We start from the raw sequence: 43,800 nt of genomic DNA on the forward strand, positions 1-43,800 counted from the left end.
CATCTTCTTCAGCTGGGCACCAGCCGCCGCAGCTACTGCCGGAGCATAATGCTCTTTGATGCCATTCAGCACCGCATTTGCTGTCTCCTGATCCTTGACGATCCCAACAGATTTACCATCGACAGTCAATTGTACACCGACCGCGTACGCCTTGAGCATGCCATTCAGCTTGTCTAGGGTACCTTCACTGTCAATTTCCGGTTTATACGCCTGCTCTTGCTCCGTGGTAATACCGCTTGTCTGCAGTACCATCACTGAATCCGGATACTTCGTCTGATATTCCTGACGCTTCTCTTCGAACAGCCGGTCAAGTTCAGACTCCTCACTGATCTTGCCGATTTCCTCGCCCTTCACCAGTACCTTGTAATAGGTTACCGTGTTTGCGGCCACATATTTCTTCTCTGCCCCGACTAAAAAGGCAGACAGCAGCACCAGACCGGCATAAGCCGCAATCCAGGAGCGCCGCAATCTCCGCGGTTTAGGTTCCTGATGAAAGACATTGGCTTCGCTCTCTGCGCTGAATTCCGCGGGTGTCTGTTCACTGCTCCGCAGCTTCCCCATCCGGCGCATGAATTTAAATCCCTTCATCAAACTCTCCCTTTCAATTGCCCGTTCAGTCCGCTATAGAGCGGACAAGCTTGTTTTACGACCCCTTATATATATTCTGCTGCATCTATTTTTCTATTTGCGTTAGTGTGAATGATCTTGTTGTCCTGAACTGAGAAGATACGGTTCTAAAGCCCTTAAGAAACCGGACAATATCCCCCTCGTCTAGCGAAAAATATAAGTATAAATCATGCCGTGAAACCTATGTTTTTCAGCCGTTTAAAAGGTTACAAAAATTTAACCCCTTCTAGTCCTTTTTTACTGTACCATAGCCGGGAGAAAAATTTCAACTTAGTTGTCATGGCAAAACCCGCGAAAATCGCGGGTTTTTATCCAAAATATGACGATTAAACATTATAATTGTGTCAATAAAGTGACGCTTTTTTAATCCTGTACATTCTCATCCGCCCCAGGTGTAAGCATTTTCATTAGCATCTCATATTCATCCTGATCCACGTATTTGGCAATGACTCCCTGTATTTCCTTCACTTCACTTTCCGTCAATCCATCCTCCATCGCTGTGGAGATCTTCTGCATCTCCTCCTGTGGAAGCTTGGTCATCAGAATATTGAAGATATTGGCCTTCTCCTCAGCTGGCAGGCTGTCCTTAAGCTCGCTCATCGCATCCGGTGTCATAACCAGCTGCTGATCCATGCCCCCGTTACCCTGTTCGTCCGCATCTGCAGCTTCTCCCATAACGGCCAAGGCATCTTCAGGAACCTTTTCCTCTACAGCCTTGTCGCTGTCATTAGCGGGTGTATTCCCGGTATTCTTCTTGTCCGTCTGGGTTGCAGCTGGAACAGTGTCCTTCAGATCGTCCTTAATATCCGTAGAATCCGCCTTCGACCCCATTCCCGTCAGACTTTTCACAAAGCCGCCGATGCCCGGTTCCGGTCCATCCAGTTTAATATCAAAGCTTGCCAGAACAGACTGAATATACGTATTGACTACATAGGCGGTAGTCAGTACGGACAGCGCGCTGGCCAGCACGACAATCAGGCATACGCCAATTGCACTTTTGACTATTTTCACCATCATCTCTCCTTGCCCTCTGTCTTATCCCATTTCCCGTAAGATCAGTCCTTTAGCACTGTATTCTTCCAGTATTGACCAGATTGAGCAGTGGGAAACCTGCAGCGGGCAAAGAGAGTACCACCATGGAATACACTGTGTACAAAAAAAAGGGCCCCCTCCGGGACCCTTGTGATTTACAGCTTAGATGTAGATAGGCAATACCTGATTAGTCTGCTCACGGTTACGTCCTACGGAGAAGATCGCAATCGGAATGCCTGTAAGCTCTGCTACACGTTCTACGTATCGGCGTGTATTGGCCGGCAGATCGTCCAAAGTCTTGGCTGCGGTAATATCCTCGTTCCAGCCTGGAAGCTCTTCATAGACCGCTTCACATTCAGCCAGCATTTTGAGACTGGCCGGGTAGTGGGTAATTACCTCACCGCGGTATTTGTAGCCTGTGCAGATTTTGACTGTATCCAGGCCGCTGAGTACATCCAGTGAGTTGAGTGACAGACCGGTAATTCCGCTGACACGGCGGGCATGACGTACAACTACACTGTCAAACCAGCCGACACGGCGTGCGCGTCCGGTTACAGTACCGTATTCATGGCCGGTCTCACGGATGTAATCGCCGGTTGCATCATTCAGTTCTGTAGGGAACGGGCCATCGCCGACACGGGTTGTGTAAGCTTTGGCAACGCCGATAACCTGCTTGATCTTCGAAGGACCCACACCGGAACCGATGCATACACCGCCGGCTGATGGATTCGAGGAAGTTACAAACGGATATGTTCCTTGGTCGATATCCAGCATTACACCTTGTGCGCCCTCGAACAACACTCTGGAATCCGCATCAATCGCATCATTGAGTACAACCGACGTGTCGGTTACATAACCGCGAAGCACTTCTGCATATTCCAGATATTTTACCAGAATCTCTTCCACATCAAGCGGCTCTGCACCGTATACCTGTGTGATAACCTGGTTCTTCTCTTCCATTAAGTGACGAAGTCTAAGCTCGAATTCCTCAGCGTCCATCAGATCGGCGATCCGGATACCGTTGCGGGCAGCTTTGTCCATATAAGCGGGGCCGATTCCCTTACGGGTCGTGCCAATTTTGTTCGGGCCTTTACGGTCTTCTTCAAGCGCATCCAGCAGCATATGATAGGGCATAATGACATGGGCACGATCACTAATCACCAGATTTTTGGTGTCGAAGCCGTTCTCATGAATATAATTAATTTCTTGGATCAGGGCTTCGGGATTGATCACCATTCCGTTACCGATTACGCAAGTTTTCTCTTTATAAAATACACCAGATGGAATCAAGCTCAGCTTGAATTTCTTCCCGTCAATCAGAATCGTGTGACCGGCATTGTTACCCCCCTGATACCGGGCGACCACATCTGCGCTCTCCGCCAGAAAATCCGTGATCTTCCCTTTGCCTTCGTCTCCCCATTGTGTTCCCACGACGACTACCGTTGACATGTTCATTCCTCCGTAGGTGCTAGCTTAGCACCATTATTTTTCATAATATGGGCTCTGTACAGCGTTCTTATGTACGCAGCCCTCCGGACGCTATGCGGTTTAACCCGCTAAAGCACAATAACCAGTGTAACAGCGGTACTTTTTAAAGTCAAATAAAAACGAACGATCACACAAGGAAATGTGCAATCGTTCGGATATTGTGCATAAATCGCCTAACCTGCAAATGGTTCAGCATGCGCCCGCTCGTAGTTGACGAACTTGTTGAAATTCTTCAAGAAAACGAGCTCTACGGTGCCTACAGGACCATTACGCTGTTTGGCAATAATTATTTCAATAATGTTCTTCTTTTCCGTGTCCTGGTTATAGTAATCATCACGGTACAGGAAGGCTACGATATCCGCATCCTGCTCGATTGAACCCGACTCACGAAGGTCACTCATCATCGGACGTTTATCCTGACGCTGCTCTACACCACGGCTAAGCTGGGACAGGGCAATGACCGGTACATCCAATTCGCGGGCAATCTGCTTCAGTGTACGCGAGATCTCCGATACTTCCTGCTGGCGGTTCTCCCCGCCCTTGCCGCGTCCCTGAATCAGCTGCAAGTAGTCGATGACGATCATGCCAAGGCCCTTTTCCTTCTTAAGCCTGCGGCATTTGGCGCGGATATCCGTAACGGTAACCCCGGGCGTATCATCAATATAGATTTCGGCTTCAGACAGAGACTGAATTCCCATCGTCAGCTTGGACCAGTCGTCATCGCTCTTGAATTCACCGGTACGCATAATATTGGCATCCAGATTGGCTTCAGCGCAAATCATACGCTGTACCAGCTGCGGTGCCGACATTTCCAGACTGAAGATGGCAACCGTCTCTTTGGCGCGGACCGCCACATTCTGGGCAATATTCAGTGCAAATGCCGTCTTCCCTACAGAAGGACGGGCAGCCACAATGATCAAGTCATTACGCTGGAAGCCGTTAGTCATATGGTCGAGATCGACGAACCCCGTAGGAATCCCTGAGGTACCGCCTTTGTTCTGATGGAGCAGCTCTACACGGTCAAATACCTGCATGAGGACATCGCGGATGGCAATAAACCCGCTGCCGCTGCGGCGGTTAGAGATTTCTAAGATCCGCCGCTCCGCATCGCTTAGCATGATGCCTACATCTTCACCGCCGGTATAACCTTCGCTGACAATTTGCGTCGCTGTGCGGATCAGCCGCCGCAGCATCGCCTTTTCCTCGATAATTTGAGCGTAATAGTCCACGTTGGCCGCAGTCGGCACTGCATGCGCCAGCTTAGCCAAATAGCTGACACCGCCGATATCCTCAAGCTCTCCCCTGTCCTGAAGCCGGGAAGTCAGGGTAATCAGGTCAATCGGCTGGCTCTCTTCTCCGAGCTGCACCATCGCCTCAAAAATCATCTGATGCGGTTTATCGTAGAAGTCTTCGGTATTCACCCGCTCCATCGCGGTAATCAGCGCTTCATCATGCAGCAGAACAGCACCTAGTACGGCCTGCTCCGCCTCCAGATTCTGCGGGGGAACCCGATCGAAAAAGAGATCTCCACCCATGTTACTCCTCCGTTACCTGAACCGTGAGGTTAGCCTTTACTTCAGTATGCAGCTTCACTTGAACCTGGAATGTACCCACATGGCGGATCGGGTCGCTCAGTTCAATTTTGCGCTTGTCAATAACGATGCCTTGGGATGCAGCCAGCGTTTCCGCAATCTGCTTGCTGGTGATTGCGCCGAACAGGCGACCGCCCTCTCCCGATTTAGCTTTTAGCGTCAGTGTCAGCTCGTCCAGCTTCTTGCCGAGCTGCTGTGCTTCTGCCTTCTCTTGATCCTTGCGGCGCTGTTCAGCAGCGGCCTGGTTCTCCAGTGTTTTTACATTGCCTTCTGTAGCTGGACGAACCAGCCCGCGCGGCAGCAGGAAGTTGGCTGCATATCCTTCCGATACCTCTTTAACCTGCCCCTTTTTACCTTGTCCCTTAACATCTTTTATGAAAATGACCTTCATTCGAACAGCCCCTCTTTCGCTTCAATTTCAGCCAGCACTTCCAGCAGTCTGGCTTCTGCTTCCTTACTTGTTCCTTCAAGCTGTACCGCAGCGTTGGACAAATGTCCGCCGCCGCCCAGCTTCTCCATCACTACCTGAACATTCATCCGCCCGAGTGAACGGGCGCTGATGCCGATCAGGCCGTCAGGCCGCTCACTGATGACAAAGGACGCCACCACGTTAGTCATCCCAAGCAGCGTATCGGCAGTCTGGGCGATAAGCAGCTGCGGGATTTTCATTCCCGGTGCGGTTACAACCAGCGCTATATGATCATACACCATTCGCGCATGCTTGATAATTTCGGCTTTGGAGATATACTCCTGTAAATCCTCCTTCAGCATCCGCTGGATGAGGATTGTATCCGCCCCGATCCGCCGCAGGAAACCTGCCGCTTCAAAGGTGCGGGATCCGGTATGGAGGGCAAAATGCTTCGTGTCTACCGTAATCCCGGCGAGCAGCATGGTTGCCTCCAGCGGACTAAGCTTGATCTTATCGTGGATATACTGCAGCAGCTCTGTCACAAGCTCACAGGTGGAGGATGCATACGGCTCAAGATACACCAGCACCGCTTCGTTGATGAATTCCTCGCCCCGCCGGTGATGGTCTACGACCACAATCCGGCTGGCATATTGCACGAGTCGCGGCTCCATCGTCATTGAAGCCTTATGGGTATCTACAACGATCAGCAGTGTATGCTCAGTCATGACCTGCAGCGCCTGCTCTGTGGTGATAAAGGTCTTATACAGATCCTCGTCCCGCTTGATCTGCTCCATCATCCGGGTAATGGAGGGATTAGGCGTCTCCATTACAATACTGGCTTCCACATTGTACATCTGGGCCGCCTTGAGCAGGCCAATCGCTGCCCCTACGGCATCGATATCAGGGTTACGGTGCCCCATAATCAGCACCTTATCGCTCTCCTGCATCAGATCGCGCAGGGCATGGGCAATAACCCGCGCCCGGACTCTCGTCCGCTTCTCTGCGGCGTTGCTCTTGCCGCCGTAGAAGGACAGGCGCTGGCCCGCCTTCACGGCTGCCTGGTCTCCGCCTCGTCCCAGCGCCATGTCCAGACTGGACTGCGCCAGCGCTCCCAGCTCGCTGGCAGACTCTGCGCCATACGCGAGGCCGATGCTCAGCGTCATCGGCACCTTGAGGTCGGCAGTCATTTCGCGCACCTCATCGAGGATGACAAACCGGCTCTCCTCCAGTGCCTGCAGGCTGCGATGATTAAGCAGCATCAGATATCGTTCGGAAGACAGCCGCCGGAGATACACCTCGAACTGCTTGCTCCACTCGGTAATCTCACTGGCCACCTTGGCGATCAGCGAGGTACGCTGCTGATCATCCATGCCCTGAGCCGCTTCATCGAGATTGTCCATCATTACAATGCCGATAGCCAGTTTCTCTTCTTCATAGCGCTCGCGCAGCACTACAAGCTCAGTAATGTCATATAGATACAGCATACGTTCACTAGGAATAATCACAGCCTGGTAATACCGGTCGTCTACAGTGATCTCCTGTCTGACATCCTTAAGTGTGCCGAGGTCCTTAGCGGTTTCCCGCTTGACCGGACCAGTGCCCGTCAGTCCAGGCACTACATCAGGTAGTAATTCCTGCAGCTCTTCGCCTACCAGCGATTTGCGGCTAAAAATATCACTGGCATTACGGTTGTTCCACTCCACCGTGCGGTCCTCGCTGTAGAGGATGATTCCAAGGGGGAGCATACTGACCGCTTCCCCTTCGACCCGCTTGATACGAAAGGACAGGCCGTTAATATATTCCACCAGATTGCGCCGGAACGCCAGCTCCGCCTGCAGCATCGAGAAGCACAAGGTGCCGGCCAGAAACAGACTGGTCACACCCAGAACCCAGTTGTAGATACTGACGATGATAATAAGGACCAGCAGCAGCATAAACGCCCAGACGGTATGATAGCCGTGCCAGCGTCTTTGCAGAAATTTAGGCATGACCTCTCACCCTATCGTTTCGATTTCTTCACAAGCTCCCGCAGCGGGAACGCAATATCGATAATACCGATAATCCAAAGCCCCGGCAGCCAGGCAACGAGCAGTGACAGCAATATAGCCACAATCTTACTCCACTTGCGCTCATGGACCAGGAAGAACACGAACCCGATGGTCTGAATCTTAAATACAATTTGGAGTAATGGCAGCATATTGGCGGAGATCATCAGCATAAAGCTGCTATCCGAATTGCCAGAGAACAGGCTAATTACAACGCCCAGCAGATAGTACCAGATAAAAGATCTTGAAAGTCTCCATTCGCGCGCAGGCTTCAGCTTCGGAACCGCATATCCCATACTGTTAAGGATAGGGCGAACAATGGAGTGGGTGATTACAGCCATCATAAAGGAGCTTAGAATCAGAGTCATCGGAATGACCTGTATCGTCATATGACTGATTGTGTTTACATCCTCAGATGTAAGGTTGAACTCACTGATCATCGGATTGCCTGTACCCAGATCGGAGAGCGGAGACATTACCATTTGCATCATATCATTCACGTAAGTGGAAAGATCAAAATTGAACAGCGCTGTACCAATCACCAGCAGCAGCAGAAACTCACCCAGAATGGTAACGGTTCCTGCCATGATGGTGGATAATGCCGAGGAGCGTCTTTTATACCATCGTCCCATCACTAAAGCCGGGATCAGGAAATACAGTGCTAACAATACGTAGACAGGTGTAATCAGGCCTACAATCAGCAGGATCGGCAATAGATGCACAATAAACTGTTTTGTACTCAGGGTAGTGAACAACACTACGGCCGGAATAGTTAAGAAAAGTGTAGTAATGATGAGCAGCGGGGTTGATAGGGATAGCAGCAGCAGCAAGTAGGCGATGCTCCATGCCACAGATGTCCAGCGAAATTTCAACAGTTTTCACCTCTTACGCATATGTTCTTCTAACGCAGATATATCCTGGTACCATTCTTCAAGCTGATGCCCTTCCTGCCTGTGCTTTCTTAGCTTCTCCAGTAATAAATCATCCAGTTCGCGGTAAGGAATGCCAAGTCTGCGGCCCAAGATATAAGAGCTCATAATCAGACTCGCCAGACTGTCGCCTACACGGGCGGTACTGCCTTCCCAAAGCGCTTTAAATAACCGTGAGACTTGATCGATTACTTCGGTCTTTAACCACTCAATAACCTTGGCGCGTTTGGCCACATCCAGATCCTTCGGCACATTGGGCATGTCTCTCTACCTCCGGCAAAAAGCATTATTCTCCATTATAGCATAAATATTTCCCAGTCACACGGGAGGGTCCGGCCCCCTGGTAACTGCAAATACTTGCCTTTCAAAAAAGGCCCGCATTCCGTTATCGCCGGAAATACAGGCCCTAAAGTTCATCTGCTTCTGCCGTGATATATAGGTTATAAAGATTCCTGCGATTGCCGGGAGACGACCTTCTCACAATATTCAATGATTTGACTCCGGCGGACAATACCGATGAACCGGTTCATGTCATCAACCACCGGCACAAAGTTCTGCACTTTAGCCAGGTTGATCAGATCTTCCATATCAGCATCGATCGAGACCGGCAGATTATTCATCCGCAGCGGTACATCCTTCAGCAAATATTTTGAAGCATTCTCAAAGGTAACCGTCCCGCCCGAATCCTTCATGTACCAGAGCAGATCCCCTTCTGTCACCGTGCCGGCATATTCTCCGTTGCGGTTCAGAATCGGTACAGCGGTATAGCGGTGAAACTCCATCCGTTCCAAGGTCTGGCGCAGTGTTGAATCCAAGGTAACACAGGCCACTTCTTGTTTAGGAAGTAAAAAAAACGCAATATTCATCTCTTGATCCTCCTCAAAGAGTTCCGAAGGAATTAACCCTGCTATTTAGGGCACCCGTAGTAATACGCCTTACCCAGCAATTCGTTCCACTCCATTATACCATGAAGACAGGAAGCAGCAGCCACTAACATTACACATGGCTGCTGCATTCTTACTCTTATGGTATTTGCTACGGGCTGATTACTGTGCTGCTGCTGTAGCCGAAGGCTCCAGTGCATTTTCAGCCTTGCCCGGCTCGATCAGCTGGCTTACCGGAGTGCCGGCATTCATCCAGTTGTCGATCATCGTTCTGGCTTCGCTCAAATCCTCTTCATCGACGATATCGTAATATACACCGTTAATCTTTTTGCCTTCACCCATGACGGTAAAGCTGGAAATATCCATATCCTTGCCGCCCATAAACTTTTTGGCGAGACTAATAATGGTGGAAGGCTGCAGGTCAGTCTTGAAATTCTCGCCCATAATATCGAGCAGTTCAGGGATTTTGCCAATTTGGCTGATTGATAACATTTTATTCGCAACTACATCAATAAAGACCTGCTGGCGTTTCGTCCGGTTAAAATCGCTGTCTTCGCGGTAGCGGGTATAATTAAGGGCTTCTTCGCCGCTATAGTTTGATTTGCCGCCTTCGATGGTGAACTTCTCATGATCAGCGCCTTTGTTCACAATATCCTTTTTGATGGGCAGCGGAACACCGCCGATGGCATCGACCGCATCCTTAAGTCCCTGGAAATTGATCGTTGCATAATATTGAATGTCATGGCCGAGCAGCGCTTCCAGTGTATCTTTTGCCATCTGCTGACCGCCGAAAGCATACGCATGGGTGATTTTATCCTTTTTGTTGCCCTTGTGCCCGATGATTTCCGTATACGTATCGCGAGGGATGGAGATCAGCAGAATTTTGTAATCCTCCGGACGGATAACGGCATAGATCATCGTATCCGAACGTGCTGTCTCATTCGCCCGCTGATCTGTCCCCAGCAGCATTAAGGAGAACGGATCGCTTTTGTAGACAACGGGTTCCGCTTGTACAGTGGACGTGCTGTCCTTAACCAGCGGCTCATACGACTCTTCTGCCAGTTTGGACTCCACCCGGTCGGCCAGGAAAAGATCAAAGGCCAGGACAGAAAGCGGTTTTTGAAACAAAAAGCCTCCGGCGAGAATGACTACAACGGCTATAAGAGCTATATACCTTTTTTTAAACTTATTTTTTTTCATAAATGGCTTCCTTCTTTGTGTTGGAATATACAGAATAAACAAATGATTGCTTGCGATCTATTTACAATGCCTACCCGTCGCTTACCAGGCACTCATGTCTGAATTTCTCTAGGCCGTTTCACTTGCCCTATTCGGTCTTATTGTCCCCCCTTTCAGGAATCAGGGTCGTTCTAATTGTAGAATAAACCTGGAAAACTGCTTTGACACAAACAATATTTCTATTGTAATCACTTGTGCCTTAAAAAGAAATAACAAAAAACGACATTAATAGTACGTTAGCTGCCGGTAATTACTTAAGTATATGACGCTCAAAATTGCGATTTGTTTTATTCCGGCAAAAAAAAACAGAACCGGCAGGCCCTATGCGTATACATCACGGGGGCCCTGCGGTTCTGTTGCTGTTTAATCTATTTCCTTAATCCACCACTTGTCCGGCTCAATAATATTGCTCATGGAATCGACATGCACACCCTGCAGGCGCTTGTTCACAGCAGTAATATTTACCCGCTCTGCAAAAAAGATCATCGGTACTTCCTCATTAATCAGCTTCTGCCATTCATAATAAATCTGCTTCCGGTATTCCTTATCATAGGCTTTGTTCCCCACTCCTTCACGGATCAGCTCTTCACTTTGCTCTGAGGACCAGCGGGAGTAGTTCCACAAATCGGTTGCCCGCCAGAGTCCTGAAGGATCGGGGTCGCTTGCCAGTCCCCATACTCCGTTGAATAATTCAACAGTAGAGTCATCCTTTTCCACTGCCTCATAAAACAGATTCAGCTCCTTGAGTGCCCCGCCATTCAGCCGCACATCTAACCCTACATCCCGCCAGTTCTGTAAAATAGCCTGTGTACGCTCTTCGGTTGTACTGCTGCCGCTCATAGCATCATAATGAATAACCAGCTTCTGGCCCTTCGGATCCTCACGCATTCCATCGCCATCTACATCGAGATAACCCGCTTCATCAAGCAGAACCTCCGCCTTCTCCGGGCTGTATGGATACGTATCAATTTCAGTATCGGGAATCTTGGCCCAGCTGGAGCTTGGAATCGGTGTCTCAATCAGCTTGCCCAGTCCATAGGAGTATTGGTTAATGATCCCTTCCCGGTCCAAGGCGTAATACATTGCTTTGCGCAGACGTTTGTCGGTGAATTTGGGGTTGTCCATCACATTCCGCTGTGCAGTTTCATCCCAATGGCCGAATTTAAAGCCTATGTATTCGTAAGACAGCTCCGGCGATTGCATAAGGGATATGTTATCGAGCTCTTTAAGTGCGGCAAAGGTATCCCGCGGTGCCGTACCAATATCAATGCCGCCCGTTTTCAAAAGTCCGGTAATCTCACTCTCCTTTACTACCTTATAATTAATACCATCTAATAAAGCCTTGCCCTTATAATAATTATCAAACCGCTGCATCCGGACAAGCTGGCCGGGCTGAATCTCCTTCACCTCAAAGGGGCCAATGCCGATCGGCCTCTTGCGTACCTGATCACTGTCGGCCATATCTTTAACAGCTACTCCGCTAAAATATTTCTTATTCATCGGATACGGCCACAAGTTGTCGATGGTGTTCACCCGTGCCGAATTCACGGTAATCCTTAGTGTGTACGGGTCTATAACCTTTACACCGCTTAGCTCATCTGTTTCTCCGCGATGGTAGGCTTCCACGCCCTTTATCATTTCCACACTATAATACCTGGAGCCTGTATAATCAGGGCTTGCAATCGTCTCCAGCGCAAATTTCCAGTCTTCAACCGTTAATTCATCTCCATTATGCCAGCGGACCCCCGGTCTGATGTTGAAGGTAAATACGGTATGGTCATCGGATTCCTTCCAGGAAGCGATGTTAGGAACGGTTGTCAAATCATCCTTCACAGTAAACATGGCCTCAGTAATGAAATCAAGCACATTGGAATCATCGTCGCCCTCAAAAAACGCCGGGTCAAACAGGCCCTGGAACGGAGCAGTATATGCATAAGTAACGGTACCGCCTGAGATGGCTTTATCCTCCGCCTTGCTGTAGCGTACCGGGTAGGAATCGCCGCCTGAACCAGCGCCATTACATGCCGACAGAATAATAGTCATTACCAGCAGAAGTCCGCTGATCTTCAATTTAAGCATGAAGTCCTTCCTTTCTTCTATACCTGCATTCAAGTGAAAGCGTTTTCTAATATTTATTTTATTAAAAATGGTTTTTATTACTCTCATCTAATTCCATAATAAGCTATATATATCATATAATGCGTAAATTTTTAAATCATGAATTTAACAAACTACAATATTGAGGATAACCAATAATCGAGCAGATGTGAAGCCCAATAAATGGATGCTGTATCTGAGAGGTTATTCTCCCGGCAAAAAAGGCCTGCCCAACGGGCAGACCTGCAGCTATAAATCTCCGTTCAATCCTCTTCGTCTGTGCGGATGATGCTTAACCCCTCTACATGCCGTTTTCGCATCAGCTTGCGCTTTTTTCGGTCTTCCTTGGTCTCGAAAATAATATCAAAATCGTAGTCCTCCGGGTACAGCTCATCCTTAGACAAGTAGGGTTTCAGCCGTTTATGGTTGAAGCGCATTTTTTCCTTCTGGATCATTACACCGACTATGCCCATACTGTCTTGTTTTGCATAAACGATTCCTGTCCGGTTAAGGGAGCTGACATAAACGGCATCGCCAATTTCAAAGCCGGATGACGGGTTTTTGTTGTCTTTTGCCGAATCCGCCTCTTCCTCTACCCGGGCTGGCTTATCTTCCCCAGGATTTCTGCGCAGCTCATGCTTGGCATATGCTCTTATGCCCTTCCCTCTGCCTGCCGCCGTCTCCGGACCCTGCTGCTCCCGCTGCTGCACCACGAGCTGGTGTGAACGCCGGATAACCTCCGCAGGAATGCCCAGCTTCTCGGCAATTTGCAGCGCGTAACTCTCTCCAGCCTCGCCGATTGTCAGCCGATATAATGGCTGCAGTGTATCCTTATCAAACTCCATCCGCGCATTTTCGAAACCCGGGGTAGACGCTGCGAATACTTTTAGCTCGCTAAAATGTGTGGTAACTATGATATTGGCCCCACGCCGGTTCAGCTCCTCCAGAATAGCAATGGAGAGTGCAAAGCCCTCTCCCGGGTCTGTCCCCGCCGCAAGCTCATCAATCAGCAGCAGCACACCTCTGCCAGCGTAACGCAGCATCCCCTCTATACTCTTCATCTGGGCCGAGAAGGTGCTTAGAGACTGTGTGAGGCTCTGTCCGTCTCCGATCACACTGATCATATCTGAGAATACCGTAAAATCGCTGTCCTCCTCTACGGGAACCAGCAGCCCGGACTGTACCATCGCGGTCAGGAGGCCCAGCGTCTTGAGAACAACTGTTTTCCCGCCGGTATTAGGGCCGGTAACAATCAGTGATTTATAGCCCTGGCCAAACTCCAGGCTTACAGGTACCATATCCTTCAGTTCGGGATGTCTGCCGCCGTTCATCCGTAAGAATCCACGCTCATTCAAGGCCACCTTCCTAGCCCCGAGAGTTCTGGCGTATTTAGCCTTGGCAAAGATGAAATCATAGGTGCCTGTTACCTCAATATTGATACGCAGCGCCTCCTGCTCTTGCTCTACAAGGCCGCTCAGCATACTCAGGATGATACTCTCTTCTCTGGCTTCATCCGCTGCCAGCAGCTCAAGCTCGCCCTGCAGGGCGGCTACCTCATAAGGCTCCACGAACACTGTCTGCCCGCTGGTGGACTGGTCCAGCACAGACCCCTTCACCTGCTTGTGATACTCCCGTTTCACAGGGATCACATACCGGCCGCCCCGCATGCTGACCAGGTTCTCCTGAAGGATCGACTGATGCCTGGACATAATGCTCTCCAGCTTCCTTTGCAGCCGTTCCTTAGCTACTGCCAGCTTCTTCCGCACCCGCTCCAGTCCCTTGCTTGCCTGATCATCAATTACCCCGAAGCGGATACAGCGTTCAATCTCTTCCCTTACCTGCCTCAGCTCCAGCAGTGACGCTCCATAAGCAGCAATACGCGGGGCAATCTGCTCTTTAGAGGCCATATACTTGCGCAGCTGAGTGCAGCTGTTCAGGAAAGTAACGATGGCTGTGAAATCCTGCTCATTGTAGAGATACCCGGTACCCATCAGAGACATGATCCATTCGATACCCTCTAATGAAGGCAGTGGAACACTTGCCCCGCGCTCCAGCAGCTCCTTGGCCTCTTCTGTTTCATCCATTGCCCGGTGTATAGCCGGCAGATATGTCATCGGACTCAGTTCACTCACCATTCTCCGGCCTTCATAGGATACGGCATGCCGTGCTACATCCTTTTTAATATCTTCATACCCGAGTGTGCTTAGACTTTCCAAATTCACTGGTATTCCTCCTCTATTCTTCAACTGTCATCGGTATTTGTTCCTAACGCAAAAAAGGGCAAAGACTGCACTATGCAGTCCTTGCCCTCATTCGAATGGTATTGTCCCCTTGATGTGCTGACCTCCGGCTTCACGACAAAAATCATGCCCGGAAAACAGAAAAAACCGTGCTCAAGAGCACGGTTGATCACAAAGAGAACAATAGCCGTAAAGAGGCCATGTTGACGCTTCGCGTGTTCTTAACTAATCATCCACTCTGCGATAAGAACTCGGTATGATTGCACATACTCAAACAGAGCAAGCCTCCGGTAAAAATGAGTCCTGCTGCTACTTATCCTCAAGTGATATGAAATTGCTTAGTTAAGAACGCTCACCAACATCAAAATTTCCCCTTTAGTTATAGGATACCTGTAATTTACTACATTCTGCTAAGAGAGTCAATTCCCAGTGAAGAAATTGAAAACCCAAGTGATTCCATTCCTGCTGTCGGCAACTTGTCCATGAAGCGCCCCAAAAAAGGTCTTTTGCAGCTCTACCTGGACTTTTCCGCCATCCTCAACCAGCTTCCCGTAGATGCTGCGTAGCTCTTCTTCACTATCCAGCGCCATAATGATGCTGACATTCTCTGTTTTGGCACCCCGGCCATAATCATCAGAGAAATGGATCAGGCTGGATCCGAGCACCAGATCGGCATGCAGCACCTTGCCGTTATGCTCATTCAGTACCTTGATTTCACCGCCAAATACGCTTTGGTAATACTCCACTGATTCACGTACATTCTCAATAATTACATAGGGGCTTGCACTAATCATCGTTATTCCTCCGGCCTTTTAATTGGACAGCAACCAGCCGTCACTTCTTCTTATTATATACAATGGCGGCGCTGGTTACCAAGCCTTGAATCAGCTACCCATACTCTTCCGCAGACATAACAAAAAAGCAGCCGGTTTCCCGGCTGCTTCGTAAAACGTCCTATTCCGTTGTGTAAGGCAGCAGCGCGATTTGACGCGAGCGTTTTACAGCAATGGTCAGAGCGCGTTGGTATTTTGCACTTGTACCAGTTACACGACGCGGCAAAATCTTTCCGCGTTCGCTGATGAACTTCTTAAGAAGCTCAGTGTCTTTGTAATCAATGTGAGTAATCTTGTTCACAGTGAAGTAGCACACTTTTTTGCGCTTGTTGCGTCCACCACGACGTGCCGGTCTTTTGTCGTTGTCTCCGCCTTCTCTTTGTTTGAAAGCCATGTTCAGTTCAGTCCTTCCTTATTAAAATGGCAAATCATCGTCCGATATATCGATCGGTTTTCCATCGCCCGAAAAAGGATCTTGATTATTGTTGCTGCGCGAGAAATTGTTGTTATTTCCGCGTCCACTGTTACCGCCGCCACCATAGGATGGTTCTTCGGGTACACTTCCGCCACTTGGCGCATTGCCACCTTCACGATTCTGCGAGGATTCCAGGAAACGGACATTATCGGCAATAACTTCAGTAACGTATACACGTTTACCTTCGTTATTCTCGTAATTCCGTACTTGGATGCGGCCTTCTACGGCTGCCAGACGCCCTTTGCGCAAGTAATTGGCACAGGTCTCAGCCAGCTGTCTCCAGGTTACTACCGGGATGAAGTCCGCTTCGCGTTCACCGTTCTGGCCCGTAAAGTTGCGGTCTACGGCAAGCGTAAACTGCGTTACGGCAACACCAGCGGGAGTATAACGAAGTTCCGGGTCACGGGTCAACCGACCGATCAGAATGATACGGTTCAACAATTCAATCCCCTCCTTTTAAGCGATTCGTTACAAAGCTTGTCAAGATCTTAGGCAACGTCGTTCGTAATGAGATAACGAATAACTTCGTCGGAAATCTTCATGAGACGCTCGAGTTCAGTAACTACTGCAGGTTCTGCAGTAAAGTTAACCAAAACATAAACGCCATCACGGAATTTCTTGATCTCATACGCAAGACGGCGTTTACCTTGCACATCGTGCTTTGTAATTTCTCCGCCGTTGGAGATGACGCCTTGGAATTTTTCGACTGCTGCTTGAACGGCTTCTTGTTCAATGTCAGGACGAATAATGTACATGACTTCATATTTGCGCATAATTTTCACCTCCTTATGGTCTGCGGCCCCTGATCACGTCAGGAGCAAGGAACGAGCACAAACATAGACTCGCACCAAATTAATATACCAAATAGTTCTGCTGATTGCAAGTACTAATAATCCTCGGCAGATCATGGGAGCTTATGGGCTACATGAACAGCACCCAGCCGGCGCACAATATAACCGCATTACCACATCATCTGAGGAGGGATCAACATGGGTGAACAAACAGAATATGAAAAAGGCGACAAAGCACCAAACCCGGGAGTCTATACAGAAGTAGGAGAAGCCCGCAGCTTCCACACCCAAATTACGAATCCAAAACGCATCACGATGGAAAAGGGAGATACCTTCCCTGAAACAACAAACAAGGACCGTAAGTGGAAAAAGGTTGAAAAGGCCCGGGTTCATTAATTTTTTCATATTACTTGTATAAGAAAACGGGTTCCGGCCCATAATAAACTCAGGCAGTACAAAAGAGAGGTGTGGTTCCGTTGGACGTCGTAGACGAACACAATCACTGGGATTCTGATTCAGCAACTATTGTAACCCGGGAACAGTAAGGCTGGCCCTTAAAAAAGGTATCAGCTTTTGCAATACCCAATCACTTTAGCGGCTATAAACAGAGAAATTCCGAACATCATTGATGTACTGCCTCTGGAGAGAGATCCGCAAGGATCTCTCTTTTTGTTGTGCTTGGTGTGACAATATTTCAAGTCTGGAAACAAAAAAACCTCCGCAATAGCGAAGGTTCTATTTATCAATGATATTAGTTGTGCTGTAGTGGCGGAGAGGGTGGGATTCGAACCCACGCACGCTGTGACACGCCTAACTGATTTCGAGTCAGCCCCCTTGGGCCACTTGGGTACCTCTCCGCAGCAAGATTTATTGTATCATGTCATTTACAGTTTTGCAAGCTTAAATATTTTGTAAGCCCTCTTCTTTTGAGCGCAGCACCTTTTTCAGGTTTTTCTCGAATTTGGCTCGGGGGATTAGAACACTGTGCTGACAGCCGACGCATTTTATCCGAATATCCATCCCCATCCGGATGATCTCCATTTCATTGGTTCCGCAGGGATGGGGCTTCTTCATCTGAACAATATCCCCTAATTGAAAAACCTTCCGTTCCATCAGTTCTCCCCCTTTTCTCCCTCTTGAGCAGCTGCGACCTGTCTTCGCGGAACAGCGTCTCCCGCCTCTTCGGCCTGCACTTCATGCTCACGGGCCTTCCGCTCAGCCTCCGCTTCTTCCAGCGCCGTCTGCTTCTCCAGTGCTTGCTTAATATCGCTTTGGATCTGCCGCTGTGCTGCATCTCTGGCATTGGGCTGGCAATTGGCCGCTACACGAATTACGTATTCAGAAGTATTCATGGATTGAATCCCCAGTATATTCGGGTAAGTCAGTATACTTTCATTCCGCTCCTCAATCCCCTGCAAAGCCTCGCCGATTAGGGCAAGTGTGGTTTCAAGCCCCCGCTCAATCTTCACCGGCACATCCACCACCGCCAAGGCATTAGCCAGAGAATAATTCGTTACGTTGACGATCGTGCCATTAGGGATAATATGAACCTCGCCTGTCGTGCTGAGCAGCCTGGTTGTTCTGAGGCCGATCATTTCTACGGTTCCTTTATAGGTTCCCGTCTGAATCACGTCGCCTACTGCGAACTGATCCTCAAAAATGATAAAGAAACCGGTAATTACATCCTTGACCAAACTCTGTGCTCCGAAACCGATAGCCAGACCAACAACACCGGCTCCGGCCAGCAGCGGCCCAAGATTGAAATTGAATTCCGAAAGAATCAGCATAATCATGACAAAATTACAGATGACCGTAACCACATTTTTCAGTAGCCCGCCTACGGTAGAGAAGCGGCGGCTGTTTGCCAGTAATCTGCCCCTGGTTTCGCGTTCCATCGAGCGGTCGATAATTTGGTATACGACCTTAATAATAACCCGGGTCAGAACAATGATTAGTAAAATCCTCAGACCTGAGAAAAGCACGTTCGCCCACATATTTGCATCCGTAACCCATTCCCACACTTTATCCTTGAAGTGGACCACCTGCTCTACAGGATTATCAGGCGTTGTCGCCTCTAATATCCATCTATTCATTTGATCCCTCCTTATTATTCTACCTCTATGTAGCCGCTGCCCTCACCATTCTTACTGAATATTCCGCGGATTTCAACATTCTGTTCGGCAATCAGCTTGCGGACTCCAACGAGATCAGCTTCGAAAAATTGGATCGACATCGCGCACCCTGCGGTAATTTCTTTGGGAGTCGGGAAGATATCGATTTCGATCTCCGCATATTCGAGCAGCATTTCTGCGCGCAGCGCCTGCTGCGTAGAGTCAAATGCAATCAGCATCTCTTCTTCCATGTATACCTCCCTCTGGGCTTAAGGTCCTATCTCTTGCACCTGTAGTATAAAAACCCTCTTTCATCCATATACTAGGATCATTAACATTCTCCCCGCGGACAGATGGCTTAAGCTATCAGCAATCTATGAAATGAAATAGCAGACTGCTGATATTTTCGTAGAAGTTCCGCCGCAGAAAGGAAGATTATATGAATTTCTCTTCTCAAGCTGTACCGCTGCCAGAGCCGTCTTGTTTAAAAATATCACATGCTGATCCTAACATCTACTCGGCGATCATGCACCGTTTGCTTTTCCACTTATCACGTACCCGTCCGGATACTCCAATCGTGATTGTCTGTGTAGGTACGGACCGCTCTACCGGTGACTCCCTTGGCCCTTTGGTCGGTACGGCATTAGCCCGCTTTCACAGTCCCTTGTTCCATCTTTACGGAACACTGGACGAGCCTGTACATGCCGTGAATCTGGAAGAGACTTTGACTCTTATTCACAATGAATATAAGGATCCCTTTATCATTGGCATTGATGCTTGTTTAGGGCATTCCGCCAGTGTCGGCTGCATCCAGGTCGTGGATGGCCCGCTGCGTCCCGGAGCTGGTGTGAATAAACAGCTGCCTCCAGTCGGGGATATTCATCTAACCGGTATTGTAAATGTCGGCGGATTTATGGAGTATTTCGTTCTGCAGAATACCCGGCTGAGTCTTGTCATGCGTCTGTCTGATATTATTGCCGTCAGCCTCTATTCCGCTTTAAAACAATGGAAGCTTCATGCTAAATCTGCTGCAGCGCTAGAGCAATAACTTCCTTCTCTTCCGGTGAGAGCGGGTACTGGGAAGTTCCGCCTTCCAGCGGCTTAGAGTATATATAAGAGTTCTCGCGGTTGTGCAGGCTCGTTAGTACCACACCACTGCTGCTGTCATCAATAATTGCCATTGAAAAGCTCAAGTCATTTCCACGCTCACCGAATGCGTTGTACCGCTTTATCGCAACTTTTGATTTCATGCCGCGCATTTTTGTCTGAGCTGCTTCAATTAACGCCTTGTGTTCACGTTGTCCCTCTTCAAGCATTTCGCTCTGATTTTTGAGATCAATCAGCAGGCTTTCCAGATCCTCGACACCATTCCCGCTCATCATTGCTTCGTATTTGCGCCGCATTTTACGGAGCTTACTGCCCTGAACGATCTGGATAATTACCAGCACCAATAGAATAACAGCAGCAGCAAATACAACTAATGATAACTGTTCACTTATTATTTGATTCAACTCTGACATGTATGGACCATCCTTTTGTATTTATCTGCTGGAGTGAAGGCCATATAACTCAGCCATGGCATCCAGCAATCTGTTAATGTCTTCTTCTGTGGAGCTTACCCCTACACTAGCCCGCACAGCTCCGCTCCCCAGTGTATCAACTGCTTGATGAGCTAATGGCGTGCAGTGCATTCCAGCCCGTACAGCTATGTTGTATCCTCGGTCCAGCCGGTGTGCAATATCTGCTGATTCCCGTCCTTCGATTGTAAAAGAAACAATTCCGCTCCGTGGAGCTCCGATGGCAGGACCAAGCAGCCTAATACCAGGGATTGCCGACAGTCCCTCCATCATTTTCTGCGTTAATATCCATTCCTGATGATGGATATTTTGTGTGCCCAAAGATTTAATGATTTTCACTCCGGCGAGCAGTCCGGCTATGCCCACTGCATTTTGTGTCCCTGCCTCATAACGGTCCGGGCGCACCGCCGGTTGTTCGCTGTTCTCGGATTGGCTGCCGGTCCCCCCGAGCATCAAAGGTTCCAGATCAAGCTCTGGCGAAATATAGAGTCCTCCTGTCCCTTGTGGACCGAGCAGGCCTTTATGTCCCGGAAAAGCAAGCAAATCAATGTTCATTTCTTTCACATTAATATCCAGTGAACCTGCACTTTGGGCTGCATCGACCAGAAAAACAGCACCATTAGATTTGGCGATATCGCCTATATCACCAATCGGGAGAATGCTGCCAAGCAGATTCGAGCTATGATTGCATATCACCATTTTAGTATTAGGCTTAAAGAGCTTATTCAATTCCTGCAGATTGATTTGCCCCTCTTTATCGACCCGCAAATAATCAACCTCTACCCCTATTGTCCGGCGCAAATATTCCAATGGCCTGCGTACAGAATTATGCTCAGTCATCGTCGATATCACATGATTCCCTGGTTGAAGTGTACCCTTAATGGCCATATTTAGCCCCATCGTTGTATTGTGGGTAAAGGCAATATCCTGGGCATTTGATATTGCAAATAGTTCAGCCAGCAAGGCGCGCGCTCTCACAAGCACTCTGCCCGTCCCTATAGCCAGCGAGTGGTTGCCGCGGCCGGCATTAGCCCCCGAGTGCTCCAACGCCTCCATCATCGCCACAGCCACCTCTGGCGGCTTAGGCCAGGATGTTGCCGCATGATCCAGATATACCAGTGGCTCCATTCTCTAACCTCACTTTTCGAGTTTAAAAAACATACCCCTCCATATCCGTGTTAAGGATACCTCAGGATATGTTTTCGGGCAAAGATATTCAAATCAGTTCCCCAATAGTTCGAGCAGTCTTTCCAAGTCTTGGGCACTATAATAGTTGATCTCGATTTTCCCTTTGTCTTTACCTTGCTTAATTTTCACCGTGGTCTTGAATCTTTCACGCAATCCTTCCTCTACATTATCAATGTACGGATCACGTTTAACGATTTTCGCCTTTACTCCAGCAGTTGGTTTACGGTCAAGGTTCTTCACAACCTCTTCCAATTGTCTTACACTCCATTGCTGTTCCACACATTGTTCGGCCAGCTGCTTTACAGTCTCGGAATCCTTCAACGCCACAATTGCCCGGGCATGACCCATCGAAATTGTTCCACGTGAAACATAATCCTTAACTTCCTCCGGCAATGTGAGCAACCGCAAAAAATTAGCGATATGCGATCTCGACTTACCAACCTTCAGAGATAATTCCTCCTGAGTCAGTGAAAACTGATCCATTAAACCTTGGTATGCAACGGCAACCTCCATCGCATTTAGATTTTCACGCTGCAGGTTTTCAATAAGGGCAATTTCCATCACCTGTTGGTCACTCAAACTTCGCACAACAGCAGGAATTGTTGCCTTTCCGCAATATTGTGACGCCCGGAATCTGCGTTCACCAGCGATGATTTCATATCCCTTTAACACGCTGCGGACAATAATCGGCTGGATGACTCCATGTTGTCTTATGGACTCGGCCAATTCTTGAATTGCTTCTTCATTGAAATCCTTGCGCGGCTGATAAGGATTAGCCCGCAACTGACCCAAAGGTATCTCCACAACCTTATCATCTTCGTTGATCGACAAGGATGGAATTAATGCATCTAGACCTTTCCCTAAACGCTTACTCATAAGAGATCACTTCCTTTGCCAACTCTAAGTACACTTCTGCTCCTTTGGAACGGGTATCATACGTAATTATGGATTGTCCATGCGAAGGAGCTTCGCTAAGACGAACATTACGAGGAATAATCGTTCTATATACCTTCTCCTGGAAATATTTTTTGACCTCTTCAATAACTTGAATCCCCAGATTCGTCCGGGCATCAAGCATGGTCAGCAGTACTCCCTCAATTTTTAGATGAGTATTAAGATTTTTTTGTACTAAACGCACTGTGTTGAGCAATTGGCTGAGCCCCTCCAGCGCATAGTACTCACACTGGATTGGAATAATGACCGAGTCTGCCGCAGTGAGTGAATTAATAGTAAGAATGCCGAGTGAAGGCGGGCAATCGATAATGATGTAATCATAATTACTTTTAACCGCATTGAGCGCCTTTTTGAGCTTCAGTTCTCTGGAGATCGTCGACACTAATTCGATTTCAGCACCTGCCAATTGAATCGTAGCCGGGATAATATCGAGCCCTTCGATCTGCGTCTGTAGAATTGTTTCTTGAGGGTTAGCCTCATTAATAAGTATATCGTAAATGCAATTTGCTACATCCGCTTTGTTGACGCCAACGCCGCTTGTAGTGTTGCCTTGCGGATCGATATCGACAAGAAGCACTCTTCTACCCAAAGTAGCCATTCCGGCACCCAGGTTCACGGAGGTTGTCGTTTTACCAACGCCGCCTTTTTGATTTGCTATGGCAATAATCTTGGACACTTATTTCACCTCGAATTGTTAGAAAGAATCATCTTGTAGTTCGTGAAGTTGTAACGGCGCAGACCGTGAATTAGACGGCATCACTTATTGCGAGAAATATAGATAAATATACAGGTATAATTTTCAACGAATTCATCCGCCGGTATAATCTGATTGAAGTCATACAAAAGGCGGCCAATCACCTCAGGGCCGCCTTCAGCTTTTGAAACAATTTATCGTTTTGGGATCTGAATCACAATCTCATAATGGTCGCCGCGGTCATTTTCCGAGGTCTTTATTTCCATTCCTGAGCCTGATACCATATCAATGGATTGACGAATTGTATTAAGCGCTAGACGAACGTCCTTGGTGTAGGAAACCCGTTTTGATTTTTTGGTCTGGTTAACAGCTTTGTAAAAGGCTATGCGAGCTTCAGTCTGCTTCACATTCAAGCCCTTGGCAATAATCTCAGCCAGTACTTTCAGCTGCATTTCCACACTGTCCAGAGATAACAAGGAACGAGCATGTCTCTCTGTGATCTGTCGTTCCATGAGGGCTGTCTTAACTTGCTCGGGCAGCTGCAGGAGGCGAATCTTATTTGCGATCGTGGATTGGCTTTTCCCTAACCGCTGTGCCAAGCTTTCTTGAGTCAATTGATGAAGATCAATCAATTTCTGATAAGCAATAGCTTCCTCAATAGAGGTTAAACCTTCGCGCTGCAAATTTTCTATTAATGCAATTGATGCAGCCTGAGAATCATTGAACTCACGAACAATGGCCGGAATGGTCTCCAAGCCGAGCTTCTTAACCGCACGCCAACGCCGTTCACCAGCGATAATCTCATACAAAGAATCACGCACTCGCACAACGATGGGTTGAATAACTCCGTGAGTTTTGATGGTCTGACATAGCTCGTCTATCTTCTCATCATCAAAAATTGTCCGTGGTTGATAAGGACTGCTAATTACCTCATGAACCGGGATCTGTTTGATCTCTTCTCCGCTGCTCCGCTCGGTAAATCCAAAAAGCTTGGTGAATTGTTCTTTCATTCCGTTCATAACCACCTAGTTTCGTTATAGTACGATCCTCTTGACCTTGCCTGGAGAAAAGCTTATCGTACAGCATTCAATGCAGCCTGGAATCCCCAGGCAAAAAGACGCTCATTTCCGGAAGAAACTCCATTCCAGATAGTCGCTGAAATTCTATCACTATATTATTCTATCACTTTTCCGCTCATAATCCTATTCTCCATAAAGACCTATTTTTCCTGCATTTTAAATTCAGCGTGAAAGCTTCTTAACCCCTATCACAAAATAAAACAACAAGCCTCCATGGATAAAAGGCTTGTTGTTTTGTATGCTATAAAACGCAATTTGCATATTCACATTTGTTTCACGTGAAACAATCAGATCAGTGGTGATTTGGCAGGCATTCCTGCTTTACGGGGATATTTGGCCGGTGTGGCTCCAGTTTTGCGGATCATCACGATTTGCCGCGCCGACTCCTCTACTGGCAGGCTGAATGACTCCACTTGCTTGAGTTCAGCCCGTAATTCCTTGAGGCTTCTTTTGGCTTCTGTTAATTCCTCAGCAGGATCATTTCCCTTCATCGCTGCAAAAATACCGTCTTTTCGCGTGAACGGAAGACAGAATTCATTCAGCAGTGATAAACGTGCCACAGCACGGGCAGTTACTACATCATATGCGTCACGGTGAACGAATTGTCTGGCTACATCCTCTGCCCGGCCATGAATAAGCTCTACTCCGGTTAGTCCTAAGGTATCACACACATGCTGGAGAAATGAAATTCTTTTACTTAAAGAATCCACAATTGTCAGCTTTAAATGCGGGAAACAGATTTTCAAGGGAATGCCGGGAAATCCTGCTCCTGATCCGATGTCTGCCAGACTTTTCACATCATCCATGTTCAAATAGAAGGCAAGAGAAAGCGAGTCGTAAAAATGCTTCATATAAACCTGACTGCGTTCAGTGATCCCGGTAAGGTTCATCTTCTCATTCCAAGACACCAGTTCCTGATAATAAAGCTCGAATTGCTCCAATTGCCGGGGGGTAAGCTGAAGGCCCCGCTCCTGTAAAAGTGCAGTGAACTGCGCTGAAATACTGTCCATAAATTATCCTTTCGCCGCCGTTACTCGGTTGTAATGCTCTAAGTGCACAAGCAGAATCGAAATGTCAGCCGGTGTGACTCCGGCAATCCGTGAAGCTTGTCCGATAGATATCGGGGCAATCTTCGTCAGCTTCTGCCGGGCTTCCATAGCCAGTCCATGAATCTCATTATAGTTAATATCATCCGGGATTTTCTTCTTTTCCATCTTTTGCAGCTTTTCCACATGTGCCAGCTGTTTCTCAATATATCCGGCATACTTAATCTGAATTTCCACCTGCTCCTTCATCTCTTCATCAAGGAATTCAGGGGCTGGAGATATTTGATCAACAAAGCTGTAAGCAAGCTCGGGACGGCGCATCAGTGTAAGCAGATTGCTGCCATCTACAATAGCTGCAGACTCAAAAGCTGCTAATGCTTCATTGACTTCTACGGGTTTCACTTTTGTTTCTTTAAGCCGGACAATTTCACGTTCGACTGTTTCCTTTTTATTAAGGAAAGCTTCATAACGCTGCTGCGGTATCAACCCAATCTCATAGCCTATAGGTGTCAGCCGCAGGTCGGCATTGTCATGACGAAGCAGCAAACGGTATTCTGCCCGTGATGTAAGCAGACGATAAGGCTCATTAGTTCCTTTGGTAACCAGATCGTCAATCAGCACTCCAATATAGCCTTGGGAACGATCGAGAACCACAGGTTCCTTCTCCTGCACTTTGCGGGCAGCATTAATCCCGGCCATTACGCCTTGTCCAGCTGCTTCCTCATATCCGGATGTACCATTGATCTGTCCGGCAGTGAACAGTCCCGGCAGACGTTTGGTTTCAAGTGAAGGCCACAGCTGGGTAGGCACCATCGCATCATATTCAATCGCATAGCCGTTGCGCATCATTTCTACCTTTTCCATTCCCGGGATGGAGCGAAGTACTGCTAATTGAACATCCTCCGGCAGACTGGTGGAAAGACCCTGTACATAGTACTCTGATGTGTTTTTTCCTTCCGGTTCAAGAAAAATCTGGTGCTGCGACTTGTCGCTGAACCGGACCACCTTGTCTTCGATGGAAGGGCAGTAACGCGGACCTGTTCCTTCAATAATACCGGTAAACATTGGAGCACGGTGAAGATTGTCATTAATGATCTGATGCGTCACTGGAGAAGTGTAGGTCAGCCAGCAAGGGAGTTGTTCGTTTTGTGACGATTTGGTTTCAAAAGAAAAGAACTTCGGCTTATCATCACCAGGCTGAATTTCTGTCTTGGAGAAATCAATCGTATCTTTATGCACACGCGGCGGTGTACCGGTCTTAAAGCGAACCAGATCGAAGCCGAGCTCACGCAGGTTCTCCGACAGGCGTACAGAAGGCTGCTGATTGTTTGGTCCGCTCTCATAAGTCAGCTCACCCATAATTACTTTTCCGCGCAAGTAAGTTCCGGTGGTCAAAATAACTGTCTTACTACGGTATATAGTGCCTGTCTTGGTAATCACACCGGCACAACGTCCGTCTTCAACGATCAGTTCCTCAACCATCCCCTGACGAAGCGTCAGGTTAGGCGTCTTCTCCATCGTTTCTTTCATGGCATGCTGATAAAGGAATTTATCCGCCTGTGCGCGTAGAGCATGAACTGCTGGTCCTTTACCGGTATTGAGCATCCGCAGCTGAATAAAAGTCTTATCGATGTTACGGCCCATCTCTCCGCCAAGCGCATCGATTTCACGGACTACATGTCCTTTGGCCGGACCTCCAATTGAAGGATTACACGGCATGAATGCCACCATGTCCAGGTTAATAGTAATCATCAAAGTGTTGCAGCCCATCCGGGCTGCAGCCAGTGCAGCTTCGCAGCCGGCATGACCGGCGCCAATGACTATTACGTCATAGCTGCCTCCTTCATAACTCATCTCTTATTCCTCCTAATAGCTTCATATAACAAGCTTAATTATATAGTTTTATGCAGTGGAAGGATCCCATCCAGATCCCTTGCTACATATTATTTGCCTAGACAGAATTGCGAGAAAATCTGGTCTAGCAGCGAATCAGCAGCGGTATCACCGATAATCTCTCCGAGCTGCTCCCAAGCCAGACGAACGTCAATTTGGATCATATCAATTGGAACTAACATATCAGCTGCTTCGTAAGCATCCTGCAGCGATTTATACGCTTTTTTGAGCAAGGCGATATGCCGTACATTACTGACATAAGTAAGGTCGCCGGATTCCAGTTTTCCGCCGAAAAACAGCTCCGAAATGGCTTCCTCCAGCTTATCCAGCCCTTCCTCCTCCAGCACCGACATCGGCACAATGCTCGATTCGTCAAAGAACGTAAGCAGCTTGGCTTTGTCCAGGCGTGGCGGTAAGTCCATTTTATTCATGATGACTAAGGCTTGTCTACCGTGGATTTGTTCCATTAGTGCCAATTCATCCTCATGCAGTTCTTCATTTGCATTAAGGACAAGCAGGATCAGATCAGCATCACTAAAAGCTGCCTTGGAACGTTCTACACCGATTTTCTCAACTACATCCATAGTTTCCCGAATACCGGCGGTATCCAGTAGCTTCAGCGGAATATTGTTGATTGTTACATATTCTTCTATTACATCACGCGTTGTTCCCGGAATATCCGTTACAATCGCTTTGTTGTCACGGGCAAGCGCATTAAGCAAGGAGGACTTGCCGACATTAGGGCGGCCGACAATGGCCGTCGTAATACCTTCACGCAGAATTTTTCCTTCATTGGCCGTCTTCAGCAGCTTATTAATACCTTCCATTACCTCACTGCTTTTTGCTTTAATGAACTCAGCCGTGAATTCTTCCACATCATGCTCAGGATAATCAATATTCACTTCAATGTGTGCTAGAGTCTCAATAAGGGTATGGCGCAAACTCTTGATCCGCTCGGATAACGATCCGCTGACCTGTTTCAGGGCAACGGAAAAGGCACGGTCCGACTTTGAACGAATCAAATCAATGACCGCTTCTGCCTGGGAGAGATCAATCCGCCCGCCCAGAAAAGCGCGCTTGGTGAATTCACCCGGCTCGGCTAATCGGATATCCTGCTGCAAAAGCAGATCCATCACTCTTCTGACTGATATTACTCCGCCATGGGCACTGATCTCCACTACATCCTCTGTTGTGAAGGACCGTGGTCCCTTCATTACAGTCACCAGGACCTCTTCCATCCGTTCCCCGTCCACCGGGTTAATAATATGGCCATAATGAACGGTATGGGAAGCAACCTCCGTAAGCGGAGTTGTACTGCGGAACAAAGGGGCAACCTCAGATATAGCTTTCGGTCCGCTCACGCGGATAATCGCAATTCCGCCCTCGCCCAGTGCCGTCGATACGGCAGCAATGGTGTCACTAAGCATGCTGTTTCTCACCTCAATATAGTGTTTAATTTAGAATGTGAATGCACTAAAATCTTATGGTTCTAAAAAAAGCAATGACCCCTTACATTGGTCAAGGAGTCATTGCGGCTGTATTCATCTCTACTTCAAAGTTATAACGACGCGCCGGTTAGGTTCTTCACCCTTGCTAAGTGTGTTGACTTGACGATGATCCTGCAGCCTGGAGTGAATGATCTTACGCTCCTGCGGCGACATGGGCTCCAGCACAACCTCTTTACGGGTCCGAACTACACGGCCAGCCAATCGGTCAGCCAGTTCTTCTAAAGTCTTCTTGCGGCGTTCGCGGAAATTCTCCGCATCGAGCACCAGACGGATGAAACTGTCAGAATAACGGTTGGCCACAATATTAGCCAAATACTGCAGAGCATCGAGAGTTTGTCCTCTTCTGCCAATCAGGAGGCCGAGATCCGGACCGGAGATTTGCAGAATAGTCGATTCCTTGGTATGAACGATTTCAACTTCCACCGTGAGCCCCATGCTCTTGGCGACATCCACAATGAAATGAACGGCCTCTTGGTAAGCTTCCTCCACCGGTTGTCCGGAATCTTGGCGCGGCACACCGCCGCCAGCCTCCTGTTTGCTCTCTCGTGTTGACTGCTGAGGCAGTGACGGAGCACTCGCCGCTGACGCCGGTGCGGCTTCGGTAATCAAGGTGAGTTCCACCTTGGCACTTTTCGCACCGATCAATCCAAGGAATCCTTTTGACGGCTGTTCAAGTACGTTGACCGTGACCCGGTCCTTTTGAACTCCAAGCTGGTTAAGTCCCCGTTCTACAGCTTCTTCAATGGTTTTCCCTGTTGCGACGACTTTGCTCATTTTGACTTTTTGGCTCCCTTCTTTGCTTTGCCGCCATTGCCTTTTGCAGCGGGAGTAACATCCTTGCGGGCGCTTGTATCCTTGCCCTTCACAAGGTTCACTTCTTTGCCGGTACCAGCAGTTGCGACAGCCAACTTGGTCTTATCGTTGTTGCGGTATAAGAAGTAGTTCTGGATAATGGTGTAAAGGTTACTGTAGAACCAGTACAACGGCAGTGCTGAAGGGAAGTTATACGACATGATGAAGATCAATACCGGGTATACCATCATCATGAACTGCATTGGACCCTGCTGCTGAACCGGATTCATTTTGGTCATCATGCGGGTTTGCAGGAACGTAGTTGCTGCAGCCAGCAATGGCAGAATGAACAGATGGTCAGGTTTACCTAGCTGAAGCCACAAGAAAGAATGCTCCCGCAGATCAGGGTTATAATAAATCGAGTTGTAAAGCGCGATAAAAATCGGCATTTGCACAATCAGCGGCAGACAGCCTGCCATCGGGTTTACTTTGTTTTCCTGGAAAAGGCGCATTGTTTCCTGCTGTACCTTTTCGGGCTCATCTTTATATTTTTTCTTAATCTTCTCAAGTTCCGGTTGAATCGCCTGCATCGCACGCGAGCTCTTTACCTGTTTCATGGTAAGCGGCAAGATTAGCGTACGGACAATAATAACCATTACAAGAACGGCCAGTCCATATTGTCCATTAAACCACTTTGCGAACGTATCCAGGGCGATGGCGAAATAATATACTACATTACTCTGCCAAAAGCCTCCGTTTTTCAAATCCTCCGTAGTATGCGTCACTGTAGTCGACGACGGAGAGCATCCCGACAGAACAGCGATCATTAGAACCATTAACCCGAGGAGAAGAAACATTTTTCCTCGTTTAGTCTTCAATAGAGACACTTCAAAACCCCTCTCTTAAACATTCCATTGCACCGTAAATCATACCATAATTATGAATACAAATAAACAAGCCTCTTCCGCAGCCATTACTTGCGTGAGGCCTTGAGCAGCTTGGCTTTGCGCAGTACATGGAGGGCACTTTTTTCGAGCTCCGCATAATCCATATTTAGGGCTCCTTTTCTTACGATAAATACCATATCCAACCCGCCGGCAATTTCCGGTTCGTGATGACGGATAATTTCCTTCACCAGTCGTCTCATCCGGTTGCGGACGACGGCGTTTCCGACCTTTTTGCTGACCGACACACCAAGCCGGAACCTCTCCACCTCTTTTCTGCTGAACCAGTACACAACAAACTGATGATTCGCAAATGACTTCCCATGGCGGTATACGCGGCTAAAGTCCGCACGGTTTCGTAATCGTAAACTTTTGTGCACGGGAATCTCCTATTCAAAAACCGGGCTTCAGGGAAGCTCCGGAAATTTATCTTCTAATTAGTATAGTCATCCGGCTGCCGCCATAAACGGCTTGTCCGGGATCAGACATGTTCTTCATTCGATCTGCGTATACATAAGAAGAAACGGCTTTGCCGTCCTTATAAGGAAGGTATCCGTTTCTGCGAGTTAGAGAGGGATCATTTAGAGTGTGACACCTATTAGCTCTTCTTCTCTGCTAAAAAAGGCCCGCAAAGTGTAGCCATGAGCCTTTGCTGAGCCTCGAAAGTGTCCATTCACAAATTAGAAAACGGCTTGGTTCCATCTAACAGGACGATATCCGTTTCTGCCCTATATAAGGAAGCGAAAAATACAGCTCTGCATTTATGCCCCCTTATATTTAAAAAAGGACCACCGCAGTGGTCCCTAAGTGGCCTAACTTACGCACTCAAAACTTTTCTGCCTTTCAGGCGGCGGGCTGCCAGCACTTTACGGCCGTTTTTCGTGCTCATTCTTTTGCGGAAACCATGCACCTTCTTGCGTTTGCTCACATTCGGTTTGAACGTCGGTCTCATGTATTGCACCTCCCTTACAGGATCTTAATTACTGTCATATTAGCAGAAACGGTCTAAGCCGCTCTTTTGAGTAGGGACAGTATCTACAAGTATTATCAATTAAATTTGGAGACATATCCTCACAGAAAACACCTTTATATATTTAAACACAGAATCGGCCCAAAAGTCAACCGTTTCTCTGTACTCCCTCCCCCTCTCCGCAGATTGTTTATCCACAGTCCTTCAGATTCAAAAAACTAATCCACAAGCTATTACAGTTATCCACCTGTGACTAAAAAATAAATCCACATCCACAAAAGTGAGCACAACCTGTGTATAAAAAAATAGGAGCCATGACGGAACCTGTCGAACGGTAAACAAATTATCAACAATATGTAGTGTTGTTCTTAAAAATTATACACAAGTGATTGAATTTGTGGATAAAATGGCTCGGCTCATTGAAAAACAAGGGTGGTTTTGCTATGATGGTATTACTTTTGAATGTGAATAGATTTGTTTGTTCTCTATATTATCAACAAGCTGTGGATAAAGTTGTGAACAATTCAAATTTATCCATATTTTTTTGTCTCTTGATATTGCATATTGGGGATAAGATTCAGCACGAACCCATTTTCTTCGACATTTCCACTTCATGGCTGACGCCACATTTGGAAGATTTAAAGGAGTGACAGTCTGTGGACAGCCATACTTCCGAATTATGGCAGCAAATTTTATCGATTATTCAAACTAAACTAAGCAAACCGAGTTTTGATACGTGGTTTAAAGCGACGAAAGCATTATCGTTCAGCTCTCAGGCCCTTATCATCTCGGCACCTACAACTTTTGCCGTAGAATGGCTGGAAAGTCGTTACACAAAACTGGTAGGAGCTACAGTTTATGAGGTTACCGGACAACAGGTGGACGTCAAATTTGTAATTGAGGAGAACAAACCCTCAGAGCCTGTAATTCAACAGATGGCGCCTTCGCCAGCAGTATCGCGTGAAGAAGCGCAGACCCATCTGCTTAATCCGAAATATACGTTCGATACGTTCGTAATCGGTTCCGGCAACCGTTTTGCGCATGCAGCCTCGCTGGCTGTGGCCGAAGCGCCGGCCAAAGCTTATAACCCCCTCTTCTTGTACGGCGGCGTGGGACTGGGAAAAACCCACTTAATGCATGCCATCGGGCACTATGTGCTGGAACATAACCCTAACAACAAGGTTATCTACATCTCGTCCGAGAAATTTACGAATGAGTTCATCAATTCCATCCGTGACAACCGCGGCGAAAGCTTCCGCAACAAATACCGCAATGTTGACATTCTGCTAATTGACGATATTCAATTCCTGGCTGGCAAAGAGTCTACGCAGGAGGAATTTTTCCATACGTTTAATGCACTGCACGAAGAACGCAAGCAAATCATCATCTCCAGTGACCGTCCGCCAAAGGAAATTCCAACACTGGAAGAACGGCTGCGCTCCCGGTTTGAATGGGGACTTATTACCGATATTCAGCCGCCGGATCTGGAGACACGCATAGCCATTCTGCGCAAGAAGGCCAAAGCGGAGAACCTTGACATCCCCAATGAGGCAATGATGTATATCGCTAACCAGATTGATACGAATATCCGTGAGCTGGAAGGCGCGCTGATCCGGGTTGTGGCCTACTCCTCGCTAACCAACCAGGACGTAACCACTCATCTGGCAGCCGAGGCACTGAAGGATATTATCCCGTCCAGCCGGCCAAAAATGATCACCATCGGTGATATTCAGCAAAAGGTGGGAGAATACTACAATTTACGCATGGAAGATTTCAAAGCGCGCAAACGTACCAAAGCCGTCGCTTTTCCGCGACAAATCGCGATGTATCTCTCGCGTGAACTAACGGATTATTCGCTGCCTAAGATTGGTGAAGCCTTCGGAGGACGCGATCATACAACTGTAATTCATGCCCATGAGAAGATTACACAGTCATTAAAGGTCGATCAGGAGTTGTACAAAGTGGTCAATAATCTTGCGGAGAAAATTAAAAATCCTTCCTAAGAGGAACAAAGAGCCTATACACAATCTATACACATGTGGGTAGGCTTAATTTTATGCTGTTTACGGGAGTTATCCACATAAACGGAGCCCCTACTACTAATACTATTAAAGATCTATAATAATTCATCTTCTAAGAGCAGGTTTCAAAGAGGATAAACGTAAGACCATTTCCCAACTTTTCAGCTAGGAGTGAAATCATGAAAATAAGCATTCTTAAAAATGAACTCAACGAATCCATCGGGCATGTATCCAAAGCTATCTCCAGCAGAACGACTATTCCGATTCTGACCGGCATTAAGTTTGAAGTCAGCCATCAGGGAGTAACACTGACTGCAAGCGACACGGATATTTCGATTCAATCCTTCATTCCGGCTGAAAATGACAGCCATACGATCGTAAAAGTCGAACAGCCCGGAAGCGTAGTGCTTCCTGCCAAATTTTTCGTTGAGATTATCAAGAAGCTTCCCTCCAAAGAAATTCACATGGAAGTCAAGGAAGGCTTCCAAACCTATATCTCCTCCGGATCCACCGAGATTCAAATCGTCGGTCTTGATCCTGAGGAATTTCCTGTTCTGCCCAGCATTGAAGAGAATGAAACGATCTCTCTGCCAGGCGACCTGCTGAAGAATATGATCAAACAGACCGCTTTCTCCATCTCTACCCAAGAAACAACACCAATCCTCACCGGGATCCTGTGGAATTTAAGCGATAATGAATTCAAATTCACGGCGACTGACCGCCACCGCCTGGCTACAAGAGCAGCGCATCTGGAAGGCACAGAAAGTGTACAGTTTGCGAATGTCGTAATTGCCGGTAAAACGCTGAATGAACTGAGCAAAATCATTCCGGACCAGAATATGCTGGTGGATATTGTCGTAGCCGACAACCAGGTCCTGTTCAAAATCGATAAAGTGCTGTTCTATTCGCGCATCCTGGATGGCATTTATCCGGATACTTCTAGAATTATTCCGACCAACTACAAAACAGAACTAACGCTCGACACAAAAAAATTAAGCGAATCCATCGACCGTGCTTATTTGCTGTCCCGTGAGGAAAAAACAAATATCGTGCGCATGCAGACTTTGGATAACGGTGATGTTGAGATTTCCTCCAGCTCATCAGAGCTGGGTAAAGTCCGTGAAGAACTCGAAGTCATTGATTTCAAAGGCGAACCGCTAAAAATCTCCTTCAACTCGAAATATATGCTGGATGTGCTGAAGGTTGTCGAAAGTGAGCAGCTGGTTATTGCTTTTACGGGCATGATGAGTCCGATCATCTTACGGCCGCTAGATGAGAGCCGCAGCCTGTATGTGATTTTGCCGTACCGCACAACTAACTAACGCCACTGTTCACGGACCTGTGGATAAGTGGTGGAAAGGATAAAAAACATGAAAAAAATACTTATCCACAGTGGATATATTAAGCTCGACCAATTTCTGAAGCTCGCCGATTGTGTATCCACAGGAGGAATGGCTAAGGCTTTGCTGCAGGAGGGCCATGTGCTCGTTAACGGAGAAAAAGAAGAACGGCGTGGAAGAAAGCTCTACCCGGGTGATAGAATAGAGGTACAGGATAACGGCGTTTTTGAGGTTGAAGGCGGCGGAATAAAAGAGTAGTACTTCGGGGAGGCTTAAGCTTCGTGTTTGTCAAAAATATCGGTCTGCAGCATTATCGCAACTACGGGTTGTTGCGTCTGGAGAGCCTGGGCGATGTGAACCTGATTCTTGGCCAGAATGCCCAGGGCAAAACAAACCTCATGGAGGCTCTGTTTGTTCTGGCGATGACGAAAAGCCACCGCACATCCAAGGACAAGGAACTCATTTCGTTTGATGCTCCAGGAGGATCTGCTCAGATTGTTGCCGAAGTAGAGCGCAAGTACGGGGATTTGAAGCTGGAGCTGACGTTGTCCGCCCAGGGCAAAAAAGCCAGGATCAACGGACTGGAGCAGCGCCGGCTGAGCGAATTTGTCGGCTCACTCAATGTGGTTATGTTTGCTCCGGAAGATTTGGAAATTGTCAAAGGTACGCCGGGTATCCGCCGCCGTTTTCTCGATATGGAAATCGGGCAGGTGCAGCCCAGCTACCTTTTTCACTTACAGCAGTATCAGAAAGTCCTCCTCCAGAGAGGCAATTTGCTGAAGCAGCTATGGGGCAAGGAAGCAGCCGGCAAAGAGCTTTTAGAAATATGGGATGCCCAACTTGTAGAGCATGGTGTTAAAATCGTCAAAAAAAGGAAACAATTCATAAAGAAGCTGCAAATATGGGCAGAAAGCATTCACCGGGGCATTACGAACGGCGGAGAAGAGCTAAAACTGCTGTATGTTCCTTCCTTCGGAGAGCGTGAAGAGGAAGATGAAGCTGTCTTATTGGACAAATTTATGTTAAAGTTATCACAAACGAGAGAACAGGAAATCAGGCGCGGCATGACGCTGACGGGTCCCCATAGGGATGACCTGTCCTTTTTTATCAACGGAAGAGAAGCTCAGGTCTACGGTTCCCAGGGACAGCAGCGTACGACAGCTTTATCGCTCAAGCTGGCGGAAATTGAACTGATCCATGAGGAAATCGGAGAGTATCCTGTGCTGCTTCTTGATGACGTTTTGTCCGAACTTGATCCCTATCGTCAGACCCAGCTTATCGAAACTTTCCAGAGCAAGGTGCAGACCTTCATCACCGCCACCGGTGTGGAGAGTTTAAATGCAGATAAGCTTAAGGACGCAAGCCTGTTTCATGTTCATGATGGAAAAGTGGAGAATTAAAGAGCGGAGGCAGAGCATGTATATTCATTTGGGCGGGGAGAAGATTATCAGGTCTTCAGAGTTGATTGCTATATTTGATATATCGATTGAGAAATCCTCCAAGGTGTCGAAGCAGTTCATCGTTCATTCGGGCCAGGACAAAAGATTGGAACGAATCGGTGAAGAGGAAGCGAAATCCATCGTCGTCACCAAAAATACGGTATACTACTCCCCCATATCCTCCTCCACTCTCAAAAAAAGAGCCAAAATCTTGTTAGAGATATAGTTTAATCTGGGTTACAAGAGATAATCTGAAAGAAGTAGGTGAAGGCATGTCAATGAATCAACCGACATATGATGAGAGCCAGATTCAGGTGCTTGAGGGGCTGGAAGCTGTTCGGAAACGTCCCGGCATGTACATCGGCTCTACTAGTGCCAAAGGTCTGCATCATTTGGTCTGGGAGGTTGTCGATAATAGTATCGATGAGGCGCTGGCAGGTTTTTGCGACCGGATTCAAGTGGTTATACATGAAGATAACAGTGTTACCGTTATTGATAACGGGCGGGGGATTCCTGTCGGCGAGAATGTGAAGCTGAAGAAATCGACGCTTGAAGTTGTAATGACTGTCCTGCATGCAGGCGGTAAGTTTGGCGGCGGAGGATACAAAGTATCCGGCGGTCTGCATGGTGTAGGTATTTCAGTCGTGAATGCCTTGTCCGAGAAAGTAGTAGTAACCGTTAAGCGTGACGGCCATGTCTATCAGCAGGAATACAGACGCGGTGCACCGCAGTATGACATCAAAATCATCGGCGATTCCGATGAAACCGGCACAACTACAACTTTTCTTCCCGACCCGGAGATTTTTACCGAAACGACTGTTTTTGAATATTCTACATTGCTGACACGTATTCGTGAGCTGGCTTTTCTTAACAAGGGGATTGAGCTTTCACTGCTGGATGAACGGACGGGTGTTTCCAACTCGTTTAAATATGATGGCGGTATCGTTGAGTATGTGAAGTATTTGAACGAGAAAAAAGAAGCACTGCACGAGGAACCAATCTACGTGGAAGGCTCACGGGATATGATTGCAGTTGAAGTAGCTCTGCAGTACAACGATTCTTATACAGAGAACATTTACTCTTTTGCTAATAATATCAATACGCATGAAGGCGGAACGCATGAATCCGGCTTTAAGAGCGCCTTGACAAGAATAATCAATGACTATGCCCGCAAGACCGGGGTTATTAAGGATAGCAGCGGCAACCTGACCGGGGATGATGTCCGCGAAGGGTTAACGGCGATTATTTCGGTTAAAATTCCTGAGCCGCAGTTCGAAGGCCAAACGAAGACTAAGCTTGGCAACAGTGAAGTACGCGGAATTGTAGAGTCGCTGTTCGGGGAGAAGCTCCAGGAGTTTCTGGAAGAGAACCCTGCGGTTTCCCGGCGTGTGCTGGAGAAATCCCTGCAGGCTTCCCGTGCCCGTGAAGCGGCCCGTAAAGCCCGTGAGCTGACCCGCCGTAAGAGTGCGCTTGAAGTCAGCGCCCTTCCCGGCAAGCTTGCTGACTGTTCGTCCAAGGATGCCTCGATCAGCGAGCTGTACATCGTCGAAGGGGACTCTGCCGGCGGATCCGCCAAGCAGGGGCGTGACCGTCATTTCCAGGCGATTCTGCCGCTGCGCGGGAAGATTCTGAACGTCGAGAAGGCACGGCTTGACCGTATTTTGTCCAATGCCGAAATCCGGGCGATTATTACCGCTCTCGGAACAGGCATCAGCGATGATTTCGATCTGTCCAAAGCCCGTTACCACAAAATTGTCATCATGACCGATGCAGACGTCGACGGTGCCCATATCCGTACCTTGCTGCTGACCTTCTTCTACCGTTACATGCGGAAGATTATCGAAGCGGGATATATTTATATCGCACAGCCGCCGCTGTTCAAGATTGAGCGCAACAAAGTAATCCGCTACGCTCAAACCGAGAGAGAACGCGATGAAATTATCGCTACCTTTGGTGAGAATGTTAAGGTCAATGTTCAGCGCTATAAAGGTCTCGGAGAAATGAATGCCACTCAGCTGTGGGATACTACCATGGACCCTGAGAGCCGTATGATGCTGCAGGTAACGATTGAGGATGCTATTTTGGCTGACGGTATTTTCGATACGCTGATGGGTGACAATGTTGAACCGCGCCGTGAGTTTATTCAGGAGCATGCGCAATCGGTTCGTAACCTTGATATCTGATAATACCCCTGATAGATGACAGACACAGACCCCCGGCTTCTATTCGTAATTGAATAGCAGGCCGGGGGTTTTATCATAGTTTGGAGAGAAACTTGCGGCGGGGGCGGGTTGCCGGCCGGGTTCTTTTTAAACGTCCATAGGCTACAGCATAGCGGTGAATTCTGCGGTAGATGGATTTATCGGGAAACATTTTGAACACCATGATCGCGGGAAGTGTATTAACTTCAAGCAGCCACAGATCATGATGCTGATCTATTGCCACGTCCAGCCCGATTTCTTTAAGTCCGGGGTAGGCGGTTTCAAGCTGTGTGGCAATTTTGACACCCAGTGATTTAAGCTGCAGAATCATTTTCGCCATTTCCCCTGGCTTCATGTGCTCTTTAAACAATGCATCCACGGAGACTATGCTGCCCCCGTTATGATAGTTCGTGACCACCTTTTGCGGTGCAGCCACTCTTCCGAGCATACCTGTGGTCTCCCAGGCGCCAGCCGGATTTTTTTGCGTGAGCACGCGCAGATCAAATGGCCTTCCCTGGTGGCACAGCAGATCGATTCCCTGCTGCACCAGATATGGGCGTCCTTTGATTTTGGAAATTAATGCAGCATGGAGTTCCTCTACCGAGTTATATACCTCTGCATCCTTGGCATATCGTAAAATGTACATGACCTGCTCCCGTGTCTCGGGTACACCACTGTCTGCTGATGTGTCCTCAAGATCCGGCTGCTGTCCGCTGGGGCTTAAGTGTACTGTGCGCCGTTCGGCCCGCATAACCCCGGTACCATAGGTACCGCGGTCAGGCTTAATATATACCGTGCCATAGACTTCAAGCAGCTCAGACAAATGCTCCATCTTATATTTTCGCGTTTCCGGAATGAAGATCGCCAGCAGACGGTTTTGCAGGATGACTGCTGTTTTAGCCCATTTACTGGACACCCGTTGAATCCTCATTATCTTCCTCCTAGCCTATTCTTAATTGAATTTTGCATGCTTAATTGTCAGGACAAGCTAGCTAAATAATGTTATAATATAAGGATATGAGGTTATGCCTCTATGAGCGAAAATAGGGCCATAAAGCCACTCCTCTTGTCTGTATAGTCTATGTACTGAAGGCATTGGCGGAAAGGGCATATACCCCTACATGTGTTAAAAGAAATGAATAATAGCAGATATAAGGCTACCCGTGTTTAATTGTGCTGTTTTTGTGAAAGTAATATAATATAGGGTAGCGGTTTTTAACTGAAGGAGGTCCAGCAACTCATGGCTGAACAAAATAACCCGCAAATCAAAGATCGGGACATTGGTGAGGAAATGCGCGAATCCTTTATGGATTATGCGATGAGCATCATTGTAAGCCGGGCTTTGCCGGATGTGCGGGACGGACTTAAGCCTGTTCACCGGCGCATTTTGTTTGCGATGTCGGAACTCGGAATGTCTCCGGATAAACCTCACAAGAAGTCAGCGAGAATCGTCGGCGAGGTTATCGGTAAGTACCACCCTCACGGAGACTCTGCCGTCTATGAAACGATGGTGCGTATGGCCCAGGATTTCTCGATGCGGTATATGCTCGTGGATGGTCACGGAAACTTCGGTTCGATCGATGGAGATATGGCTGCAGCGATGCGTTACACAGAAGCACGCCTCTCCAAAATCGCAGGTGAAATGCTTCGTGATCTCAACAAAGAGACTGTTGATTTCGCACCCAACTATGACGGTGAAGAGCATGAGCCTGTAGTACTGCCTGCCCGTTACCCCAACCTGCTTGTTAACGGGGTAGGAGGGATAGCAGTAGGTATGGCTACCAATATTCCTCCGCATAATTTGGGAGAGGTTATTGATGGCGTACAGGCAATGATCAAGAATCCGGACATTACACCGATGGAACTGATGGAATATATTCAAGGACCGGATTTCCCTACGGCTGGATACATTTTAGGCCGTGAAGGTATTCGTCAGGCCTACCGCACTGGCCGCGGATCGGTTACGATGCGCGCCAAAGCGACCATTGAAGAGAACAATGGTAAAGCCCGGATCATCGTGCATGAGCTGCCTTATCAGGTCAACAAGGCGAGACTGGTTGAGAAGATTGCAGAGCTTGTACGCGAGAAGCGGATTGAGGGCATTACCGATCTGCGTGATGAATCTGACCGCACCGGTATGCGTGTAGTGGTCGAGATGAGACGCGATGTTAATCCGAGTGTTGTACTGAATAACCTGTACAAGCATACGGCAATGCAATCTACATTCGGCATCAATATGCTGGCGATCGTGAACAATCAGCCGGAGATTCTCAATCTTCGTGACGTGCTGTATCACTATTTGCAGCACCAAATTGAAGTTATCCGCCGCCGGACGATCTTTGATCTGAAGAAGGCAGAGGCACGGGCACATATTCTGGAAGGTCTGCGCATTGCGCTGGATCATCTGGATGAGGTAATCGCCCTGATCAGAGCTTCACGGACAACAGATATTGCCCGTGAAGGCCTGATGGAGACCTTCAGCCTTAGCATCGAGCAGGCACAAGCGATCCTTGATATGCGGATGCAGCGTCTGACCGGTCTGGAACGTGAGAAAATCGAGAATGAATATAACGAGCTGCTGGCCAAAATTGCTGAGTACCGCGAGATTTTGGCTAATGAGCATCTTGTACTGGAGATTATCAGTAATGAGCTTCAGGAAATTCGCGATAAATATTCGGATGACCGCCGTACTGAAATCACCGTTGGGGAAGAGAGCATTCTCGATGAGGATCTGATTCCGCGTGAAGAAGTGGTCATTACCATTACGCATACCGGCTACATTAAGCGTCTGCCGGTTAGCACCTACCGCAGCCAGAAGCGCGGCGGGCGCGGCGTCATTGGCATGGACACGAAGGATGAGGATTTCGTGGAGCATCTCTTCGTGAGCAATTCTCATAATTATCTGATGTTCTTTACCGATAAGGGTAAGGTATACCGGATTAAAGCCTATGAGATTCCAGAGCTTGGGCGTACTGCAAGGGGAACACCTATCATCAACCTGATTCAGATCGAGCAGGGTGAGAAGATCAGTGCAGTAATTCAGGTTGAGGAAGCTGACAGCGACAAGTATCTGTTCTTTGCGACCCGTGAGGGGATTGTGAAGAAGACGCCTCTGGAAGATTACAATAACATCCGCAAAGGCGGACTGATTGCGATCAATCTCCGCGAAGAGGATTCCTTGATCGAAGTGAAGCTGACTGATGGCCAGCAGAACCTGATTATTGGTACTGCGCGCGGTATGTCGATTACCTTCTCCGAGAACGATGTACGTTCCATGGGCCGCAGTGCAACCGGCGTTAAGGGAATCACCCTTGATGACAATGACCATGTCATTGGTATGGATTGCGTGGACAAGGATCTTGAAGTGTTGATCGTAACGACTAAAGGTTATGGTAAACGGACACCTGCCGGTGATTACCGTTCCCAGACCCGTGGCGGTAAAGGGATTAAGACGATCAATCTTACGGATAAGAATGGTCCGGTAGTCGGTCTGAAGGTCGTTAAGAATGATGAAGACCTTATGATTATCACGACAAGCGGAACATTGATCCGTACAAGCATGGATGGTATTTCTACTATGGGCCGTTATGCGCAGGGCGTTAAGCTAATCAACATCCGTGAAGATGATGCTGTAGCTACTCTTTGCAGAGCGGACAAAGAAGAAGAAGATCTGTCTGAGCACGAGGATGGCGAAGAAATCCAAGGTACAATAGTAGACGAAGTAGAAACGGTGACTGATTCTGAGCCTGAAGCAGATGTTGAAGGTGAAGAGGATAGTATCGAGTAGATTGAACTAATGAAGCATGAGTTCCTGATCCCAGGAGCTCATGCTTTTTTTATGTACAACAATATATTTTAGGAATTTGCTGCACACTATCTAGTCGCTTGCCGATATCCATAATATAATTAGAGAGTTAAGCGGTTAGTTGCCGCAAGGTAGCATTGGTGGCCGGTAATGTTCAGTCTCTCCAGCAGAGCAGCATTCCTGAGCGTAAGTTTCACAGAAACAGAGGGGCTGAGTTTATGCCAAACATATCCGTTGCAGAAGTAAAACCGGGTTCGAAAATTATTAAAGACGTTGTTACCCCCTTGGGGAGCGTGCTGTTTTCTAAGGGGAAGGTCATATTACCCCGTGATATTGAAATTTTGCAGGCTTTCCTGGTTCAACAGGTGGAGATAGAGGGAGCCCAGGGTGAGAACAAGCCTTCTGAGCCGGCTAAAGCCGGTACGAAGCCTCTCTCAGTTAAAACAGGAGCAACCATCAATGAGTCGTTGCTTGCCAAGAGCAATTCCCCCCTACATGATGAGTATGAAAAAATGCTGGCCCTGGTTAAGCAGAGCTACCGTTCCGTTGCCGCAGCTCCGCTGCCTATTTATGAATTGCGGAGTCAATTAGAGGCACTGATAAATGAGCTCAAGGATTATCATGTCTTAAAATTTACTCCGCGTGTTATTAATGATCAGGACTACAATTATCATAACGCTGTACTTTCAGCTCTTACCTCTTATAAAATAGCCCAATGGTGCGGATATCCGCAGAAGGATTGGATGCAGGCTGCTTTTGCCGGCTTGCTGCATGATATAGGAAATGTGAAGGTTGATGTCTCACTGCTGCAGAAGCCGACTCCACTGAGCGGTGCTGAGTTAGAAGAGGTCCGTAGACATACAACCTATGGTTACCAGCTGCTCCGTAATGTTACGGCCATTAATGAAGGAGTCAGACTCGCTGCACTTCAGCATCATGAGAAAATAGACGGTTCGGGTTATCCATTGCATCTTGAGGGTACCCAGATTCATTTCTACGCTAAGATTGTTGCGGTGGCCGATATATTCCACGCAATGACACTGGAGAAAGCCTACAGGAAGGCTCAGTCGCCTTACAAGGTATTGGAGCAGATTCTTACGGAGAGTTTCGGTAAGCTTGATCCGGTGATTGTTCAGACCTTTATTCAAAAAACAACCGACTTATACAATGGAACCAGAATCAAGCTGAGTGATGGACGCCATGGTGAAATCATTTTCACTGACCGGAGCAATCCTACACGTCCGATGGTTCAAGTCGAGGGCAAAATTGTGAATCTGATGCTTGAGCGTGATTTATACATTCAGGAGATCATCGCCTAGTCTGGTTCCATGCATTGTATAAAGCTGTGTTCCCTTCCGGTTCTGTTATTTGGGGCTGGGAGGAGGCACAGCTTTTAATTTGAAATCAATTTTTAAATAATGCTTGCAATCAAACGCTATACATGATATATTCTATTTCTGGCCGCGAAACATCAACGCCGAGCTCGAAAAAGAAGTTGAAAAAAGAGCTTGCATTGAACGGCTGGATGTGATATATTATAAGAGTTGCTGGTGACGA

General features: G+C 47.8%; 42 protein-coding genes and 1 tRNA gene (1 of these 43 only partly in view). 10 read left to right on the forward strand and 33 right to left on the reverse strand.

Annotated elements, in window-relative coordinates:
• The 16 genes from L6H70_RS24555 to rpsF form a co-directional block, all read right to left on the reverse strand.
• Window positions 1-588, reverse strand: the 5' portion of a protein-coding gene (locus L6H70_RS24555) for a peptidoglycan DD-metalloendopeptidase family protein (RefSeq protein WP_236336809.1). Its footprint begins 942 nt before the window's first position; 588 of the gene's 1,530 nt are visible here — the first part of the coding sequence; it begins with the start codon at window positions 586-588; its stop codon lies beyond the left edge, outside the window.
• 402 nt (window positions 589-990) lie between these two features.
• Window positions 991-1,638: a hypothetical protein gene (locus tag L6H70_RS24560; RefSeq protein ID WP_236336810.1), complete on the reverse strand. Its 648-nt coding sequence runs from the start codon at window positions 1,636-1,638 to the stop codon at window positions 991-993.
• Between the two features lie 183 nt (window positions 1,639-1,821).
• Window positions 1,822-3,108 (reverse strand): adenylosuccinate synthase, encoded by a 1,287-nt coding sequence (locus tag L6H70_RS24565; RefSeq protein ID WP_236336811.1) that lies wholly within the window; start codon window positions 3,106-3,108, stop codon window positions 1,822-1,824.
• A gap of 212 nt (window positions 3,109-3,320) precedes the next feature.
• The gene (gene dnaB, locus L6H70_RS24570; protein WP_236336812.1) at window positions 3,321-4,682 is read right to left on the reverse strand and encodes a replicative DNA helicase; all 1,362 of its coding nucleotides are present in this window, start codon (window positions 4,680-4,682) and stop codon (window positions 3,321-3,323) included.
• Window position 4,683: 1 nt separating this feature from the next.
• Window positions 4,684-5,130, reverse strand: coding sequence for a 50S ribosomal protein L9 (rplI, locus tag L6H70_RS24575; protein WP_236336813.1), 447 nt, complete (start codon window positions 5,128-5,130; stop codon window positions 4,684-4,686).
• Window positions 5,127-7,136 carry a DHH family phosphoesterase gene (locus L6H70_RS24580; protein WP_236336814.1) on the reverse strand — a complete coding sequence of 670 codons (2,010 nt, stop codon included), beginning with the start codon at window positions 7,134-7,136 and terminating at the stop codon, window positions 5,127-5,129. The genes rplI and L6H70_RS24580 overlap by 4 nt, the downstream gene beginning before the upstream one ends.
• A gap of 11 nt (window positions 7,137-7,147) precedes the next feature.
• Complete coding sequence (locus tag L6H70_RS24585; RefSeq protein ID WP_236336817.1) at window positions 7,148-8,065, reverse strand: DUF2232 domain-containing protein; 918 nt, start codon at window positions 8,063-8,065, stop codon at window positions 7,148-7,150.
• A gap of 6 nt (window positions 8,066-8,071) precedes the next feature.
• Entirely contained in the window at window positions 8,072-8,383 is a 312-nt protein-coding gene (locus L6H70_RS24590) for a MazG-like family protein (RefSeq protein ID WP_054942629.1), read from the reverse strand.
• A 179-nt stretch (window positions 8,384-8,562) separates the two neighbouring features.
• Window positions 8,563-8,988: a CBS domain-containing protein gene (locus L6H70_RS24595; RefSeq protein ID WP_206102597.1), complete on the reverse strand. Its 426-nt coding sequence runs from the start codon at window positions 8,986-8,988 to the stop codon at window positions 8,563-8,565.
• A 180-nt stretch (window positions 8,989-9,168) separates the two neighbouring features.
• Window positions 9,169-10,206, reverse strand: coding sequence for an LCP family protein (locus tag L6H70_RS24600; RefSeq protein WP_236336818.1), 1,038 nt, complete (start codon window positions 10,204-10,206; stop codon window positions 9,169-9,171).
• A gap of 402 nt (window positions 10,207-10,608) precedes the next feature.
• Window positions 10,609-12,324: an oligopeptide ABC transporter substrate-binding protein gene (gene opp4A, locus L6H70_RS24605; RefSeq protein WP_236336820.1), complete on the reverse strand. Its 1,716-nt coding sequence runs from the start codon at window positions 12,322-12,324 to the stop codon at window positions 10,609-10,611.
• Window positions 12,325-12,605: 281 nt separating this feature from the next.
• The gene (locus tag L6H70_RS24610; RefSeq protein ID WP_236336822.1) at window positions 12,606-14,564 is read right to left on the reverse strand and encodes an endonuclease MutS2; all 1,959 of its coding nucleotides are present in this window, start codon (window positions 14,562-14,564) and stop codon (window positions 12,606-12,608) included.
• A gap of 437 nt (window positions 14,565-15,001) precedes the next feature.
• A complete protein-coding gene (locus L6H70_RS24615) occupies window positions 15,002-15,376 on the reverse strand; it encodes a VOC family protein (protein ID WP_236336824.1) in 375 nt (124 codons plus the stop codon).
• Window positions 15,377-15,536: 160 nt separating this feature from the next.
• The gene (gene rpsR / locus L6H70_RS24620) at window positions 15,537-15,809 is read right to left on the reverse strand and encodes a 30S ribosomal protein S18 (protein WP_019914552.1); all 273 of its coding nucleotides are present in this window, start codon (window positions 15,807-15,809) and stop codon (window positions 15,537-15,539) included.
• Between the two features lie 21 nt (window positions 15,810-15,830).
• Entirely contained in the window at window positions 15,831-16,331 is a 501-nt protein-coding gene (gene ssb / locus L6H70_RS24625) for a single-stranded DNA-binding protein (RefSeq protein WP_236336826.1), read from the reverse strand.
• 47 nt (window positions 16,332-16,378) lie between these two features.
• Entirely contained in the window at window positions 16,379-16,663 is a 285-nt protein-coding gene (gene rpsF / locus L6H70_RS24630; RefSeq protein WP_054942636.1) for a 30S ribosomal protein S6, read from the reverse strand.
• Between the two features lie 216 nt (window positions 16,664-16,879).
• Here rpsF and L6H70_RS24635 point away from each other — a divergent pair, with 216 nt between their 5' ends.
• Window positions 16,880-17,077: a YjzC family protein gene (locus tag L6H70_RS24635; RefSeq protein WP_054942637.1), complete on the forward strand. Its 198-nt coding sequence runs from the start codon at window positions 16,880-16,882 to the stop codon at window positions 17,075-17,077.
• A 370-nt stretch (window positions 17,078-17,447) separates the two neighbouring features.
• On the opposite strand, the gene L6H70_RS24640 is transcribed toward L6H70_RS24635, so the two are convergent.
• The 4 genes from L6H70_RS24640 to L6H70_RS24655 all read right to left on the reverse strand — a co-directional run bounded on the left by L6H70_RS24640 (window position 17,448) and on the right by L6H70_RS24655 (window position 19,043).
• Window positions 17,448-17,538, reverse strand: a tRNA-Ser gene (locus L6H70_RS24640).
• Window positions 17,539-17,581: 43 nt separating this feature from the next.
• Window positions 17,582-17,794, reverse strand: a complete 213-nt coding sequence (locus L6H70_RS24645) for a DUF951 domain-containing protein (protein ID WP_236336827.1) — start codon at window positions 17,792-17,794, stop codon at window positions 17,582-17,584.
• Window positions 17,794-18,774 carry a mechanosensitive ion channel family protein gene (locus L6H70_RS24650; RefSeq protein WP_236336828.1) on the reverse strand — a complete coding sequence of 327 codons (981 nt, stop codon included), beginning with the start codon at window positions 18,772-18,774 and terminating at the stop codon, window positions 17,794-17,796. The genes L6H70_RS24645 and L6H70_RS24650 overlap by 1 nt, the downstream gene beginning before the upstream one ends.
• Window positions 18,775-18,788: 14 nt before the next feature.
• A complete protein-coding gene (locus L6H70_RS24655) occupies window positions 18,789-19,043 on the reverse strand; it encodes a putative Se/S carrier protein (RefSeq protein ID WP_236336829.1) in 255 nt (84 codons plus the stop codon).
• Window positions 19,044-19,231: 188 nt separating this feature from the next.
• On the opposite strand from L6H70_RS24655, the gene yyaC reads away from it, so the two are divergent.
• Complete coding sequence (yyaC, locus tag L6H70_RS24660; RefSeq protein WP_236336830.1) at window positions 19,232-19,840, forward strand: spore protease YyaC; 609 nt, start codon at window positions 19,232-19,234, stop codon at window positions 19,838-19,840.
• Here the strand turns inward: yyaC and L6H70_RS24665 are convergent.
• The 12 genes from L6H70_RS24665 to rpmH all read right to left on the reverse strand — a co-directional run bounded on the left by L6H70_RS24665 (window position 19,812) and on the right by rpmH (window position 31,419).
• Window positions 19,812-20,312 (reverse strand): DUF4446 family protein, encoded by a 501-nt coding sequence (locus L6H70_RS24665; protein WP_236336831.1) that lies wholly within the window; start codon window positions 20,310-20,312, stop codon window positions 19,812-19,814. The two genes, yyaC and L6H70_RS24665, sit on opposite strands and share 29 nt — an antisense overlap.
• Before the next feature lie 21 nt (window positions 20,313-20,333).
• Entirely contained in the window at window positions 20,334-21,497 is a 1,164-nt protein-coding gene (locus tag L6H70_RS24670) for an aminotransferase class V-fold PLP-dependent enzyme (RefSeq protein ID WP_236336832.1), read from the reverse strand.
• Window positions 21,498-21,590: 93 nt separating this feature from the next.
• Window positions 21,591-22,433 (reverse strand): ParB/RepB/Spo0J family partition protein, encoded by an 843-nt coding sequence (locus L6H70_RS24675; protein ID WP_236336833.1) that lies wholly within the window; start codon window positions 22,431-22,433, stop codon window positions 21,591-21,593.
• On the reverse strand, window positions 22,426-23,187 hold the full coding sequence (locus L6H70_RS24680) for a ParA family protein (RefSeq protein WP_236336834.1): 762 nt from the start codon (window positions 23,185-23,187) through the stop codon (window positions 22,426-22,428). The genes L6H70_RS24675 and L6H70_RS24680 overlap by 8 nt, the downstream gene beginning before the upstream one ends.
• 212 nt (window positions 23,188-23,399) lie before the next feature.
• Entirely contained in the window at window positions 23,400-24,215 is an 816-nt protein-coding gene (noc, locus tag L6H70_RS24685) for a nucleoid occlusion protein (RefSeq protein ID WP_054942646.1), read from the reverse strand.
• A 356-nt stretch (window positions 24,216-24,571) separates the two neighbouring features.
• Window positions 24,572-25,294, reverse strand: coding sequence for a 16S rRNA (guanine(527)-N(7))-methyltransferase RsmG (rsmG, locus tag L6H70_RS24690; protein ID WP_236336835.1), 723 nt, complete (start codon window positions 25,292-25,294; stop codon window positions 24,572-24,574).
• A gap of 3 nt (window positions 25,295-25,297) precedes the next feature.
• Window positions 25,298-27,184, reverse strand: coding sequence for a tRNA uridine-5-carboxymethylaminomethyl(34) synthesis enzyme MnmG (gene mnmG / locus L6H70_RS24695; RefSeq protein ID WP_236336836.1), 1,887 nt, complete (start codon window positions 27,182-27,184; stop codon window positions 25,298-25,300).
• An 89-nt stretch (window positions 27,185-27,273) separates the two neighbouring features.
• Window positions 27,274-28,650, reverse strand: coding sequence for a tRNA uridine-5-carboxymethylaminomethyl(34) synthesis GTPase MnmE (gene mnmE / locus L6H70_RS24700; RefSeq protein WP_236336837.1), 1,377 nt, complete (start codon window positions 28,648-28,650; stop codon window positions 27,274-27,276).
• A gap of 120 nt (window positions 28,651-28,770) precedes the next feature.
• Window positions 28,771-29,505 (reverse strand): RNA-binding cell elongation regulator Jag/EloR, encoded by a 735-nt coding sequence (jag, locus tag L6H70_RS24705; RefSeq protein ID WP_236336838.1) that lies wholly within the window; start codon window positions 29,503-29,505, stop codon window positions 28,771-28,773.
• Window positions 29,502-30,410 carry a YidC/Oxa1 family membrane protein insertase gene (locus L6H70_RS24710; RefSeq protein WP_206102613.1) on the reverse strand — a complete coding sequence of 303 codons (909 nt, stop codon included), beginning with the start codon at window positions 30,408-30,410 and terminating at the stop codon, window positions 29,502-29,504. The genes jag and L6H70_RS24710 overlap by 4 nt, the downstream gene beginning before the upstream one ends.
• 86 nt (window positions 30,411-30,496) lie before the next feature.
• Window positions 30,497-30,847, reverse strand: a complete 351-nt coding sequence (rnpA, locus tag L6H70_RS24715) for a ribonuclease P protein component (RefSeq protein WP_206102614.1) — start codon at window positions 30,845-30,847, stop codon at window positions 30,497-30,499.
• 437 nt (window positions 30,848-31,284) lie between these two features.
• Window positions 31,285-31,419, reverse strand: coding sequence for a 50S ribosomal protein L34 (gene rpmH / locus L6H70_RS24720; protein ID WP_019914530.1), 135 nt, complete (start codon window positions 31,417-31,419; stop codon window positions 31,285-31,287).
• Between the two features lie 674 nt (window positions 31,420-32,093).
• On the opposite strand from rpmH, the gene dnaA reads away from it, so the two are divergent.
• The 6 genes from dnaA (at window position 32,094) to gyrB (ending at window position 38,420) form a co-directional block, all read left to right on the forward strand.
• A complete protein-coding gene (gene dnaA / locus L6H70_RS24725) occupies window positions 32,094-33,440 on the forward strand; it encodes a chromosomal replication initiator protein DnaA (protein WP_054942653.1) in 1,347 nt (448 codons plus the stop codon).
• Window positions 33,441-33,637: 197 nt separating this feature from the next.
• Window positions 33,638-34,780 (forward strand): DNA polymerase III subunit beta, encoded by a 1,143-nt coding sequence (gene dnaN, locus L6H70_RS24730; protein WP_054942654.1) that lies wholly within the window; start codon window positions 33,638-33,640, stop codon window positions 34,778-34,780.
• 48 nt (window positions 34,781-34,828) lie between these two features.
• Window positions 34,829-35,056 carry a S4 domain-containing protein YaaA gene (gene yaaA / locus L6H70_RS24735; RefSeq protein ID WP_236336839.1) on the forward strand — a complete coding sequence of 76 codons (228 nt, stop codon included), beginning with the start codon at window positions 34,829-34,831 and terminating at the stop codon, window positions 35,054-35,056.
• A gap of 23 nt (window positions 35,057-35,079) precedes the next feature.
• Entirely contained in the window at window positions 35,080-36,198 is a 1,119-nt protein-coding gene (gene recF, locus L6H70_RS24740) for a DNA replication/repair protein RecF (protein WP_236336840.1), read from the forward strand.
• Between the two features lie 16 nt (window positions 36,199-36,214).
• The gene (remB, locus tag L6H70_RS24745) at window positions 36,215-36,463 is read left to right on the forward strand and encodes an extracellular matrix regulator RemB (RefSeq protein WP_206102617.1); all 249 of its coding nucleotides are present in this window, start codon (window positions 36,215-36,217) and stop codon (window positions 36,461-36,463) included.
• A gap of 46 nt (window positions 36,464-36,509) precedes the next feature.
• Window positions 36,510-38,420 (forward strand): DNA topoisomerase (ATP-hydrolyzing) subunit B, encoded by a 1,911-nt coding sequence (gyrB, locus tag L6H70_RS24750; RefSeq protein ID WP_236336841.1) that lies wholly within the window; start codon window positions 36,510-36,512, stop codon window positions 38,418-38,420.
• Window positions 38,421-38,493: 73 nt separating this feature from the next.
• Here gyrB and L6H70_RS24755 read toward each other — a convergent pair whose 3' ends face one another.
• Window positions 38,494-39,369: a YheC/YheD family protein gene (locus L6H70_RS24755; RefSeq protein WP_236336842.1), complete on the reverse strand. Its 876-nt coding sequence runs from the start codon at window positions 39,367-39,369 to the stop codon at window positions 38,494-38,496.
• A gap of 309 nt (window positions 39,370-39,678) precedes the next feature.
• On the opposite strand from L6H70_RS24755, the gene gyrA reads away from it, so the two are divergent.
• Together gyrA and L6H70_RS24765 are read left to right on the forward strand one after the other, a co-directional pair.
• Window positions 39,679-42,225: a DNA gyrase subunit A gene (gene gyrA, locus L6H70_RS24760; RefSeq protein ID WP_236336843.1), complete on the forward strand. Its 2,547-nt coding sequence runs from the start codon at window positions 39,679-39,681 to the stop codon at window positions 42,223-42,225.
• Window positions 42,226-42,461: 236 nt separating this feature from the next.
• A complete protein-coding gene (locus tag L6H70_RS24765) occupies window positions 42,462-43,562 on the forward strand; it encodes an HD-GYP domain-containing protein (protein ID WP_236336845.1) in 1,101 nt (366 codons plus the stop codon).
• The last annotated feature ends 238 nt before the right edge of the window (window positions 43,563-43,800 follow it).

This window comes from Paenibacillus auburnensis (genome assembly GCF_927798115.1).
GTDB classification, from domain to species: domain Bacteria; phylum Bacillota; class Bacilli; order Paenibacillales; family Paenibacillaceae; genus Paenibacillus_AQ; species Paenibacillus_AQ auburnensis.

Excerpts from the sequence above, each read along its gene's own strand:
- L6H70_RS24565 (WP_236336811.1), bottom strand. The coding sequence starts at position 3,108 with ATGTCAACGGTAGTCGTCGTGGGAACACAATGGGGAGACGAAGGCAAA.
- dnaB (WP_236336812.1), bottom strand. The coding sequence starts at position 4,682 with ATGGGTGGAGATCTCTTTTTCGATCGGGTTCCCCCGCAGAATCTGGAG.
- rplI (WP_236336813.1), bottom strand. The coding sequence starts at position 5,130 with ATGAAGGTCATTTTCATAAAAGATGTTAAGGGACAAGGTAAAAAGGGG.
- L6H70_RS24580 (WP_236336814.1), bottom strand. The coding sequence starts at position 7,136 with ATGCCTAAATTTCTGCAAAGACGCTGGCACGGCTATCATACCGTCTGG.
- L6H70_RS24590 (WP_054942629.1), bottom strand. The coding sequence starts at position 8,383 with ATGCCCAATGTGCCGAAGGATCTGGATGTGGCCAAACGCGCCAAGGTT.
- L6H70_RS24595 (WP_206102597.1), bottom strand. The coding sequence starts at position 8,988 with ATGAATATTGCGTTTTTTTTACTTCCTAAACAAGAAGTGGCCTGTGTT.
- L6H70_RS24600 (WP_236336818.1), bottom strand. The coding sequence starts at position 10,206 with ATGAAAAAAAATAAGTTTAAAAAAAGGTATATAGCTCTTATAGCCGTT.
- opp4A (WP_236336820.1), bottom strand. The coding sequence starts at position 12,324 with ATGCTTAAATTGAAGATCAGCGGACTTCTGCTGGTAATGACTATTATT.
- L6H70_RS24615 (WP_236336824.1), bottom strand. The coding sequence starts at position 15,376 with ATGATTAGTGCAAGCCCCTATGTAATTATTGAGAATGTACGTGAATCA.
- rpsR (WP_019914552.1), bottom strand. The coding sequence starts at position 15,809 with ATGGCTTTCAAACAAAGAGAAGGCGGAGACAACGACAAAAGACCGGCA.
- rpsF (WP_054942636.1), bottom strand. The coding sequence starts at position 16,663 with ATGCGCAAATATGAAGTCATGTACATTATTCGTCCTGACATTGAACAA.
- L6H70_RS24635 (WP_054942637.1), top strand. The coding sequence starts at position 16,880 with ATGGGTGAACAAACAGAATATGAAAAAGGCGACAAAGCACCAAACCCG.
- L6H70_RS24645 (WP_236336827.1), bottom strand. The coding sequence starts at position 17,794 with ATGGAACGGAAGGTTTTTCAATTAGGGGATATTGTTCAGATGAAGAAG.
- L6H70_RS24650 (WP_236336828.1), bottom strand. The coding sequence starts at position 18,774 with ATGAATAGATGGATATTAGAGGCGACAACGCCTGATAATCCTGTAGAG.
- L6H70_RS24655 (WP_236336829.1), bottom strand. The coding sequence starts at position 19,043 with ATGGAAGAAGAGATGCTGATTGCATTTGACTCTACGCAGCAGGCGCTG.
- yyaC (WP_236336830.1), top strand. The coding sequence starts at position 19,232 with ATGAATTTCTCTTCTCAAGCTGTACCGCTGCCAGAGCCGTCTTGTTTA.
- L6H70_RS24665 (WP_236336831.1), bottom strand. The coding sequence starts at position 20,312 with ATGTCAGAGTTGAATCAAATAATAAGTGAACAGTTATCATTAGTTGTA.
- L6H70_RS24670 (WP_236336832.1), bottom strand. The coding sequence starts at position 21,497 with ATGGAGCCACTGGTATATCTGGATCATGCGGCAACATCCTGGCCTAAG.
- L6H70_RS24675 (WP_236336833.1), bottom strand. The coding sequence starts at position 22,433 with ATGAGTAAGCGTTTAGGGAAAGGTCTAGATGCATTAATTCCATCCTTG.
- noc (WP_054942646.1), bottom strand. The coding sequence starts at position 24,215 with ATGAAAGAACAATTCACCAAGCTTTTTGGATTTACCGAGCGGAGCAGC.
- rsmG (WP_236336835.1), bottom strand. The coding sequence starts at position 25,294 with ATGGACAGTATTTCAGCGCAGTTCACTGCACTTTTACAGGAGCGGGGC.
- mnmG (WP_236336836.1), bottom strand. The coding sequence starts at position 27,184 with ATGAGTTATGAAGGAGGCAGCTATGACGTAATAGTCATTGGCGCCGGT.
- mnmE (WP_236336837.1), bottom strand. The coding sequence starts at position 28,650 with ATGCTTAGTGACACCATTGCTGCCGTATCGACGGCACTGGGCGAGGGC.
- jag (WP_236336838.1), bottom strand. The coding sequence starts at position 29,505 with ATGAGCAAAGTCGTCGCAACAGGGAAAACCATTGAAGAAGCTGTAGAA.
- rpmH (WP_019914530.1), bottom strand. The coding sequence starts at position 31,419 with ATGAGACCGACGTTCAAACCGAATGTGAGCAAACGCAAGAAGGTGCAT.
- dnaN (WP_054942654.1), top strand. The coding sequence starts at position 33,638 with ATGAAAATAAGCATTCTTAAAAATGAACTCAACGAATCCATCGGGCAT.
- yaaA (WP_236336839.1), top strand. The coding sequence starts at position 34,829 with ATGAAAAAAATACTTATCCACAGTGGATATATTAAGCTCGACCAATTT.
- remB (WP_206102617.1), top strand. The coding sequence starts at position 36,215 with ATGTATATTCATTTGGGCGGGGAGAAGATTATCAGGTCTTCAGAGTTG.
- gyrB (WP_236336841.1), top strand. The coding sequence starts at position 36,510 with ATGTCAATGAATCAACCGACATATGATGAGAGCCAGATTCAGGTGCTT.
- L6H70_RS24755 (WP_236336842.1), bottom strand. The coding sequence starts at position 39,369 with ATGAGGATTCAACGGGTGTCCAGTAAATGGGCTAAAACAGCAGTCATC.
- gyrA (WP_236336843.1), top strand. The coding sequence starts at position 39,679 with ATGGCTGAACAAAATAACCCGCAAATCAAAGATCGGGACATTGGTGAG.
- L6H70_RS24765 (WP_236336845.1), top strand. The coding sequence starts at position 42,462 with ATGCCAAACATATCCGTTGCAGAAGTAAAACCGGGTTCGAAAATTATT.